Origin of the sequence: Rhizobium sp. CFBP 13644, from assembly GCF_014842165.1 — a bacterium.
Taxonomy (GTDB): Bacteria; Pseudomonadota; Alphaproteobacteria; order Rhizobiales; family Rhizobiaceae; genus Agrobacterium; species Agrobacterium tumefaciens_C.
This window is the reverse complement of record NZ_JACYVF010000013.1, coordinates 1-57118: the sequence shown is the minus strand read 5'-3', so window position 1 is coordinate 57118 and position 57118 is coordinate 1. Positions and strand designations below refer to the sequence as shown.

General features: G+C 58.0%; 52 protein-coding genes and 1 pseudogene (1 of these 53 cut by a window edge). 41 read left to right on the top strand and 12 right to left on the bottom strand.

Features of this window, described 5'->3' with window-relative positions; genetic code table 11:
• Positions 1-415 carry the 5' end (the start) of a LysR family transcriptional regulator gene (locus tag IFT53_RS22195; protein ID WP_192068044.1) on the bottom strand. 488 nt of this gene lie to the left of the window's left edge, so only the first 415 of its 903 coding nucleotides appear in the window; the start codon lies at positions 413-415; the stop codon falls past the left edge of the window.
• Between the two features lie 134 nt (positions 416-549).
• Between IFT53_RS22195 and amaB the strand changes: the two genes are divergently transcribed.
• A complete protein-coding gene (gene amaB / locus IFT53_RS22190) occupies positions 550-2085 on the top strand; it encodes an L-piperidine-6-carboxylate dehydrogenase (protein WP_192068046.1) in 1536 nt (511 codons plus the stop codon).
• Between the two features lie 87 nt (positions 2086-2172).
• On the opposite strand, the gene putA is transcribed toward amaB, so the two are convergent.
• Positions 2173-5856, bottom strand: coding sequence for a trifunctional transcriptional regulator/proline dehydrogenase/L-glutamate gamma-semialdehyde dehydrogenase (gene putA, locus IFT53_RS22185; protein WP_192068048.1), 3684 nt, complete (start codon positions 5854-5856; stop codon positions 2173-2175).
• 154 nt (positions 5857-6010) lie between these two features.
• On the opposite strand from putA, the gene IFT53_RS22180 reads away from it, so the two are divergent.
• Complete coding sequence (locus tag IFT53_RS22180) at positions 6011-6481, top strand: Lrp/AsnC family transcriptional regulator (protein ID WP_042617719.1); 471 nt, start codon at positions 6011-6013, stop codon at positions 6479-6481.
• Between the two features lie 49 nt (positions 6482-6530).
• On the opposite strand, the gene IFT53_RS22175 is transcribed toward IFT53_RS22180, so the two are convergent.
• Both IFT53_RS22175 and IFT53_RS22170 read right to left on the bottom strand, forming a co-directional pair.
• The gene (locus IFT53_RS22175) at positions 6531-7097 is read right to left on the bottom strand and encodes a sigma-70 family RNA polymerase sigma factor (protein WP_042617718.1); all 567 of its coding nucleotides are present in this window, start codon (positions 7095-7097) and stop codon (positions 6531-6533) included.
• Positions 7097-7297 (bottom strand): NepR family anti-sigma factor, encoded by a 201-nt coding sequence (locus tag IFT53_RS22170; RefSeq protein WP_042617819.1) that lies wholly within the window; start codon positions 7295-7297, stop codon positions 7097-7099. The genes IFT53_RS22175 and IFT53_RS22170 overlap by 1 nt, the downstream gene beginning before the upstream one ends.
• A 141-nt stretch (positions 7298-7438) precedes the next feature.
• Between IFT53_RS22170 and IFT53_RS22165 the strand changes: the two genes are divergently transcribed.
• The 3 genes from IFT53_RS22165 to IFT53_RS22155 all read left to right on the top strand — a co-directional run bounded on the left by IFT53_RS22165 (position 7439) and on the right by IFT53_RS22155 (position 10373).
• Positions 7439-8233, top strand: a complete 795-nt coding sequence (locus tag IFT53_RS22165) for a response regulator (RefSeq protein ID WP_192068050.1) — start codon at positions 7439-7441, stop codon at positions 8231-8233.
• A gap of 112 nt (positions 8234-8345) precedes the next feature.
• Positions 8346-9341 carry a sensor histidine kinase gene (locus tag IFT53_RS22160; protein WP_042617716.1) on the top strand — a complete coding sequence of 332 codons (996 nt, stop codon included), beginning with the start codon at positions 8346-8348 and terminating at the stop codon, positions 9339-9341.
• 492 nt (positions 9342-9833) lie between these two features.
• Positions 9834-10373, top strand: a complete 540-nt coding sequence (locus tag IFT53_RS22155; RefSeq protein ID WP_042617715.1) for a PRC-barrel domain-containing protein — start codon at positions 9834-9836, stop codon at positions 10371-10373.
• A gap of 92 nt (positions 10374-10465) precedes the next feature.
• On the opposite strand, the gene IFT53_RS22150 is transcribed toward IFT53_RS22155, so the two are convergent.
• Positions 10466-11398, bottom strand: a complete 933-nt coding sequence (locus IFT53_RS22150; RefSeq protein ID WP_192068052.1) for an AraC family transcriptional regulator — start codon at positions 11396-11398, stop codon at positions 10466-10468.
• A gap of 283 nt (positions 11399-11681) precedes the next feature.
• On the opposite strand from IFT53_RS22150, the gene IFT53_RS22145 reads away from it, so the two are divergent.
• The 6 genes from IFT53_RS22145 to IFT53_RS22120 are packed head-to-tail and all read left to right on the top strand — an operon-like array spanning position 11682 to position 18549.
• Entirely contained in the window at positions 11682-12566 is an 885-nt protein-coding gene (locus IFT53_RS22145; protein WP_192068054.1) for a carbohydrate ABC transporter permease, read from the top strand.
• Between the two features lie 41 nt (positions 12567-12607).
• On the top strand, positions 12608-13477 hold the full coding sequence (locus tag IFT53_RS22140; RefSeq protein WP_409233755.1) for a carbohydrate ABC transporter permease: 870 nt from the start codon (positions 12608-12610) through the stop codon (positions 13475-13477).
• A gap of 5 nt (positions 13478-13482) precedes the next feature.
• Positions 13483-14592, top strand: coding sequence for an ABC transporter ATP-binding protein (locus IFT53_RS22135; protein ID WP_192068057.1), 1110 nt, complete (start codon positions 13483-13485; stop codon positions 14590-14592).
• Between the two features lie 41 nt (positions 14593-14633).
• Positions 14634-15908, top strand: a complete 1275-nt coding sequence (locus tag IFT53_RS22130) for an ABC transporter substrate-binding protein (protein ID WP_192068059.1) — start codon at positions 14634-14636, stop codon at positions 15906-15908.
• A 12-nt stretch (positions 15909-15920) separates the two neighbouring features.
• Positions 15921-17462 (top strand): polygalacturonase PglA, encoded by a 1542-nt coding sequence (gene pglA / locus IFT53_RS22125; protein ID WP_192068061.1) that lies wholly within the window; start codon positions 15921-15923, stop codon positions 17460-17462.
• Positions 17443-18549: a glycoside hydrolase family 88/105 protein gene (locus tag IFT53_RS22120; protein ID WP_192068062.1), complete on the top strand. Its 1107-nt coding sequence runs from the start codon at positions 17443-17445 to the stop codon at positions 18547-18549. Before pglA ends, IFT53_RS22120 begins: the two co-directional genes overlap by 20 nt.
• Positions 18550-18567: 18 nt before the next feature.
• On the opposite strand, the gene galE is transcribed toward IFT53_RS22120, so the two are convergent.
• The 3 genes from galE to IFT53_RS22105 form a co-directional block, all read right to left on the bottom strand.
• A complete protein-coding gene (gene galE, locus IFT53_RS22115; RefSeq protein ID WP_192068064.1) occupies positions 18568-19551 on the bottom strand; it encodes a UDP-glucose 4-epimerase GalE in 984 nt (327 codons plus the stop codon).
• Between the two features lie 133 nt (positions 19552-19684).
• Positions 19685-20113: a hypothetical protein gene (locus IFT53_RS22110; protein WP_192068066.1), complete on the bottom strand. Its 429-nt coding sequence runs from the start codon at positions 20111-20113 to the stop codon at positions 19685-19687.
• 9 nt (positions 20114-20122) lie between these two features.
• Complete coding sequence (locus IFT53_RS22105) at positions 20123-20464, bottom strand: DUF883 family protein (protein WP_192068068.1); 342 nt, start codon at positions 20462-20464, stop codon at positions 20123-20125.
• Positions 20465-20688: 224 nt separating this feature from the next.
• Between IFT53_RS22105 and nspC the strand changes: the two genes are divergently transcribed.
• The gene (gene nspC / locus IFT53_RS22100) at positions 20689-21786 is read left to right on the top strand and encodes a carboxynorspermidine decarboxylase (protein WP_192068070.1); all 1098 of its coding nucleotides are present in this window, start codon (positions 20689-20691) and stop codon (positions 21784-21786) included.
• Between the two features lie 45 nt (positions 21787-21831).
• On the top strand, positions 21832-23070 hold the full coding sequence (locus IFT53_RS22095) for a saccharopine dehydrogenase family protein (RefSeq protein ID WP_192068071.1): 1239 nt from the start codon (positions 21832-21834) through the stop codon (positions 23068-23070).
• Positions 23071-23191: 121 nt separating this feature from the next.
• Here IFT53_RS22095 and IFT53_RS22090 read toward each other — a convergent pair whose 3' ends face one another.
• Entirely contained in the window at positions 23192-23446 is a 255-nt protein-coding gene (locus IFT53_RS22090; RefSeq protein WP_192068073.1) for a DUF2934 domain-containing protein, read from the bottom strand.
• A 290-nt stretch (positions 23447-23736) separates the two neighbouring features.
• Between IFT53_RS22090 and IFT53_RS22085 the strand changes: the two genes are divergently transcribed.
• The 5 genes from IFT53_RS22085 to IFT53_RS22065 all read left to right on the top strand — a co-directional run bounded on the left by IFT53_RS22085 (position 23737) and on the right by IFT53_RS22065 (position 28749).
• Positions 23737-24810 carry an enoyl-CoA hydratase/isomerase family protein gene (locus IFT53_RS22085; protein ID WP_192068074.1) on the top strand — a complete coding sequence of 358 codons (1074 nt, stop codon included), beginning with the start codon at positions 23737-23739 and terminating at the stop codon, positions 24808-24810.
• 143 nt (positions 24811-24953) lie between these two features.
• Positions 24954-25940: a thiosulfate ABC transporter substrate-binding protein CysP gene (gene cysP / locus IFT53_RS22080; protein ID WP_042617702.1), complete on the top strand. Its 987-nt coding sequence runs from the start codon at positions 24954-24956 to the stop codon at positions 25938-25940.
• A gap of 67 nt (positions 25941-26007) precedes the next feature.
• Entirely contained in the window at positions 26008-26835 is an 828-nt protein-coding gene (gene cysT, locus IFT53_RS22075) for a sulfate ABC transporter permease subunit CysT (protein WP_192068076.1), read from the top strand.
• A 4-nt stretch (positions 26836-26839) separates the two neighbouring features.
• Positions 26840-27721 carry a sulfate ABC transporter permease subunit CysW gene (gene cysW, locus IFT53_RS22070; RefSeq protein ID WP_192068077.1) on the top strand — a complete coding sequence of 294 codons (882 nt, stop codon included), beginning with the start codon at positions 26840-26842 and terminating at the stop codon, positions 27719-27721.
• On the top strand, positions 27718-28749 hold the full coding sequence (locus IFT53_RS22065) for a sulfate/molybdate ABC transporter ATP-binding protein (protein WP_192068079.1): 1032 nt from the start codon (positions 27718-27720) through the stop codon (positions 28747-28749). Before cysW ends, IFT53_RS22065 begins: the two co-directional genes overlap by 4 nt.
• A gap of 168 nt (positions 28750-28917) precedes the next feature.
• Here IFT53_RS22065 and IFT53_RS22060 read toward each other — a convergent pair whose 3' ends face one another.
• Together IFT53_RS22060 and IFT53_RS22055 are read right to left on the bottom strand one after the other, a co-directional pair.
• Positions 28918-30354, bottom strand: coding sequence for an NAD-dependent succinate-semialdehyde dehydrogenase (locus IFT53_RS22060; RefSeq protein WP_192068080.1), 1437 nt, complete (start codon positions 30352-30354; stop codon positions 28918-28920).
• Positions 30355-30638: 284 nt separating this feature from the next.
• Complete coding sequence (locus tag IFT53_RS22055) at positions 30639-31826, bottom strand: acyl-CoA dehydrogenase (protein WP_042617698.1); 1188 nt, start codon at positions 31824-31826, stop codon at positions 30639-30641.
• 96 nt (positions 31827-31922) lie between these two features.
• Between IFT53_RS22055 and IFT53_RS22050 the strand changes: the two genes are divergently transcribed.
• The 8 genes from IFT53_RS22050 (at position 31923) to IFT53_RS22015 (ending at position 40575) form a co-directional block, all read left to right on the top strand.
• Entirely contained in the window at positions 31923-32837 is a 915-nt protein-coding gene (locus IFT53_RS22050) for a LysR family transcriptional regulator (RefSeq protein ID WP_192068081.1), read from the top strand.
• A 118-nt stretch (positions 32838-32955) separates the two neighbouring features.
• Entirely contained in the window at positions 32956-34014 is a 1059-nt protein-coding gene (locus IFT53_RS22045; RefSeq protein ID WP_192068084.1) for a LacI family DNA-binding transcriptional regulator, read from the top strand.
• A complete protein-coding gene (locus tag IFT53_RS22040; RefSeq protein WP_192068085.1) occupies positions 34011-35033 on the top strand; it encodes an ABC transporter substrate-binding protein in 1023 nt (340 codons plus the stop codon). The genes IFT53_RS22045 and IFT53_RS22040 overlap by 4 nt, the downstream gene beginning before the upstream one ends.
• A gap of 201 nt (positions 35034-35234) precedes the next feature.
• A complete protein-coding gene (locus IFT53_RS22035; RefSeq protein WP_192068087.1) occupies positions 35235-36062 on the top strand; it encodes an ABC transporter permease in 828 nt (275 codons plus the stop codon).
• A complete protein-coding gene (locus IFT53_RS22030; RefSeq protein ID WP_192068089.1) occupies positions 36059-36838 on the top strand; it encodes an ABC transporter permease in 780 nt (259 codons plus the stop codon). Before IFT53_RS22035 ends, IFT53_RS22030 begins: the two co-directional genes overlap by 4 nt.
• Positions 36831-37856, top strand: a complete 1026-nt coding sequence (locus IFT53_RS22025; RefSeq protein WP_192068091.1) for an ABC transporter ATP-binding protein — start codon at positions 36831-36833, stop codon at positions 37854-37856. The genes IFT53_RS22030 and IFT53_RS22025 overlap by 8 nt, the downstream gene beginning before the upstream one ends.
• Before the next feature lie 2 nt (positions 37857-37858).
• The gene (locus IFT53_RS22020; protein WP_192068093.1) at positions 37859-38785 is read left to right on the top strand and encodes a nucleoside hydrolase; all 927 of its coding nucleotides are present in this window, start codon (positions 37859-37861) and stop codon (positions 38783-38785) included.
• On the top strand, positions 38782-40575 hold the full coding sequence (locus IFT53_RS22015; protein ID WP_192068094.1) for an adenine deaminase: 1794 nt from the start codon (positions 38782-38784) through the stop codon (positions 40573-40575). The genes IFT53_RS22020 and IFT53_RS22015 overlap by 4 nt, the downstream gene beginning before the upstream one ends.
• Before the next feature lie 21 nt (positions 40576-40596).
• On the opposite strand, the gene IFT53_RS22010 is transcribed toward IFT53_RS22015, so the two are convergent.
• Entirely contained in the window at positions 40597-41769 is a 1173-nt protein-coding gene (locus IFT53_RS22010; protein ID WP_192068096.1) for a M20 aminoacylase family protein, read from the bottom strand.
• 108 nt (positions 41770-41877) lie between these two features.
• Here IFT53_RS22010 and IFT53_RS22005 point away from each other — a divergent pair, with 108 nt between their 5' ends.
• From IFT53_RS22005 to IFT53_RS21935, 15 genes and pseudogenes are all read left to right on the top strand, one after another.
• On the top strand, positions 41878-42549 hold the full coding sequence (locus IFT53_RS22005; RefSeq protein WP_192068097.1) for a phosphoribosyltransferase: 672 nt from the start codon (positions 41878-41880) through the stop codon (positions 42547-42549).
• Positions 42550-42699: 150 nt separating this feature from the next.
• Positions 42700-43755, top strand: a complete 1056-nt coding sequence (locus IFT53_RS22000; RefSeq protein ID WP_192068099.1) for a dipeptidase — start codon at positions 42700-42702, stop codon at positions 43753-43755.
• A 37-nt stretch (positions 43756-43792) separates the two neighbouring features.
• Complete coding sequence (locus tag IFT53_RS21995; protein ID WP_192068100.1) at positions 43793-45433, top strand: ABC transporter substrate-binding protein; 1641 nt, start codon at positions 43793-43795, stop codon at positions 45431-45433.
• An 18-nt stretch (positions 45434-45451) separates the two neighbouring features.
• A complete protein-coding gene (locus tag IFT53_RS21990) occupies positions 45452-46519 on the top strand; it encodes an ABC transporter permease (protein WP_042617686.1) in 1068 nt (355 codons plus the stop codon).
• Positions 46516-47448, top strand: a complete 933-nt coding sequence (locus IFT53_RS21985; RefSeq protein ID WP_192068102.1) for an ABC transporter permease — start codon at positions 46516-46518, stop codon at positions 47446-47448. The genes IFT53_RS21990 and IFT53_RS21985 overlap by 4 nt, the downstream gene beginning before the upstream one ends.
• Positions 47445-48281, top strand: a complete 837-nt coding sequence (locus IFT53_RS21980) for an ABC transporter ATP-binding protein (protein ID WP_192068104.1) — start codon at positions 47445-47447, stop codon at positions 48279-48281. Before IFT53_RS21985 ends, IFT53_RS21980 begins: the two co-directional genes overlap by 4 nt.
• On the top strand, positions 48278-49027 hold the full coding sequence (locus IFT53_RS21975; RefSeq protein WP_192068106.1) for an ABC transporter ATP-binding protein: 750 nt from the start codon (positions 48278-48280) through the stop codon (positions 49025-49027). Before IFT53_RS21980 ends, IFT53_RS21975 begins: the two co-directional genes overlap by 4 nt.
• Before the next feature lie 250 nt (positions 49028-49277).
• Positions 49278-50177 (top strand): LysR family transcriptional regulator, encoded by a 900-nt coding sequence (locus IFT53_RS21970; protein ID WP_192068108.1) that lies wholly within the window; start codon positions 49278-49280, stop codon positions 50175-50177.
• Positions 50178-50261: 84 nt separating this feature from the next.
• A complete protein-coding gene (locus IFT53_RS21965; protein WP_192068109.1) occupies positions 50262-51788 on the top strand; it encodes an ABC transporter substrate-binding protein in 1527 nt (508 codons plus the stop codon).
• Positions 51789-51824: 36 nt separating this feature from the next.
• Complete coding sequence (locus IFT53_RS21960) at positions 51825-52775, top strand: ABC transporter permease (protein WP_192068111.1); 951 nt, start codon at positions 51825-51827, stop codon at positions 52773-52775.
• Complete coding sequence (locus tag IFT53_RS21955; RefSeq protein WP_192068113.1) at positions 52772-53593, top strand: ABC transporter permease; 822 nt, start codon at positions 52772-52774, stop codon at positions 53591-53593. The genes IFT53_RS21960 and IFT53_RS21955 overlap by 4 nt, the downstream gene beginning before the upstream one ends.
• Positions 53594-53679: 86 nt before the next feature.
• Entirely contained in the window at positions 53680-54363 is a 684-nt protein-coding gene (locus tag IFT53_RS21950) for an exopolysaccharide biosynthesis protein (protein WP_244656441.1), read from the top strand.
• 74 nt (positions 54364-54437) lie between these two features.
• The gene (locus IFT53_RS21945; RefSeq protein ID WP_192068114.1) at positions 54438-55391 is read left to right on the top strand and encodes a sugar-binding transcriptional regulator; all 954 of its coding nucleotides are present in this window, start codon (positions 54438-54440) and stop codon (positions 55389-55391) included.
• Between the two features lie 143 nt (positions 55392-55534).
• The gene (locus IFT53_RS21940; RefSeq protein ID WP_192068115.1) at positions 55535-56848 is read left to right on the top strand and encodes an ABC transporter substrate-binding protein; all 1314 of its coding nucleotides are present in this window, start codon (positions 55535-55537) and stop codon (positions 56846-56848) included.
• A gap of 154 nt (positions 56849-57002) precedes the next feature.
• Positions 57003-57118, top strand: a pseudogene (locus tag IFT53_RS21935) (sugar ABC transporter permease); the annotation flags it as partial.

Here is a 57118-nt window from a genome sequence, read left to right as displayed (position 1 = left end):
CGAAGGGTTGGGAACGTGATGCCACCGTCAGCACCGTATCCGGCCGGGTGCTCAGGAATTTGTGGAGGCGGGGGGTGAGCCAGCGGCTGCCGAATGTCGGAAGCGTTGCGATGGATAGCGACGCATTGGATGCACCTGATGTGACGGCGCGCACCATCAGCTGCTCGGATTGATGCAGCAATCTTTGCACATCAGGCAGGAATTTGCGTCCGGCATCTGATAGCACCACCCGTCTTCGAATACGCTCGAACAGCAGCATGCCGGTCTGCGCTTCCAGATCGCTGATCTGGCGGCTGACGGCGCTTTGTGTCAGGTTTAGCTCTTCTGCCGCGCGCGTGAAATTTCCGTGCCTTGCCGCGCATTCGAACGCCTGCAAGGTGACGATATCAGGAACCAGTCGTCTGCGTGTGTCCATTCCAGTCTCGCATCAACAGAACCGGTTTCCTCATTTGAAAACGGCACTTGAACCCGTATATGATCAGGAAAGAGAATGAAACGGGTATGGCCGCGCGTCAATGTCCCGTTATCTGGAACCAAGGAGCTTTTGTCATGAGCCAATCCGCAAGCAGGGTCGATGTCGTCAAGGAAGCCGGTGCGCTTCTGGAAAAGATGGGCGTTTCGCCGGCACTTTATCAGGGTGGGGACATGGCATCTTTCAGCCCTGTCAGCGGCGAGGAGATCGCCCGGCTGAAAACGGTTTCGCCAAGCGACGTCTCAGCCATGGTCGAAAAGGCGGATGCCGCCTTCCGCACATGGCGTCTGGTGCCAGCGCCCAAGCGCGGCGAGCTGGTGCGGCTCTTGGGTGAAGAATTGCGTGCAGCGAAGGATGATCTTGGCCGGCTCGTTTCGCTGGAGGCTGGCAAGATCACCTCTGAAGGTCTCGGCGAAGTGCAGGAAATGATCGATATCTGCGATTTCGCGGTCGGTCTTTCACGTCAGCTCTACGGCCTGACGATTGCGACCGAGCGTCCCGGCCACCGTATGATGGAAACATGGCACCCCCTTGGTGTCGTCGGCGTTATCTCTGCCTTCAACTTTCCCGTCGCCGTCTGGGCGTGGAATGCGGCGCTGGCCATCGTCTGCGGCAATGCCGTCGTCTGGAAGCCATCGGAAAAGACACCGCTGACCGCGCTTGCCGTTCAGGGCATTTTCGAGCGCGCCATTGCCCGCTTCGGCGATGCGCCTGAGGGATTGAGCCAGGTCATCATCGGTGATCGCACCGTTGGCGAGGCGCTGGTCGATCATCCGAAAGTGCCGCTGGTTTCGGCCACCGGTTCCACCCGCATGGGCCGCGATGTGGCCCCACGTCTGGCCAAGCGTTTCGCCCGCGCCATTCTGGAGCTTGGCGGCAACAATGCCGGTATCGTCTGCCCCTCTGCCGATCTCGACATGGCGCTGCGCGCCATCGCCTTCGGTGCCATGGGCACGGCGGGCCAGCGTTGCACCACGCTTCGCCGTCTCTTCGTGCATGACAGCGTCTATGACCAGCTCGTTCCGCGTCTGAAGAAGGCTTACGGTTCGGTTTCCATCGGCAACCCGCTGGAAACATCCGCGCTCGTCGGTCCGCTTATCGACAAGGCGGCGTTTGATGGCATGCAGAAGGCATTGGAAGAGGCTGGCAAGCATGGCGGAGTCATCACCGGTGGCGAGCGTGTTGCTGAAGCGGCTAAGGACACCGCTTTTTACGTCAAACCCGCGCTGGTCGAAATGCCGAAGCAGGTTGGCCCTGTTCTGGAAGAAACCTTCGCGCCCATTCTGTACGTCATGAAATACAGCGATTTCGATCAGGCCGTTGCAGATCATAACGCTGTTGCCGCCGGTCTTTCCTCCTCCATCTTCACCCGCGACCTTCAGGAAGCAGAGCGCTTCATGGCGGCGGATGGTTCCGATTGCGGCATTGCAAACGTCAATATCGGCACATCAGGTGCGGAAATTGGCGGTGCCTTCGGTGGTGAGAAGGAAACGGGCGGCGGTCGCGAATCCGGCTCCGACGCATGGAAGGCCTACATGCGCCGTGCGACCAACACTGTGAACTATTCCAAGGCGCTGCCACTGGCGCAGGGCGTGACGTTCGATATCGAGTAGTTTGGCGATATCGAATAATCTGGCGACATCGAACAAGCTTTAAAAAATGGCCGCTGGCGAGATTGGGTTCTCGCCAGCGGTTTTTCTTTAGCCGATGGACATCAGGCTGGCATTTCCGCCTGCTGCCGTCGTGTTGACGCTGACGGAGACTTCTTCCAGCAACCAGTTCAGATTGTAGGGCTGCTCAGCGCCCTGCAATTGCTCTGTCGTTGCGGACTGAACCAGAACCAGCGGGCCGGGAAGGCCAGCGATGCGGGTGTTGAGCTGCTGCACCCGCTGCGCATCACCCTCGATCAATGCACCGGCAAACGGCCCTGCTGCTTCCCAATCGCTGGACCATGTGATGCGGGCAGCGACGCTGGATGGCAGGCCGTCAAGCGCTGCGTCCAGCTTCGTATCCCGGTCGATCACGACTGTATTTCCAGCTGCAAGGGCGGCTGCCAGTTGGCGGAAAAGCCCGTCTCTTGTCTGTGGCGCAAGCAGCACCTGGCCACGCGGATGCAGCGCATAAAGATTGCGCTCGCCGACAGGGCCTGCAAGTTCGGTCTCAAAGCCAAGGCCTGAAAGATTGCCAGACGCCCGCACCACTTGCGCGGCGGCCTTGTCGTCTTTCGCGTCCAGCCAGTTGGCGAGATCGGCAATCGCCGTGTCCGGCTGCTGGCCCTTGCGCTCAACCAAAGGCGGGTTTTTGGTGAGCCGTCCCAGATAGAGCGGGCCGCCAGCCTTGGGGCCGGTGCCGGACAGACCGCGACCGCCGAAAGGCTGCACACCCACGACCGCACCGATGATGTTGCGGTTGACATAGAGATTGCCAGCCTTCACCCGCGAAAGCACATGCGCGATGGTCGTATCGAGGCGCGTATGCAGGCCAAAGGTCAGGCCATAGCCGGTGGCGTTGATGTCGTCGATCAACCGGTCCAGTTTCTCGCGCTTGAAGCGGATGACGTGCAGAACCGGGCCAAAGACCTCGCGCTTGAGATCGGACAGCGATTTCAGCTCGATGATGGTGGGTGGCACGAAGGTGCCCTTGTCGGTCTCGCCGCTTGGTGTGATCTGCTCGATGGAGTTGCCAAGGGCGCGCATGGCTTCGATGTGTTTTTCGATGTTGTCCTTGGCCTCCAGCGTAATCACGGGGCCTACATCCACGCTGAGCTGATCGGTTCTGCCAATGCGCAACTCGTGCAGGGCGCCCTTCAGCATCGTCAGCGTCCGGTCAGCAACATCGTCCTGAAGGCACAGCACGCGCAGCGCCGAGCAACGCTGACCGGCACTGTCGAAGGCGGATGCAATGACATCGGCCACGACCTGCTCGGCAAGGGCCGAGGAATCGACGATCATGGCGTTCTGGCCACCGGTTTCCGCGATAAGGGGAATGGGGCGACCATCGCTCGATACACGCTCGGCCAGTTGCTTCTGGATCAGACGCGCAACTTCGGTGGAGCCGGTAAACATCACGCCCGCGGTCTGGCGCGCACCCACCAGTTGGGCACCGGTTTTTCCATCGCCGGGAAGAAGCTGGACAGCATCAGCGGGAACGCCCGCCTCATGCAGCATGCGGATAGCTTCAGCGGCAATCAGAGGTGTTTCTTCGGCAGGCTTTGCCAGCACGGGGTTGCCAGCCACAAGCGCGGCGGCAACCTGCCCGATGAAGATCGCCAGCGGAAAATTCCACGGGCTGATGCAGACGATGGGGCCAAGCGCCTGCTGCTCGGCTCCGAATGTCGCGCGGGCTTCATGGGCATAGTAGCGCAGGAAATCGATGGCTTCGCGCACTTCGGCAATGGCGTTGGGTGCTGATTTTCCAGCTTCGCGCATGATGAGGCCAAGCAGGGTCGGCAATCGCTCCTGCATGACGTCAGCCGCTTTTTCGAGGCAGGCGGCGCGCTCTTCAACTGATATCTCCGACCAGTTGGACGAGGCCGCGGCTTCAAGCGCCTTCGCAACATCTTCCTCGCTAGGCTCAATCACGGTGCCGACCACATCCGTGTGGCCGCCGGGGTTGAGAACAGAACGCGTTGTACCTGACGAAAGAGGCGAGGCTGCTTTCCATTCCATGGCGACGCTTGCGGACAAGGCTTCGCTGAGCGTTGCCAGAACCATGTCATTGGCGAGATCCAGCCCTGCCGAGTTGGTGCGGGTGCCAAAGAGATTGGCAGGCTTTGAGATTTTTTCATGCTGCGCACCGGGAGCGGGCATGGCTTTCACCACGGCAACCGGGTCGTCCAGAAGCTGGTCGATGGCCACATTGGGGTCGGCGATACGGTTGACGAAGGAGGAGTTTGCGCCGTTTTCCAGCAAGCGGCGCACGAGATAGGCCAGAAGTGTTTCATGGGTTCCAACCGGTGCATAGAAGCGGCAGGGGCGGTCAAGATTGTTTTTGCCGACGACCTCACTGTAGAGCGGCTCTCCCATGCCGTGCAGGCACTGAAACTCATAGTCTCCGATTTTGAATTCGGGACCGGCCAGATGGTAGATCGTTGCCAGCGATTGCGCATTGTGGGTGGCAAATTGCGGGAAGACCACATCGCGGGCAGCCAGCAGCTTGGTGGCGCAGGCAATGTAGGAAACATCCGTGTGAACCTTGCGGGTAAAGACGGGGAAGTCTGTCAGGCCATCCAGCTGCGCCCGCTTGATTTCCGCATCCCAATAGGCACCCTTGACGAGGCGCACCATGATGCGGCGGTTGGACCGGCGCGCAAGATCAATAATGTAATCCAGCACGAAGGGGCAGCGGCGGCTATAGGCCTGCACGACAAAGCCAAGACCCTGCCAGTTGCCAAGCTCTGCATCCAGCGCAAGCGTTTCCAGAAGGTCGAGCGAAAGCTCCAGCCGGTCAGCCTCTTCGGCATCGATGTTGAGGCCGATATCATAGCCCTTGGCCAGCAGCATCAGGGATTTGACGCGCGGCAGAAGTTCATCCATCACACGCTTCGCCTGCGCTCTCACATAGCGCGGGTGCAGCGCAGAAAGCTTGATGGAAATGCCGGGGCCGTTATAGACGCCGCGACCGGCGGACGCCTTGCCGATGGCATGAATGGCCTGCTCGTAATCCCGGTAGTAGCGTTCGGCATCCTTGGCCGTGGTCGCTGCTTCACCCAGCATGTCGTAGGAATATTGAAAGCCCTGCGCTTCAAGCGGTTTGGAGCGGTTGATGGCTTCGGCAATGGTCTGACCTGTCACGAACTGCTCGCCCATCATCCGCATGGCCATATCAACGCCCCGGCGAATGACCGGCTCTCCTGCGCGGGAGATGAGTTTCGTCAGGGCTGCCGAAAGCCCCTTGTCGTTGACGGTGGAGGTCAGCTTGCCGGTGATGACGAGACCCCAGGTGGCGGCGTTGACGAACAGCGAACGACCGCCGCCCAGATGCGATCGCCAATCGCCGGTTGCGATCTTGTCACGGATCAGCGCGTCACGGGTGGCGGCATCGGGAATGCGCAACAATGCCTCGGCAAGGCACATCAGCGCCACGCCTTCCTGGCTGGAAAGCGAATATTCCTGAACCAGACCTTCGACACCGGTGCCCTTTGCCTTGGCGCGAAGGGCGGTGACGAGCTTGCGCCCGATGGTGCGGATTGTCGCAGCTTGTTCGGGCGACACGGTTGCGGCTTCCAGCAAGGGTGCCACGCAGTCCGGTTCAGACCGGCGCGTCGCCTCGGTGATGGCGCGGCGAAGCGGCGTCTGCGGGCTTGTCGGTGGCGCAAAACGGGCAAAGACACCGTCGGCTGCATCGGTCTGTGGTGTGGCAAGCGCGGCGTTGTGTTCGGCCATGGGTCCGGTCCCTGATATCGGTGATGAGCGCCTATGATCTCGACGCTCGTGTTCTGATATGATCTTACCATTGCCGGTGAAGTTGCTATGGTCCTATTTCAGCGATATATTGGGACAAAATAACTTATAATATCGGCTTTTGAAGGCAATATGGATGCCAAAACCATCTGAAACAGGCGATCTTGATCACTTCGATCTGAAGATATTGGGCGCTTTGAGCGAGGATGGGCGCATGTCCATTCTGGAATTGTCGCGGCAGGTTGGCCTGTCGAAAACGCCATGCCAGACACGGCTGAAGCGTCTGGTCGATCAAGGTTATATTCTGGGCTTTCGCGCCATGCTCAACCCGGCCAAGCTGGGGCTGGAGCATATTGCATTTACGGAGGTCAAATTGTCGGATACGCGCGAAAAGGCGCTGGAGGATTTCAACACCGCCGTTCGCAAGATCAAGGAAGTGGAAGAGTGCCACATGATCGCGGGTGCGTTCGACTATCTACTGAAGGTGCGCACCACCGATATCCGTAAATACAGGCGCGTGCTGGGCGAAAAAATCTCCAGCCTTCCATGCGTGGCCAATACCTCTACCTTTGTGGTGATGCAGTCTGTGAAGGAAGGCGGAATATAAAAAGGCGCAGCCGTGAGGCCGCGCCGTTTTCGATGTCGTGAAGTTTGACTTAGCGTACCGCTGATGCCGCCGTGACAGCTGTCATCTGGGCATCGGGACCAAACTCGTTTTCGTCCTGAATGCCGAGCAGTTCCTGAAGGCGCAGACGAGCGCGGCTGACGCGGCTTTTGATGGTGCCGACAGGGCAACCGCAGATTTCCGCAGCTTCCTCATAGGCAAAACCGGATGCGCCGATCAGCAGAATGGCTTCACGCTGGTCTTCAGGCAACTTGGCAAGCGCCGTCTTGAAATCTGCCAGATCGACAGACCCATGCTGTTCTGGTGGAACAGACAGACGCGAGGTGTAAGCACCATCGGTATCCTGAACTTCACGGCCGGATTTTCTGATCTGGCTGTAGAATTCGTTGCGAAGGATCGTCACCAGCCATGCACGCATATTGGTGCCGGGCTGATAGCTTTCCTGCTTTGCCCACGCCTTCATGATCGTGTCCTGCACCAAATCGTCGGCGCGGTCACGGGATCTGATGAGGGAAATGGCAAAAGCGCGCAGATTTGGCAAGGCCGCCAGCATCTCACGCTTGAAATTGTATTCGTTCTTGTTTGGCTCTTCTACCATCACAGACCCGACGCTTTCGCTTTGTTTTCAGCTTCGTCGAGTTTTTCAAGCAAATCGAGGAACTTGTCTGGAATGCCCTCGTCTTGAACTGTGTCGTAAAGTTCGCGTAATTTGCGGGATATCACCGTTCGCCCCGAATCCGGGACTGTCGGCGACTTCCCCTTATCAGACGGTTCCTGATCTGATTGAAACATGCTCATGATTTCCGGTATTCCTAATGTGTCATGACTCATAATGCCTATCTAAAAAAAATGTTCCAGCCGACCGGAACTTTTTTTTAGATGCCACGTTTTTTCGTTTAGGTTTGCGATGCAAGCCGCACGATTCCAGGGGAGAATTTTATGTCAGTTTCTACACGCATTGCACCACACCTGCCTTATTTGCGCAGGTTCGCGCGTGCTGTTTGCGGTTCACAATCCACTGGTGACGCTTACGTTGCCGCCAGCCTGGAAGCATTGATTGCCGATGTCAGCATTTTTCCGCAGACCAGCAGTGACCGGGTCTCGCTCTATCAATTGTTCGTATCGATTTTTAGTTCCGTCACGATCAACATCAAGACCGATGAAAACCTCACAGGCTGGGAAAAGCGCGCCTCCGCGAACCTCTCTGCCGTGCCAGCGGTTCCACGCCAGGCGTTCCTCCTGACCACAGTCGAGGAATTCTCCATGGCCGAAGTCGCAGAAATCCTTCGCGTGCCTGAAGCGCATGTTGGCAAGCTGATCGATGAAGCGGCATCCGAAATTGCCCGTCAGGTCGCCACTGACATCATGATCATCGAAGACGAGCCATTGATCGCGATGGACATCGAGCAGATGGTAACGGATCTGGGCCATAATGTTACCGGCATTGCGCGCACTCACAAGGAAGCGCTTGAGCTGTTCCACCGTACCCAGCCAAAGATGATCCTTGCGGATATTCAGCTGGCAGACGGAAGCTCCGGTCTGGAAGCCATGAAGGAAATCCTTCAGATGACCACGCTCCCCGTGATCTTCATCACTGCCTTCCCTGAGCGTCTTCTGACGGGCGAGCGTCCTGAGCCGACATTCCTTGTGACCAAGCCGTTCAATCCTGATATGGTGAAGGCGCTGATCAGCCAGGCGTTGTTCTTCAATGAAAGTTCACGTGTCGCTGCTTAAATAGCTCTCTACTTAGAAGATTTTGGAACTCGGGTTGTTACTCGGCGTTGAGGTCTGCGTGTTTGTTGAAAACAAAGCGACCTTGATCGCCGTTCCCCGTTAGGAGACCATATTGCATCGGCTGGCGTGGCATAATGCGGGGCGGGATGAGGGCGACCTTCACGATTCACTCGTGTTGGCTCTTCTCGATTCCGACGAAACGGTCATGCTGCAGGACCGTGACAAAGAGTATATCTTCATCGCGAACCTGCCCGATGTGTGGAACCTCCCACAGGAAACGGCTCAGGAGCCAACAGACATCAGCATGTTCGGCGAAGATTTGGCCGCCCGCTTGGCCGATCTCAAGAAAGACCTGACCTCTGCCGGTAGCAGGGGCATGCTGGAAGTGAATGCCGGCAAGGACCGCGTCTTTCAGTTTCACGTCTATTCCACCGTCAACATGTCCGGGCAGCGCGTTCTGAAAACGACGATCCGCGAGATCACTGCAGAGCGCAGGCGCGAGCAATTGCTCCGCTCCTTGCTGCGAGAGGTCAGCCACAGGTCCAAAAATCTCCTCGCCATCATCCAGAGCCTTGCTGCACAGACGGCGCGGTTCAGCTTCACCAAAGAAGATTTTCTGCGCAAGTTCCGGGGCAGGTTGCATGCGCTTGCTCAGTCGCAGGATCTGATCACGGATTCCGACTGGCGTGGCGCAGAAATCTTTGACCTGCTCAAGCAGCAGGCCGATCTCTATCTGCCGGAATATCCGCATTTGATACAGATGAGAGGCGAAAACCTTCTCCTTAATCCCAATGGTGCGCTTTATGTGGGGCTGGCGTTCCACGAACTCGTCGTCAACACCGTTAGCCATGGCGGAAACCTGTCCCGCCACCTTCCTCTGACGCTGGATTGCCGCAAGGACGGAGAGTTCTTCGAAGTGCGCTGGACTGAGCCTCTCGGTGGCAGCGGTGCCGTCATGTCCTCTGGTGATGGGGACAAGAGAAGCAATTTCGGCAGCGTTGTGCTGGAAAAGGTTGTTCCCGCAGCCCTCGGTGGCGAAGCGCGCTATCAGGTGCACGCCGACAATATTGATTATTTCCTGAGATTTCCCGCGCCTATTCCAACCTGAGTGGTGGAGTTTTGCCTGTCCATATCGCCTGAACCTTTGAGCGTTCTGGCGGGCTGGCAATTTTGCTTTCTGATAGAAGTGCCCAAAACGAAAAAAGCACGGCTCCGTAGAGCCGTGCTATTCAGTGCAGGTTTTCAGGGGCAAAACCTGCTGCGCCAAGCCTCAGGCGGGGACGGGGAGTGGCTTGGCTTGCCGTGAAAACGCAGCTCTCAATTTTTGGTTCCCACGATTTTCAAATTTTTTTTCGAGAGCTTAAAACTTTTCTGCGCAGGCGATTTCGCCGGTGTTGAGCGGGCTCATTAATGGGTGCTGGCGCATCAATTATGGTGAGGCGCTGCTGCATTTTCGATCACGGCGTCCTCACAAACTGGTGCTGACTGCTTAAAAAAATGGCGGAACCAATTTTGACCCGACGCCGTTTGCAATTCAACAGGTTCGCAAACGGCTCGACCGGAGCGAACAGGTTAGTTGAAACGATAAGGAAGGTACGAAATGAAAAAGACACTCACCACGATCGTCACAGCCGCTCTCTTGGGTTCCACAACGTTCGCACCTCTTGCCATGGCACAGGGCACAACAGCACCTGCAGCACCAAGCGCAACCGCGCCTGCGACCACTGCAGCACCTGATGCGGCCATGCCATCCACTACCGCTGCATCTGGCTCTTATCTGACAGAGCAGGGCGCAACGCAGATCAGCGCCAATGACTATATCGGTAGCGCCGTTTACACGGCTGCTGACGAAAGCATCGGCAGCGTGACCAACCTCATTCTCGAAGAAAATGGCGGCATTGTCGCAGCCGTCGTCGGCGTGGGTGGCTTCCTCGGCCTGGGTGCCAAGGATGTAGCTGTTCCCATGAGCAAGCTGACCGTGACACGCGATACGGCTAACGGCACAATCCGTCTCACCACCACCGAGACTGCTGAAACGCTGAAGGCCGCACCTGAGTTCGTCACGATGAAGGACAAGGCCGATGGCACGACGCCGGCTCCAGCCGCTGACGGCACCACGACCACGGCACCAAAGCCATAATCTCTTCCTGGGAGAGAGGCGCTACGACATGATGACGTAGCGGAAACACCGGTCCTCTGGGCCGGTGTTTTTTTGTGCTTTTCACACCCGTTTTACACAGTTGCGCTCGTGGGCACCGGGCGTGATAGTGGATAGACCACTTTGCCATCCTCCTCTCCACGGGGAAACGCGCCTTCCCGGTGCCGCCGCTCGGCTTCCTTGTAGCCTGCCGGGCTTATGCCAATGTAGCGCTTGAACATGCGTGAAAAATAATAGGCGTCCGTATAGCCTGATTGCTCCGCCGCCTGCTTGACGTGGCAACCGCTCGCTAAAAGCCCCATGGCGCGCTCCATGCGTTTGAATTCCTGAAATTTGATGGGCGTCCAGCCGATCTGGCGCTTGAACTCACGCTTGAAATAGTCGGGATTGTAGGGTGCCGACTCCACAACGCTCTCGGCCAGCGTTTCCTTCACAGGGTCCATGGCAATCTGGTTTGCTGCAACCATGATGGCCAGCGATAGCGCATCAGGATTGCCGACATTGCCCACCGCCTGTTCGCGCCATTCCACAAAAGCTTCGTTGATGAACTCCATCAGCATCACCATGAACAGATGATGCTGCATAAGCGTGGTGGATGATGGCGGCGCAATGTCGTGGAAGCGCCTGACAATAGGCTCCAGAATGCTCCAGTGCGACAGGGTAAGGCATGTCTTCAGCCTGATCTGCGAGACAAAATCGAGCCTTCCGAAAAGGTCGAGCGTGAAATGCTGGGCGATGCCGGTGTAAAGCTCTCTGGAGGCCGAGCGACCGACAAAGCGCGTATTCGCCGGTATCAGCATCGCCGTTCCGGGCTCCATGGTGATCGTCTGGCCATCGATCTCATAGGTCGCCTTGCCTGTCAGGCAGACAAGAAAATCATGCACGCTGTTGGTCTTGTCGATGCTCCATGTGGGGGAGTGCAGCATCTTGATGGTGGAGCGCGTCAGCGTCAGAGCCAGAGCATTCGGCGGTATTTCAGCGAAAACATTCCCTTCGATTTTGTCCATCTCTTTTCCCAAAAATGTCGATTTCCATCATGCCACTTTGGAAGTCATATTATCTCTTGAGCCTGAAAAAGAAACAGGCTGGTGAGGAAATGGGAGGATTTGAGATTTTTGAGGTTCAACTCTGAGAACAGGGTGAACTGTCAGCAAATCTCAATTTAGCGAAGATGCAGAATAAAGAACATCACTATCAGCGTGGCAGGTCTCCTGTCACGGCGGTTTCGCTCGCGCTTTGGAGGCGCAGTCATTCGCTGACCAGCACGCCATGGCATGGAAGGTCACGCGCATGAGTGGAGACAATCGCTTCCTTGGGCTGTTTTATCTGTCGCCCTATATTATCGGGTTGCTGATCTTCACGACGCTGCCATTCATGGCGTCGCTCTATCTCAGCTTCACCAATTACAATCTGCTGGATCAGCCCACATTCACCGGCCTTGCCAATTACATCAAGCTGTTCACCAATGACCGCACATTCCGCAAATCGCTGTGGGTGACGCTGATCTATGTGTTCACCACGGTGCCGCTGAAGCTGGTCTTCGCGCTCTTCATAGCCGTCATCCTGAACTATAAGCTCAAGGCCATCAATTTCTTCCGCACAGCCTATTATGTTCCTTCCATTCTGGGTGGCTCGATCGCGATCGCGGTTTTGTGGCGCTACATCTTTGCCGATACGGGCCTGGTCAATATGGGCCTCAACCTGCTCGGATTTGAAGGTGTCAACTGGTTCGGAGATCCGACCAACGCGCTGTTTACGATTACGCTGTTGCGCATCTGGCAGTTCGGTTCGGCCATGGTCATCTTCCTGGCCGCGTTGCAGAGCGTCGATAACTCGCTCTACGAGGCCGCCTCCATCGATGGTGCCGGCAAATGGAAGACCTTCGTCCATATCACGCTTCCACTGATCACACCGGTTATCTTCTTCAATCTCATCATGCAGATGGTGCAGGCCTTTCAGGAGTTTAACGGCCCCTACATCATCACGCAGGGCGGCCCGCTGAAATCCACCTATCTGCTGCCCCTCTATATTTACGACGAAGCGTTCAAGCGGTTCGACATGGGATACGCCTCGGCCATCGCATGGGTCCTGTTCGTCATCATCATGGTGCTGACCGTCATTGCCTTCTGGTCGTCTCGCCATTGGGTCTACTACGCGGGCGATAAAAGGAGCTGACCATGATCGATCACGCTGTTTCCACCTTCGACGCTTCTGCCATGGATGCTGAACGCGCCCGCAGCCGGGAGCGCATCCGCACCCGTATCAGCACCACCATCCGGTATTTCATGCTGACTGCGGTCGGTCTGTTGATGCTCTATCCGCTGATCTGGCTAATTGGTGCATCCTTCAAGACCAATGCCGAAATCTTCAACAATCCCGGTTTCTGGCCCGAAAACCCCACGCTCGATGGTTATATTCAGGGCTGGAAAACATCGACGCCCTATACGTTCGCAACATTCTTCCTCAACACGCTGTGGATCGTGCTTCCGAAGATGATCGGCACGGCCATTTCCTGCACGGCGGTGGCCTATGGCTTCGCAAGGTTTGAGTTTCCTGGCAAGAAAATCCTGTTTGCATCGCTGATTGCGACGCTTCTTCTGCCGAATGTCGTCACCCGCATTCCGCAATATCTGCTGTTTCGCGATCTCGGCTGGCTGGATACCTATCTGCCGCTCTGGGTTCCCTCGGCATTTGCGGGCGATGCCTTCTTCGTCTTCATGCTGGTCCAGTTCCTGCGCGCCATTCCGCGCGACATGGAAGAGGCGGCGCGGGTGGATGGTGCATCCACCATGCAGACATTGCTCTTCATCGTCGTTCCCCTGCTTACACCCGCATTGATCTCTGTCTGCCTGTTTCAGTTCATGTGGACCATGAACGACTTCCTCGGGCCGTTGATCTACCTCTCATCCATCGAAAAATATCCCGTTTCGCTGGCTTTGAAACTGTCGATCGACACCACCGAAGCCTTCGACTGGAACCGTATTCTCGCCATGTCGGTCCTCGCCATCACGCCTGCTCTCGTCGTGTTCTTCGTGGCGCAGAAATACTTCATCGACGGCATCTCCGCTGGCGGCATCAAAGGATAATCGAAATGGCAAGCCTTCAACTCAGGAACCTCGAAAAAGACTATGCGTCCTTCCGTGCCGTGCATGGCATCAATCTCGATATCGAAGATGGTGAGTTCATGGTGCTGGTCGGTCCGTCTGGCTGCGCCAAGTCCACGACGCTTCGCATGATCGCGGGTCTGGAGCGCATCACCGGCGGCGAAATCCGCATCGGTGGCGAGCTCGTCAACGACAAGCCGCCGGGCGAGCGCGGCATCTCCATGGTGTTTCAGAACTACGCGCTCTACCCGCATATGAAGGTGCACAAGAACCTCTCCTTCAGCATGCGCCTGAAGCGCCGCTCCAAGGCTGATATTGAAGCTGCAACGCAGAACGTGTCCGAGACGTTGGAAATCCAGGCGCTTCTCGACCGTCTGCCCAAGCAGCTTTCCGGCGGGCAGGCGCAGCGCGTGGCGGTGGGCCGTGCGCTGATCAAGAAGCCGCAGGTTTTCCTGTTCGATGAACCCCTGTCCAATCTCGATGCGAAACTGCGTGCCTCGATGCGCGTGCGCATCACCGATCTTCACAAGCGTCTCAAAGCCGATGGGCAGCAGGCAACCGTGGTTTATGTCACGCACGACCAGACGGAAGCCATGACCATGGGCGACCGCATCTGCGTGATGAAGGAAGGCCACATCATGCAGGTGGCTGATCCGGTGACGCTCTATAACAGGCCGGCCAACGCCTTTGTCGCCGGCTTCATCGGTAGCCCGGAAATGAACCTGATCAATGCCACGCTGGAAGGCGATGGCGCGATTAATATTGCAGGCCAGAGTGTCCAGCTTGGGCCTGAGCTGACCAGCCGCCTGCGCGCAGATGCGCCGAAGGAGGTCATTTTAGGGGTTCGCCCGCAGCATTTCACACTGGCCACGCCAGAAACGCCCAATGCTCTTTCGGGCCGTATCAGCCATGTCGAGTTCATGGGGCATGAGGTCTATCTGCACATCCAGGCGGGAGAGAACCGTGTCATCGCTGTGGTTCAGGCGCAGTCCTATGAGCGCAAGGCCATGCGCGATGAGCAGGTGTGGCTGACGGCGGATGCCCGCTCGGCGCATGTGTTTTCCCGCCAGACGGGCGAAAATATCAGCCTTGCCTAGAGGCATCTGAATTCAACGTTGAATGATCGGGAGGATCTACAATGAAACGTGCATTGATACTGTCTGTGCTTTTTGCCGCGACAAGCCTCGCCAGCACCGCATCCGCTGCAAACCTGCGCATGTCATGGTGGGGAAGCGATGACCGTCATCTGGCCACGCAGGAAGCCTTGAAAGTGTGTGGCGCAAAATTCGGCCACACGATTGCGCCTGAGTTTACCGGCTGGCAGGGCCATCAGGAAAAGATCGCGACGCAGCTCGCGGGCCGCACCGAGCCTGATATCATGCAGGTCAACTGGCCATGGCTGCCACTGTTTTCGAAGAATGGTGATGGCTTTGCCGATCTCAACCAGTTCAAGGACGTGATTGATCTCAGCCAGTGGACGCAGGCCGATCTCGACAGCACCACCGTCAAAGGCAAGCTGAATGGCGTTGCGGTTTCGACCACAGGCCGCATTTTCATGTTCAACAAGACGATCTACGAAAAGGCAGGCATCGCCATCCCGACAACCTGGGATGAGGTTTTTGCAGCCGCGCCGGTTCTAAAGGAAAAGCTCGGAGAAGGTTACTACCCGTTTGAAGCGGCACCCTCTGAAGGCAACGGCCTCAATGCCCGTATCGTGGTTATCCTGCGTGCCACGCAGATGACCGGCAAGACCTTCATCGACCCTGAAACCAACAAGATTGCATGGACAGAGGCAGAACTTGCCGAAGCCCTCAACTTCTACCAGTCGATGGTGGACAAGCACGTCATCGAATCGTGGAAGAGCTCTTCCGGCGGCGGTAATCGCCCTCTGTTTGAAAACCCGAAATGGGCCAATGGCCGATACGCGGGCACCTATCAGTGGGACAGCACCTACGGCAAGATCGCCGCGCCGCTCGAAAAGGGTCTGGAGCTTGTACCTGCCCATTCGCCGAAATCCGAGGGTGGCAAGTCCGAGGGCATTTATCGCAAGCCATCCATGCTGTTTTCCATCTCCAAGAACAGCAAGGAGCCGAAGGCGGCTGCGCAGATCATCAACTGCCTGCTGAACGACCCTGAAGCCGTAGCCGTTCTAGGTGCCACACGCGGTATTCCGTCCAGCAAGATCGCCATCAAGACGCTGACGGATGCGGGCAAGATCAAACCGGTGCAGGCGCAGTCCTACAAGGTAGTGGTGGAATCCGAAGGCCCGAAGGTCTCGCCGCTGATCGAGCATCCGCGTATCACGGAAGCTTTCGACACCAATCTTGAAGCCTTCGCCTATGGCCAGCAATCCGCCGAAGACACAGCCGCAGAAATCATCGTGGGTGTGGATGAAGCACTTTCCGGTCTCTGAGGACGCCCGCTCATGACCAGCACCGCTGTCCTGCTTCTCACCGCGTCGTCGCGAACCGCAACATTCAGTGTGGATGCCGAAAAGCATCTGCATGCACTGGATGCGCGGCTTGGCTGGCGCGTGACGGATAAGGACGGTGGTGTGGTTGTGGAGGGTCATACATCAACCGTCGTTTTCACCGTGGCGCAGCTTGAACCCGGTCGTTCTTATGATCTCGAAATCGGTGATGCCGTGCTGCCCTTCTCCACGAAGGCAGAAACTGGCATCATCGATATCAGGGATCACGGCGCATCACCCGAAAGCGATGATAATGCCGGTGCCATCGCGAGCGCCATATCGGCTGTTCCCGAAGGCGGTACGCTCAGAATTCCGCGTGGCCTTTGGAAAACCGGGCCGATCTACCTCAAGAGCCGGATGACCTTGCTTCTGGAAGAGGGGGCTGAACTATCCGCGCTCTCCGACTGGAGCGATCTGGATATCTTTCCGGCCCGCCATGCCGATGGACGGGTTCTCGGCACCTGGGAAGGGGTCGCCGAACCCAGTTTCGCCAGCGTCATCAATGCCGTCGACTGTGAAGACCTGACAATAACCGGCCTGGGCGTTGTTGACGGAGGCGGCGACCGTGGGGATTGGTGGACATGGCCGAAGGATACGAGACGCGGCGCACGCCGTCCGCGCACGCTGTTTCTCTCCGGTTGCCGTGACCTGACATTGACCGGCTTCACCGTGCGCAACTCGCCATCATGGACCGTCCATCCCGTCCTGTGTGACCGGGTGCTGGCGGCGGATCTTCGCATCGAGAACGATCCGGGCTCGCCCAATACGGACGGTTTCAACCCCGAATGCTGTCAGGATGTCCGGCTTGTCGGCCTGTTCATTTCCGTGGGTGATGACTGTATTGCCATCAAGGCCGGAAAGCGGCATCCGCTCGGCGGGCCTGACAGGCCGACAGAGCGGATTGATATCCGAAATTGCCTCATGCAGCGCGGCCATGGGGCTGTCGTCATGGGCAGCGAAATGAGCGCCGGTGTCAGCGATGTCTCGATCAGCCGCTGCCATTTTATCGGCACGGATCGCGGCTTGCGCATCAAGACGCGGCGCGGGCGCGGTGGCTCTGTTGCCAATATCAGCCTCACGGATTGCCGCATGGATAAGGTGGTGACCCCGGTCGCGGTCAACGCTTTCTATTTCTGCGATGCCGATGGCCTATCGGATTATGTTCAATCGCGCTTGCCTCTGCCCGTCACGCCTGAGACACCAAGCCTGTCGGGTCTGACGCTCCGCAATATCGAGGTGACCGCCGCACATACGGCCGCCGCCGTCTTTTACGGCCTGCCGGAAGCGCCGATCCGCGGTGTGGTGATCGAGAATTATCAGGTCACGTTCGATCCGCATGCCGAGGCGCAGATTGCTGAAATGGCGAGCAACCTTCCGGCGCTCAGACATACGGGCATCATTGCGGAAAACATCATCTTCAAAACACTGTCGGGGCTCGCCCCTCAGTCCATCTATCCAACCGAGAATGACAGAGCTCATGCTGAACAGCTACTTTGATGAATACGCCCGCGACTATGCTTATTATAAGGGCGGTTCGTGGTGTTACGAGGACGGGTGTCTCTACCGCGGCCTGATTGCGCTTCATGAGGCAACCGGCGAGCAACGCTGGCTCGACCATCTTCTGCGGCTGGTGAACGGGCAGGTGGATGCGGACAACCGGCTGGCTGGATATCGCATCGATGAGTTCAATATCGACAACGTGCTGGCGGGACGGGCGCTGACCTATCTTTATGGCCTGACCGGCGAGAGCAAATGGCTTGAGGCCGCTAAGCCGCTGGCAGAGCAACTGCAGTTTCATCCGCGCACCCAGGCGGGGCCTTACTGGCACAAGCTGCGATACCCGCATCAGGTCTGGCTCGACGGTCTCTATATGGCGCTGCCCTTCAAGCTGGAATATGCAAGGGCGGCCAAGCTTCCGCATATGCGCGATGATGCCGTCAGCCAGTTTCTCACAGCCCTTGATCTGACCTATCATGAAACATCAGGCCTTTATCGTCACGGCTTTGACGAGTCTCGCTTGCAAGGCTGGGCAGACAAGACCACGGGCCTCTCGCCCGCCCATTGGGGTCGCGCCATCGGCTGGCTTGCCATGGCTTTCGTGGATATGATCGAGAGCCTGCCCGCTGGCAGTGCCCGTGATGAAATCGAACGACGCGCAAGCCTTTTGGCGCGGCGTGTCCAGTCATTGCAACTGGAAGACGGGCGCTGGCTGCAGGTGGTAGATGCGCCAGGGATTGGCGGCAACTATGCGGAAAGCTCTGCAACAGCCATGTTCGCCACCTTCTATCTCAAAGGCGCGCGCCTGAAGGTCGCTGGTTTCGACGCTGATACCGGACACCGGGCGCTCGCCGGTCTGACTGCCCACGCCATAAAGCCGGATGCTAACCAGCGTCTGCGGCTTGAACAAATCTGCTGTGTCGCGGGGCTTGGCGGTTTTGAAGGCGTCTACCGCGATGGTACGGTCGAATATTACCTGTCTGAGGTCATTCGCGCCGATGACATCAAGGGGGTCGCCCCCTTGATGATGGCTCATGCGGAAACTCTAAGAACTGGCTATCCTGCCCGCGTTGTCGAGGCAAGATAGGTCTCGCTCGCGCTGGGCCTAAATGCTTTCGTTGCGGGAAGAGTGCCAGCGCCAAGCCGAGCTGATAATGTCTTCCAGCGTGTATTGCGGTTCCCAGCCAAGCACTTCGCGTGCCTTGTCATTATTGGCAACGAGTGTCGTGGAATCACCTGCGCGACGCTCGGCATATTCCACCGGGAAGGGGCGGCCTGAGACTTTCGAAATCGTATCAAGCAATTCCTTGACGGTTGTTCCCGTCCCAGTTCCGAGATTGAGTTCGACCGTCTCGCCGCCATTCCACAGATATTCGACAGCGCGAATATGGGCGTCGGCCAGATCCAGAATGTGGATGTAATCACGCACACAGGTGCCGTCGCGGGTGTCATAATCCGTGCCGAAAACCTTGAAGCCTTCACGGCGACCGAGCGCCGCTTCGATGGCGAGCGGAATGGCATGGGTTTCAGGCTTGTGCCATTCGCCGATGCGTCCTTCAAAATCCGCGCCTGCCGCGTTGAAATAGCGCAGCATGACGGATTTCAGGTCCTTATAGGTGCTGTAATCCTTCAACGCCTGCTCAACCACCCATTTCGTGCGGCCATAGGGGTTGATCGGCGCCTGCGGATGCGTCTCATCCAATGGCACGCGCTCAGGCAGACCATAGGTGGCGCAGGTGGAGGAGAACACGAAGGCTTTTACGCCCGCATCCATGGTCGCAGACAGAAGCGTCAGCGCGCCGATGACGTTGTTGTCGTAAAAGGCAACCGGGCTCTTAACGGATTCGCCCACTTCGATCAGGGCTGCGAAATGCAGGACGGCATCGGGCTTGTATTTGGCGAAAACCTCGTCGAGGCGCGCCTTGTCCCTGATGTCACCCTGCTCGAAAGGTCCCCAGCGCACAAATTCTTCGTGGCCGTTGGAAAGATTGTCGAAAACGATAGGCTCATAGCCGCGTTCGGCGAGCAGCATGCACGTGTGGGAACCGATATATCCGGCACCGCCAACAACAAGGACTTTTTTCCGCATCCAGCGTTTTCTCCATTACGAACCGTTGGCAAACTGCCTAACATTTTGTCGTCAGAAGGGCAGCGGAATTTTTCGCAGGTGCAAAAATAAAGCCGCCTTCCGGTGTGGAAGGCGGCTTTGCGATTGAATGGTCTTATTTCTTCTTCAGGATCGTTGTCCGCGTAGCCACGTAACCAACCGCAATTGCAGTCAGCAGCGTTACGAACGGTCTTGCTGCCAGCGCACTGCCTGCCAGTGATTGCGCCGCAAGCGCCGCAAGCGGCGCAGCGGCAAGTGGCATCACAGGTGCTGCAGCGTAGACGCGTGGTCTGCGCTTAATGACAAGAGCAACCAGCATCAAGACGCCAAGAAGAAATGCGCCACCTGCAATCACCAGTGCGGCAGGGCCAGCACCGATTTCATCTGCAAGGTAGATCGCACCGCCCACAAAGGCCGCGACGAAGGCAATCAGGAAGAAAACGCTCGCCAACGTCCACAACAGGATTGTGGACTTGATGCGGCGTGTTACCAGCTGGCCTTCCCGCTGCGTGTCGCCGAGATAAAGCAGAAGCGATTGAAGCATCTGCTCGCCTTAACGACGGGTGACGAGGGCGATCAGGAAGCCTGCCGCAACCGCAATACCGAGCGACTGAAGCGGGTTCTTCTGAACCTGATAGGTCAGGTTGTCGTTGATGGACTGAATTTCGTTGCGAACTGTCGCGACAGTTTCTTCGCCCGCAGCTATTGCGTCATCTGCAGCACGCGAGGCGCGAGCCTTGACTTCATGCGATACGCCAGCGCCCAGTGCCTTCACACTGCCAGCCAGATTGGCTAGATCTTCGCGAAGCTGTGCAAGCTGCGCAGAGACTTCTGCTGCATCCGCATCTACGCGGGCTTCGTTGATGTTGTCTTCTACGTCGCGAACCGTTGCCATGATGTTTCCTTTGCTGAAATTAAGTCAAAACGCCGTGCTTACGGCTCACACTTGGTCTTCAAACGTAGCGGAGCGGTTTTTGTTCCGCCAGCGGGCATGTGCGTTTAAAAAACGCAGCGATTGCAGAATCTTTTGCGCGGGTTTGTTTTCCTGTCACAAGCATCATATAAGGCCCCACACAAGACGACATGATTTCCCATCCACGACAATGATGTGACCGATAAATGCTCCAAACACCCTATTACCTGATCGACAAGGCAAAGCTCCTCAAGAACATGGAGAAGATTGCTTATGTGCGCGAAAAATCCGGCGCGAAGGCTTTGTTGGCTCTGAAGTGCTTCGCAACGTGGTCGGTGTTCGATTTCATGTCGCAATATATGGATGGCACCACGTCGTCGTCTCTTTATGAGGTGCGTCTGGGCCGTGAGAAATTCGGTGGCGAAACCCATGCCTATAGCGTGGCCTATGCCGATTACGAGATCGATGAAGTCGTCGCCAATGCCGACAAGATCATCTTCAACTCCATCAGCCAGCTGGAACGTTTTGCCGACAAGGCATCCGGCATCACAAGCGGCCTGCGCCTGAACCCGCAGGTATCCTCGTCCACATTCGATATTGCCGATCCGGCCCGTCCTTTCAGCCGTCTGGGCGAGTGGGACGTGTCGAAGGTCGAAAAGGTGATGGACCGCATTTCCGGCTTCATGATCCACAACAACTGCGAAAACGGTGACTTCGACCTGTTTGACCAGATGTTGGGGCAGATCGAGGAAAAATTCGGCACGCTTCTGGCGCGCGTTGAGTGGGTCAGCCTTGGCGGCGGCATCCACTTCACCGGTGATAACTACCCCATCGACCGCTTCTGCGATCGCTTGAAGGAATTCTCGGAAAAGTTCGGCGTTCAGGTCTTTCTGGAGCCCGGTGAGGCTTCCATCACCAAGAGCACGACGCTGGAAGTCACGGTTCTCGATACGTTGTACAACGGCAAGAACCTCGCCATCGTCGATAGCTCGATTGAAGCCCATTTGCTGGATTTGCTGATCTATCGCGAAAACGCCAAGGTTTTGCCCAATGAAGGCGATCACTCTGTCATGGTGTGCGGCAAATCATGCCTTGCGGGCGATGTGTTCGGCGAGTTTCGCTTCGAACATGAGCTGAAGGTTGGCGACCGCGTCTCTTTCCAGGACACGGCCGGTTACACCATGGTCAAGAAAAACTGGTTCAACGGCGTGAAAATGCCGACGATTGCCATCAAGGAACTGGACGGCACCATCACGACCGTCCGTGAATTCGACTTTGCCGATTTCGAGCAAAGCCTGTCTTAATCACTCCAACACAATCCCTGCGGGGAAAAGGGGGCATCACCTGAAATGAAGAAGAACGTTCTCATCATCGGCGCCGGTGGCGTAGCACAGGTCGTGGCGCATAAGTGCGCCCAGAACAGCGATGTATTGGGAGACATTCATATTGCGTCACGCACACAGGAAAAGTGCCGCAAGATTGTCGAGTCCGTACGCGAAAAGAAGAGCCTCAAAACCGATGTAAAGATTGAGGCCCATGCGCTTGACGCTATGGATATCGAGGCCACGAAAGCCTTGATTGTGAAGACTGGTGTTCAGATCGTCATCAATGTCGGTTCGGCTTTCGTCAACATGTCCGTTCTTCGTGCCTGCATGGACACAGGTGTTGCCTATATGGATACGGCGATCCATGAGGATCCGACCAAGATTTGCGAAAATCCGCCATGGTACGGAAATTACGAATGGCAGCGCGCTGCCGAATGCAAGGAAAAGGGCATCACCGCCATTCTGGGCGTCGGCTTTGATCCGGGCGTCGTCAACGCCTATGCGCGTCTGGCCAAGGATGAGTATTTCGACAAGGTCACCTCCGTCGATATCGTCGATATCAATGCTGGTAGCCACGGTCGCTGGTTCTCCACCAACTTTGATCCTGAGATCAATTTCCGCGAATTCACGGGCGTCGTCTACTCCTGGCAGAACCAGCAGTGGCAGACCAACCAGATGTTCGAGGTCGGCCAGGAATTCGACCTGCCGGTTGTCGGCAAGCAGAAGGCCTATATGACTGGCCATGACGAAGTGCATTCGCTGTCCAAGAACATGGATGGCGCCGATGTGCGCTTCTGGATGGGCTTTGGTGATCATTACATCAACGTTTTCAACGTTCTGAAGAACCTCGGCCTTCTGTCTGAAAAGCCGGTCAAGACAGCCGAAGGCCTGGAAGTCGTTCCACTCAAGGTGGTCAAGGCTGTGCTGCCGGATCCATCGTCGCTGGCGCCTGATTACGTCGGCAAGACCTGCATCGGCGATATCGTCAAAGGCATCAAGGACGGCAAGGAAACCGAAGTCTTCATCTACAATGTGGCAGACCACAAGGATGCCTACAATGAAGTCGGTAGCCAGGGCATTTCCTACACGGCTGGCGTTCCGCCCGTCGCTGCCGCGATGTTGATTGCATCGGGCGAATGGGATGTGAAGCAGATGGCCAATGTGGAAGAGCTGCCTCCGCAGCCATTCCTCAACATTCTGAACAGGATCGGCCTTCCAAGCCGGATCAAGGATGAAAATGGCGACCGCGCCCTGACATTCTGATCCTTCGAGAATACAAAAAGCCCCGCTTTGCGAACTGATCCCGGACCTTTCAAATGGCCGGGATCATTCACAGCGGGGCTTTTTTTGTCCTGAGATTGATTGTTAATGGCTTGGGAGGGCGCTACTTGGCTGCGGATTTGCGGGATTTGGCTTTGGGCTTTTCGGCAATGGCTTCTGCGGCTGCCTCGGCGGCAAGCGCAAGTTTCACGTCTGCTTTCTTGCGGTGCGTTGGCTTTGTCGCCTTCGATTTCTGAAGAAGCGCATATTCCCCTTTGGCCTGCTGCCAGTGGTCGGAATCCCGGCCATGCGGCCGCCCCTCTTGCTCCCACAACGTATAGGCGCGCTTGCTGATCCAATCAATTTCTGAAACTGGCATCTATATCTCCCGTTAGAATGTCCTGTCAGCAGCCAGTATGTGGCTGCCTGCATGCGCCGGCCGCAACGCTGGACAGGGAAAGCGCGCCGGTATTTTACCTGACCATTACATGCCATGATTCGCAGATGCGTCAAGTGAATTTGGTGCACTGCAAAAAGCTGTAATTCCCGTTTTACGAGCATTTTCAATGATCGCATCGGGCCCTATCCTCGAGTACGGAACAAATATTCTTGCGTAAGGTTCCCACGGCATCCAAACTGTCGCCCATCACATTGTTTTGAGGAGGCGACATGCCGCATCCAGCGCCATTGGAGGATGACATCATTATCGCAAGGCAGGGCACTGCCGGTCTTATCAGGCTCAACAGGCCCGCTGCGATCAACAGCCTCAATCAGGCGATGGTCTCTGGCATGAAGGCAGGACTGGCCGCTTTCCTGCGCAATCCCGAGATTATCTGCGTCATCCTGTCCGGTGAGGGGGAGCGCGGCCTGTGCGCTGGCGGTGATGTGCGCCAGATCCATGCGACGAGGACCGGGAGCGAGGCGGATCGTGCACGGTTCTGGCGTGAAGAGTTTCCGCTGAACCATACGATAGCCCGTTACTCCAAGCCCTATATTGCGTTGATGGATGGCATCGTCATGGGCGGCGGTGTCGGGATTTCGGCCCATGGCAGATATCGCATCGTGACAGAGCGGACCCGGCTTGCCATGCCGGAAACGGCTATTGGCTATTTTCCCGATGTCGGTGCGACATGGCTTCTCCCCAAAGCTCAGGGCGAGAGCGGCACGTGGCTTGGCTTGACGGGGCGAGAGATCGGCGCGGCGGATGCCATCCATATGGGACTTGCGGACTATCATGTTTCCGCCGAACAACTTGGCGAGCTCGTGCAGGCACTCTGCGATGTCTCCTCTGCGGCAGATGTCGGTGCCGTGATCGAGCGTTTCGCCAGCGCACCCAAGATCGATGGGATCGTCGCCCGCCACCGGGAGCATATTGATGCCGCCTTCGGCTTTGATACGGTCGAGAAGATATTTGCAGCACTGGCATCTATCGATGATGATTTCGCGCGCGAGACATTCGCCACCCTCAAGTCCCGTTCGCCAACCAGTCTCAAGCTAACCTTGCGCCTGTTGCGGCAGGGGCGGGAAAGCTCTGGCCTTGTCGAATGTCTGGAGCGCGAATTCGTGGCGGGCTGCGAGGTGTTGCGCAACCATGATTTCTACGAGGGCGTGCGCGCCGCCCTCATCGATAAGGACCGCAAACCGCTGTGGCGTCCTGCCGCGTTGGGCGAGATCAGCGAGGACGAGTTGGATCGATATTTCGTCGCAAGCCAGCCACCGCTCTTCACCGACCATCGTCTCTGACATGGCAGCGCAATATCCGTTCGAATATTCATGTTCAGGAAGTAAAACTTTCTAGGATGACCTGACGATCGGGTGGCTGGTTCCTCGCGCCATGCAGGCTGCGTCCGTATCCTGTTCTCCAAATTGGTGCTCTGGGGAATTTCATGAAACGGATCATGCTTATCGGTGCTGCTGTTGCAGCGCTTCTATCGACATCTGCGACAGCGCAAGAGCCGAAAACGCTTCTCAACGCGTCCTATGATGTTGCCCGTGAGGTTTTTGCAGCGGAAAATGAAGCCTTCGTGAAGGCGCATCCCGGCGTTACCATCGACCAGTCCCATGCGGGCACATCCAAACAGGCCCGCGCCATCGTTGAAGGCCTTGAGGCGGATGTCGTGACCTTCAATCAGGTCACCGACATTGATTTTCTGGTCAAGCAGGGCTTCGTCTCTGCCGATTGGGCCAAGAGCTTCCCCAATGATGCATCTCCATTCTATTCCTTCCCGTCCTTCCTCGTTCGCGCCGGAAACCCCAAGAACATCAAGGATTGGGATGATCTGGTCCGTGACGATGTGAAGCTGGTTTTCCCGAACCCGAAAACATCAGGCAATGCCCGCTACACCTATCTGGCTGCGACCGCTTTCGCCAAGGAGAAGTTCAAGGGTGATAATGCACAAGTGCAGGACTTCATGAAGAAGATCTTTGCCAATACGCCCGTCTTCGACACTGGCGGCCGCGCAGCGACCACCACATTTGTTGAGCGCGAAGTGGGCGATGTGTTGATCACGTTTGAGGCTGAGACCCGCGGCATTGCCAAGCAATACGGCAAGGACAAGGTTGAAAGCGTTGTTCCATCCGTCAGCCTTCTCTCTGAGTTCCCGGTCGCAGTGGTAGACAAGGTTGTCGACAAGCGCGGTTCGCGTGAACTGGCGAAGACCTATCTGGATTTCCTCTACACCGAGGAAGGCCAGCGCGTTGCAGCCCAGTTTGGCCACCGTGTCCACAATGAAAAAGTCGCTGGTGAATTCAAGACCGAGTTCCCCGAAATTCGCCTCGTCAACGTCAATGATGTGTTCGGTGGCTGGGACAAGATCCAGAAAGAGCACTTCGCATCCGGCGGCGAGCTTGATGGGCTTTTCGGCAACCGCTAAGCAATTCCGAATTGAGATAGCATCGACCCGGCGGACCTCCGCCCGGGTCGATTTTCCATGATAGGGGATGGGTTTGAGACGCAATGTATTGCCGGGGCTTCGATTATCCCTTGGCGTCACCCTGCTTTATGTCGGCATCATCGTGGTGCTGCCGTTGGCGGCCCTTGTGTTCAAGGCTGCAAGCCTCGGCCCCGCTGAATATTGGGCCATCATCTCCTCTCCCCGCGCCGTCGCCAGCTACCGCGTAACGGTTCTCTGTGCGCTTGCGGCAACGCTGTTCACCACGGTGTTCGGCCTCGCACTGGCCTGGGTTCTGACGCGCTATCGTTTCCCCGGCTGGCGTCTGGTCGATGCTATTGTCGATCTTCCCTTTGCCCTTCCAACGGCGGTGGCGGGCATAGCGCTGACGGCGCTTTTTGCTGGCAATGGCTGGTTCGGCTCTGCTCTTGCCCATCTGGGCATCAAGGTTGCCTATACGCCACTTGGCATCATCATCGCCATGGCTTTTACCAGCCTGCCCTTCATCGTGCGCACCGTGCAGCCGGTGCTGGAAGATCTGGATCCGGCGCTGGAAGAAGCGGCGCAGTCGCTCGGCGGATCGGATTTCACGATTTTCCGAAAGGTCATTCTGCCCTTGCTGACGCCTGCCATTCTGGCGGGCCTGTCGCTCTCCTTTGCCCGTAGCTTAGGGGAGTTCGGGGCGATCATCTTCATCGCCGGAAACCAACCATTCTCGACGGAAATTACAGCCCTTCTCGTCTTCATCCGGCTGGAGGAATATGATTATCAGGCCGCCGCCGCCATTGCTTCCGTGCTGCTGATCACGGCCTTCGTCATGCTTGCCGTCACCAATTATCTTCAGACGCGCGCCTTGCGTTATACGGTAAGGAGTTGAGGAGATGAGCGCCCATTCCAACCATCGCAAGCCGCCGCGTGTGGGTGATGCCCCCTGGGTGCGACGTGGGCTGATCGCCTGCGTCCTGATCATCGGTGCCTTCCTAGTCGTCGCGCCGTTGATCATCATCGGTGTCGAGGCGTTTTCCCAAGGATGGAAAACCTATTCGGCGACCATTTCCCACCCCGATACGCGCCACGCCATCATGCTAACGGTCATCACCGCGCTGATTGCGGTGCCGATCAATACCGCCTTTGGCGTTGCCGCCGCATGGTCCATCACCAAATTCGATTTCAGGGGGCGGCGTCTGCTGTTGGTTCTCATTGAAATCCCGTTTTCGGTCTCGCCCATCGTGGCAGGCGTGGCTTATCTCTTCGTCTATGGCCTGCAGGGCCTGCTCGGGCCGCTGCTTGCCGCATATGACATGAAGATCCTGTTTGCCCTGCCGGGCATCGTCATCGCTTCGATGTTCGTCACCGCGCCCTTCGTGGCGCGTGAGTTGATCCCGCTGATGCAGGCGCAGGGGCGTGATCTGGAGGAAGCATCGACATCGCTTGGCGCTTCCGGCTGGCGTACCTTCTGGTCGGTGACCTTGCCGAATATCAAGTGGGCGCTGCTGTATGGCGTCGTTCTGTGCAACGCCCGCGTCATGGGTGAATTCGGTGCCGTGTCCGTCGTCTCGGGCAATATTCGCGGCCAGACCAACACGCTGCCGCTGCATATCGAACTGCTCTACCATGATTATCAGGCCGCAGGCGCATTCGCCTCGGCATCCATTCTCGCCGCTTTGGCTGTCGTCACCATCATTGCCAAGGTCGCGCTGGAAAAGCGCGGGGCAGGGCGTGGCGCCAAGAAAACCGCTGCCGTTACGGAGACACTGCCATGAAAATCCGCCTCGAAAATGTGGTGAAGACCTTCGATACATTTAAGGCCGTGCGGGATGTGTCGCTGGATATTGAAAGCGGGGAGCTTCTGGCGCTTCTTGGGCCATCTGGTTCCGGCAAAACCACGATCCTGCGCATGGTGGCGGGGCTGGAATATACCGATGGTGGCCAGATCTATTTCGGTGACGAGGATGCCACCAATATTCCCGTGCGGGACCGTGGCGTCGGCTTCGTGTTCCAGCATTACGCGCTTTTTCCGCATATGACGCTGCATGAGAATATCGCCTTCGGCATGAAAGTGTCCAAGGTCAAGCGCGACAAGGCGGCTATAGACATCAGGGTCGATGAGTTGCTTGCGCTGGTCAAGCTCGATGGTTTGGGCGAAAGGTTCCCGGCGCAGATTTCCGGCGGTCAGCGCCAGCGCGTGGCCCTTGCCCGCGCCTTGTCCGTCGATCCCAAAGTGCTGCTTTTGGACGAACCCTTCGGCGCGCTGGACGCGAATGTGCGCCGCGATCTGCGCCGCTGGCTGCGCGAAATTCACACCGAACTCGGCATTACCACCATTTTTGTGACCCATGACCAGGAAGAAGCGCTCGATCTCGCAGACCGTGTCGTCATTCTCAATCAGGGTCAAATCGTGCAGCAGGGCACCCCGAAAGATGTGTGCCGTCAACCGAACTCGTCCTTCGTCATGCGGTTTCTGGGAGATGCGAACCGCATTCAGGGCACCGCGCGTTCGGGCAAGGTTTTCGTCGGTTCAGCCGAAGTCCCCTTCGCCTATGGACAGGCCGATGGCCCGGTGGAGGTTTTTGCCCGGCCGAATGATCTGGAATGGGAAGATCTGCATGGCGGCATCCCGGCGCAAGTCACCCGCGTACTGGACCGTGCAGGCGACCGCCGCGTGATCGCGTCCACCATGGAAGGCGATCTCTTGGAATTCGATGTTCCGCCAGAGACGAATGTCGAAGCGGGCGACCACGGCCACATCGTCATCCGCCGCGCCAAAATTTTCCCGTCTGAAAAGGCTTGAGTGCCGCCGAGATACACGAACCAACCCCATACTGACGTCATCCTCGGGCTTGTCCCGAGGATCTAACCACGTTTGATGTTGGGATTCGTTAGATGCTCGGGACAAGCCCGAGCATGACGGTTTTATAAGCAAAAAACCCGGCGTTTAAACCGGGCTTTTCTTTGACTATCAGTTCATCTGGCTGACGAAGCGCGTTTCGAGATACGCACCGACAGCTTCCGAGCCGCCTTCCGTGCCGTAGCCCGAATCCTTGATGCCGCCGAAGGGGACTTCTGGCAGGGCAAGGCCGTTGTGGTTGATCGTCAACATGCCAGCTTCGACCTGACGGCCAAGCTCGTGTGCCGTCTTGACAGAACCGGTGAAGGCGAAGGAGGCTAGGCCGAATGGCAGGCGGTTCGCTTCCGAGATCGCGTCGTCGAAGGACTTGAACGTGTTGACGATGGCAACGGGGCCAAAAGGCTCGTCATTCATGATCTTGGCAGATGTCGGCACGTTGGCCAGCACGGTTGGCTCGAAGAAGTTACCCTTGTTGCCGATGCGCTTGCCGCCGGTCTTCAGTTCTGCGCCATGGGTGATGGCGTCCTGAATGAGGGCTTCCATCGCTGGAATGCGACGCTCATTGGCCAGCGGGCCCATGGTCACGCCGTCTTCCAGGCCGTTGCCGACCTTGATGGCCTCAGCAGCCTTCACGAAGCCATCCATGAACTGGCTGGCAACGCCTTCCTGTACGAGGAAGCGTGTTGGTGCAACGCAGACCTGACCGGCATTGCGGAACTTCGACATGGCCATGATTTCGACGGCCTTTTCGATGTTGGCATCATCGAAAATCATGACAGGTGCGTGGCCACCCAGTTCCATCGTGGCGCGCTTCATGTGCTTGCCAGCAAGTGCTGCAAGGTGCTTGCCGATGGGTGTGGAGCCAGTGAAGGAAATCTTGCGAATGACCGGATGCGGGATCAGGTATTCGGAAATTTCCGCTGGTACGCCGTAAACAAGGTTGATGACGCCTGCGGGAACGCCTGCATCCACAAAGGCGCGGATGAGCTCTGCCGGAGAGGCAGGTGTTTCTTCCGGTGCCTTGACGATGATGGAGCAGCCAGCGGCGAGTGCCGCAGAAAGCTTGCGCACGATCTGGTTGATCGGGAAGTTCCAAGGTGTGAAGGCAGCCACAGGGCCAACAGGTACCTTGATGGCAAGCTGCGAAACGCCGGTTGCGCGGGCAGGGATGACCTGACCGTAGGTGCGGCGGGCTTCTTCGGCAAACCAGTCGATCGTGTCGGCAGCGCCCATGACTTCCATGCCGGATTGCGCGATAGGCTTGCCCTGTTCGCGGGTCATCAGCCAGGCAATCGTGTCCTTGCGCTCACGCAGAAGGTCTGCCGCCTTGCGCATGATCTTGGAACGATCATAGGCAGATGTTTCGCGCCAGACCTTGAAACCCTTTTCGGCAGCGTCTAGCGCTAGATCGAGATCGGCCTTTTCAGCATGGGCGATAGCGCCGATGATTTCGTCTGTTGCAGGATCGGAAACGGCAATGGTCTTGCCCGAGAGCGCATCGCGCCATTCGCCGTTGATGAGAAGCTTGATATCGGGATAGCTGTGCATTCGAAATACCTTCGTAACTTGACCGACCGGCAGGTGTGCCGGTGCCTTCGTTTAATATGCGGTCTCGGAATTTACCGGTGCTGCATGACATGTTTTCCATGGTGGAACAATCGAAGGCAGCGAAACCGGATATGGCAAATGGATTGCCAGAGACGATGATGACGTCTCTATAATAATTCGTATAGCGGCGGTTTCAACCGTCAGCCGGATTAAAAAGTATTATTTATTTCGCATTGCAGCAAAAACCGGCGGCAGGGTGCCGCCGGTTGCTGGAGCGTGTGATCTCAGAAGAACGCCTGAATGCCGGTCTGGGCGCGACCCAGGATCAGCGCGTGCACGTCATGGGTGCCTTCATAGGTGTTCACCGTCTCCAGATTCTGCGCGTGGCGCATGACGTGGTATTCGATCTGGATGCCGTTGCCGCCGTGCATGTCACGGGCCTGACGGGCGATATCCAGCGCCTTGCCGCAATTGTTGCGCTTGACGATGGAAATCATCTCCGGTGCCATCTTGTGGTCATCGAACAGACGGCCGACGCGCAAGGAGGCCTGAAGGCCAAGCGTGATTTCCGTCTGCATGTCGGCCAGCTTCTTCTGGTAAAGCTGCATACCGGCCAGCGGCTTGCCGAACTGCTTGCGGTCCATGCCATATTGGTGGGCGCGGAACCAGCAATCTTCGGCCGCACCCAGCACGCCCCAGGAAATGCCGTAGCGTGCACGGTTGAGGCAGCCGAACGGACCCTTGAGGCCGGAAACGCCTGGCAGCAGCGCGTCTTCGCCCACTTCCACGCCGTCCATGACGATTTCGCCTGTTATGGAAGCGCGCAGCGATAGCTTGCCGCCAATCTTGGGGGCAGACAGTCCCTTCATGCCCTTTTCCAGCACGAAACCACGGATCTCGTTGTCATGCGCTTCGGACTTCGCCCAAACGACGAAAACATCGGCGATGGGTGAGTTGGAAATCCACATCTTGGAGCCGCGCAGGCGGTATCCACCGGCAATCTTTTCGGCTCGGGTCTTCATGCCGTTCGGGTCGGAACCGGCATCCGGTTCCGTCAGGCCGAAGCAGCCGATTAGCTCGCCGGAGACGAGACCGGGCAGATACTTGTCCTTCTGCTCTTCCGAGCCATAGGCAAAGATCGGGTAGATGACGAGCGAGGACTGCACGCTCATCATCGAGCGGTAGCCGCTGTCGATGCGCTCGACTTCGCGCGCCACAAGGCCGTAGGCCACGTAGCTTGCTTCGGCAGCGCCGTATTTTTCAGGAAGCGTGACGCCCAGAAGGCCAGTCTGGCCCATCAGGCGGAAAAGCTCGGGCTCTGAAGTCTCGCTGAGATAGGCCTCGTTGATGCGGGGCAGAAGCTCCGACTTTGCAAAGGCAGCTGCCGTATCGCGGATCATCCGCTCGTCGTCGGTGAGTTGGTCTTCCAGCAGAAAGGGGTCCTGCCAATTGAATGATGCGCGTTCGCTCACGATAAATCTCCACAATTGCTGGGGTAATTATTGGCATTTGAGGCCATTGCGGCAAGCCATGTTTACTCATTTTGCTATTACAGTTAGGAATGCGCCATGACCTCGCTCAGCCGCAAACTTCTGCCGTCCACCAGTGCGCTTGCCGCCTTTGATTCCGTTGCAAGGCTCGGCAGTTTTTCGCTGGCCGCAGATGAGCTTTCGCTGACGCAAGGGGCCATCAGCAGACAGGTTATGTCGCTGGAAGAGCAGCTTGGCGTTCGGCTTTTCGAGCGCGGTGCGCGCGGTGTTTCGCTGACCGCCGAGGGCCAAACCTATGCCAGGGCAATCGGCACGGCGCTCAGCGATATTCGCTCCGCGTCCCTGCAGATTATGACGAAAACGCATGGCAACACGCTCAACCTTGCCATGCTGCCGACATTTGGCACGCGCTGGCTTTTGCCGCGCATTCCAGATTTCGTAGCGGCGCATCCGGAAATCACGCTGAATTTTGCCACCCGCATCGGCCAGTTCGATTTCGAGAAGGAAAGCCTTGATATGGCGATCCATATCGGCCAGCCGGATTGGCCTGCGGCTGAAAGCACGTTTCTGATGGATGAGATGGTGGCCCCGGTGTGCAGCCCGGCCTTTCTGGCGCAGCACCCCATTGCGAGTGCGCAGGATATCTCCACCCTGCCATTGCTGCATATGGCATCCCGGCCCGGCGCGTGGGACCACTGGTTTCAAAGTCTGGGGCTTGGCGCGCAAAATGCCCCGGCCATGCGGTTCGAGCAGTTTTCCAGCGTGGCGCAGGCCTGCATCGCGGGGCTTGGCGTAGCGCTCATGCCGCTGTTTCTCATCGATCTCGAACTCAAGGCGGGACAGCTCGTTCCGGCCTTCGATCATCAGGTCAAAAGCCCCAGCTCCTATTACGCGGTCGCGCCGCTTTCGCGCATCAACAATGTGCCTGTCGTGCTCTTTAGGCAGTGGCTGCTGGCGCAGGTCGAGTCTTTCAGAGATGAGGCCAGGCGATAATTTCGCCCTTGTTTTCGGCACTTAGAGTTTCGCACAAAAAAGCACCTAACGATGCCTCGACAAAACGCTGCATCCGTCTTACCCTGATTAAACGTTTAATCACTCGAATGGACACGCCATGACCTCTGGTCGTGCAGGCGCAAATCTGGCGGCAATCGCTTCGGCACTCGGCGTGTCGTCAGCGACTGTGTCCAATGCGCTCTCCGGCAAGGGGCGCGTATCCGCAGAGCTTTCCGAAAAAATCCGCGCCAAGGCGCATGAGCTGGGTTATGTGCCCGGCATTGCCGGGCGGGCGCTTCGCACGGGAAGAAGCGGCGTGCTGGGTCTGGTGTTACCTGACATTGCCAATCCGCTTTTCCCGCAGATCGCCCAGGCCATCGAAAAAGCTGCTGACGATGCCGGTTATGGCGTGTTGATCGCAGATTCCCATGGTGACGTTGCCAAGCAGACGGAGGCGATCAATCGCCTGATCGAGCGCGGCGTGGAAGGCATGGTCGTCGTGCCGCGTCGCGGAACGCGCATCGGCAATGTTGATTGCCCGGTGGCGGTCATCGACAGTCCCTCCACCCCCGGCAATACGGTGTCGGCAGACCATTGGGATGGCGGCTTTCAGGTTGGTCGGCATCTTGCGGCGCTCGGCCATGACCGGGTGGTCCTCATTGGCAACAGCCCGGATTCCAACGTTCAGAATGACCGCATCGGCGGCATCCGCTCCGGCCTTGGCAGCGCTGCGGTCACGGAAACAATGTGGATTGCATCTCTGGAAAAACATGCTGGGGCAGGGTGCCCTTTGGGTGTTGCTGAAAAGGTCGCGCAGGGCTTCACCGCCTTTGCCGCCGTTTCCGATCTTCATGCCTTGCGTGTCCTCACCGAATTGCAGCGCAATGGCGTGACCGTGCCGGAACAGGCCAGTGTCACCGGCTTTGACGATCTCATCTGGGCGCCGGTTGTGACGCCCGCCCTCACCACCGTGCGCATGGATATGGCGCGGGTGGCGGATATTGCCATCACGGCGCTGGTGCGCAGCATCGAGACCGAAGACCGCCCGATTTCGGGAGGCGTCGTCGCCGAACCATCGAAAGTGGCCATGGAACTCATCATACGCGGCTCCAGCGGACCCAATCATAAGAAGCAGGCAGAAAACAAAACCTCGACAGCAGGAGAACTCACATCATGAAGAAGATCATTCTGGCATCCGGCACAGCCCTGATGCTGTCCATGGGCGCGGCACACGCGCAGGACAAAACGCTGACCATTTCCGTCTATGCCTTTGCGCAGGACGAATTCAAGGAACTGGTCTACGCGCCGTTCGAAGCCAAATGCGGCTGCAAGCTGGTGGTGGAAACCGGCAACAGCGTCGAGCGTCTGGCCAAGATGGAAGCCAACAAGGCAAGCCCGGTTATCGATCTCGCCATCGTTTCCATGGCCGATGCACTGTCCGCCACCCGCAAGGAGCTGATCCAGAAGATCGATACGTCAAAAGTGCCGAATGTCGAAAAGCTCTACGACATTGCTAAGGACCCGAATGGCGATGGCATGAGCGTCGGCGTCAACTTCTACGCCACATCCATCGTTTACCGCACCGACAAGATGAAGGTGGAAAGCTGGGCCGATCTGTTGAAGGACGGCGTGGTCGATCACGTAGCCTTCCCCAATGTCACCACCAATCAGGGCCCGCCTGCGCTTTACATGCTGGGCAAGGCCATCGGCAAGGATACGCCTGATCTCTCCGGTGCCATCGAAGCGCTCGGCGAAAAGAAGGATGATATCGTCACCTTCTACGTCAAGTCCTCGCAGCTAGTGCAGCTCATGCAGCAGGAGGAAATCTGGGCGGCCCCGATTGGCCGCTTCTCCTGGGCACCGTTTACCAAGCTTGACCTGCCGCTGGCATGGGCAACCCCGAAAGAAGGTCAGACGGGCGGCATGAACGTTCTCATCGTTCCGAAAAACGGCAAAAACGAAGATCTTGCGCTGCAATTCATGGATTTCTGGCTGTCCACGGATGTGCAGAAGGCGCTGGCAGAAAAGTTGGTCGATAGCCCGACCAACAAGGAGGTCAAGGTCTCCGACGAGATCGCCAACAACATCACCTATGGCGAAGAGACGGCCAAGAGCCTCCAGCTTATGCCATCTGCGGTGACGCTTGATAACCGAGACAAGTGGTTGTCGGAGTGGAACGCGAAGGTGGGTCAGTAAAAAGTTACGCTGATGGCTCTGAGCCGCGACGTCGCTTTCTTGCTCCAACGTCATCCTCGGGCTTGTCCCGAGGATCCAACCACGTCGAGGCCGTTGCGACGTGGGTAGATGCCCGGGACATCCCCGGATTTAATCCGGGCCCCGAGCATGACGAAGTTGATGGTTTGGAACGGCTGATATGCCGGTCAAAGGATAAAGTGGATGTTTCAAAACCGGGCTGAGGCCTTGGCGCTTGCCTTGCCCGCCGCGATCTTTGCGGCGGCGGTGTTTCTTGTGCCTGTGTTCATTCTTCTGTCGGAAGGGTTTCGCACCTCGGATGGCTGCACGTTTCAGGCTTACGCGGATTTCTTTGCCGATCCGCTGAACCGCGCCGTGTTCCTGCGCACGCTGAAGCTTGGTGCCATCGTCACCGTCGTCTCGGCCATCATCGGTTATGCGGCGGCCTTTGCCATCGTCAATCTGCCGGCCAGTTCCAAGGGCCACATGATCAATCTGGTCATTCTGCCGTTGATGATTTCGCCTGTCGCCCGCACCTATGCCTGGATCGTCATTCTGGGTCGTACCGGCATGGTCAATGAGCTGCTGAAATTGGTGGGGCTGACGGACGCGCCCATCCGCATTCTCTTTTCCGAAACGGCAGTCTTCATCGGCCTCCTGCAACTTTTCCTGCCGCTCATGATCATCTCGCTCATCAGCGCGCTGGAAAATATGCCCAAAGACGTTATCGCCGCATCCCGCGTGCTGGGTGCCAACTGGTTGCAGGTGTTCTGGAAGGTCATTCTGCCCTTGACCAAGGAAGGTCTTGTCGTGGGTGGAACGCTGGTCTTTACCGGCTCGCTGACGGCCTATATCACCCCCGCCATTCTGGGCGGCTCCAAGGTGCTGATGCTGGAAACGCTGCTTTACCAGCAGGTCACGGTTTCCAACAACTTCGTCGCGGCCAGCGTCATCGCCTTCATCCTGATCATCATGAGCTTTGCCGCCAACATCCTGCTCAAGCGCATCGCCACGGCAAGGAACAAGACATGACCCGGAACCTCTTCATTCCGCTGACGCTGGCTTTGGTCATCGGCTTTCTGATTGGCCCATTCCTCATCATCGTCGCCGCCTCATTTTCGGCAGGCGATACGCTGGCCTTTCCGCCGCAGGGCTTTTCGTTGAAATGGATCGCCAAGGTCTTCACCGTCGAAAGCTTTCGCGACAGCTTTGCCATGTCGATGTTTCTGGCGCTTGGTGGCACATTTGCGGCCCTCATCCTCGGCATTCCCGCTGCCTATGCCATGTCGCGCTACAAGCTGCCGTTTTCGGAAACCATCCGCACCATCGTTTCCGCTCCCATCATCGTTCCCGGCATTATCGTTGGCCTGGCATTGCTGCGCTACTTCGTCGTGCCCTTCGGTATCGGCATAACGCTTGCGCTGTTTCTGGCCCACACGGCGCTGATCCTGCCCTATGCGGTTCGTGTGGTGTCGGCCAGCCTCACCAATCTGCGCTCGGATATTGAAGAAGCAGCCGTGCTGCTCGGCTCGTCGCGCATAGGGGCTTTTTTCCGCGTCGTGCTGCCTAATATCAGAGGCGGTATTCTCTCGGCCTTCATTCTGGGTTTCGTCACCAGCTTCAATCAGGTGCCGGTCTCGCTGTTCCTCTCCGGTCCCGGCGTGCGCACGCTGCCCATTGATATGCTGGGCTACATGGAAATCGTGTTCGACCCATCCGTTGCGGCGCTCTCTTCGCTGCTCGCCTTCCTGTCCATCGGCATTGTTTTCATGGCCGAACGTTTTCTGGGGTTCTCCCGTTATGTCTGATGCAAAATACCTCTCGCTGCAGAACCTGTCGCTCGCCTATGGCAACTCCGTTGCCGTCAAGGATCTCAACCTCGATATCCGCAAGGGTGAACTTCTGGCGCTGCTCGGCCCCTCCGGCTGCGGCAAGACCACGACCATGCGCGCCATTGCCGGGCTGATGCCGGTGGCGGGTGGTCGGATCGATCTTGACGGTGCCGATATCACCCGCGTCTCTGCCAACAAGCGGGCGGTGGGTCTGGTGTTTCAGTCCTATGCGCTGTTTCCGCATCTCACCGTCTATGAAAACGTTGCCTTCGGCCTCAAGCTGAAGGGCATGAAGGGCTCTGCGCTGGATGACAAGGTGGCGTCCGGCCTCAAATCCGTCGGCCTCTCCACTTTCGCCTCCCGCAAACCAGCGGAACTGTCCGGCGGTCAGCAGCAGCGCGTAGCGCTGGCACGCTCCATGGTCATGGACCCGAAGGTGCTGTTGCTGGATGAGCCACTGTCCAACCTCGATGCACGGCTGCGGCTGGAAATGCGCACCGAGCTTCAGCGGGTGCAGAAGGCCACCGGTGTCACCATGATTTTCGTCACCCATGATCAGGTCGAGGCGCTGGCGCTGGCAGACCGCATCGTGGTGATGAAGAGCGGTGCCATTGAGCAGATCGGCACGCCGGAAGAGATCTACAACGCACCGGTCTCATCCTTCGTGGCTGACTTCGTCGGCTTCGAAAACATCTTTCGTCTGGAGGGTGGTTTGCTCAAGACTGATAACGGAAGCATCCCCCTTTCCGGTCAAGTCCCGAGTACGGCGGGACTTGCCTGGAGGCCGCGCATGGTGACCCTTGGTTCAGGACCTTTCGAGGCAATCGTGCGCGGCACCTCCTTTGCGGGCAACAGCCGCGAATATCTGCTGGATACGCCGCTTGGGCCCATCAAGGCCGAAGTCGATGCCGCCTTGGCAATGCGCGATATCGGCTCCCCGCTTGCCTTCGATCTTCCGGTCGAGAAGGCCGCAAGCCTCAAGGTGGTTAGCTGACCATGGGTATCTGGATTGATAGTGATCTGGGCTTTGACGATATCGCCGCCATTCTCGTGGCGACATCGAACGGGCTTGATATTGATGGCCTCTCGCTTGTTTTCGGCAATGCGCCGCTTGCGCAGGTTCGTCGCAATGCCGCCGGTGCTGCCCGCGCCTTCGGCTGGGACTTTCCCATTCATACGGGCCGCGAAAAGCCGGTGCTGGGAAAGCTGGAAACGGCCCAGTCCGTTCTTGGCGAAACCGGCATCCCCACAGTCGGCGCAAGCTTGCCCAAGGCGGACGCTCTGCCGCACAGCGATGCGTTTCTCGCGCTGTGCGACTGGTTGTCCGATGGCGAAGGCGCCAAGCGCATTCTTGCTTTGGGGCCACTCACCAATCTTGCCGCCCTCTGCGTTGCAAGACCTGATCTTGCCGCCCGCATCACCGAGCTGACCTGGATGGGTGGTGGTGTCACATCCGGAAACCACACCGCCTCTGCCGAGTTCAACGCTTTTGCCGATCCCGAAGCGCTTGCGATCGTCCTTGCCCACGGTCTGCCATTGCGCATGGTGGATCTGGATTTGTGCCGCAAGGTCACCGCCCGCATCTCCGATGTCGCGCCCCTTCGCGCCGCCGGTGGAAAGAATGCCGGGCTGATTGCCGATATGCTGGCGGGGTTCATCGCCATTGCCATTGATCGTGGACGGACCGAAATGGCGCTTTACGACCCTTGTGCGGCTGTTGCCATGGTCGCCGCAGACAGCATCGGCTGGAAACCGGCCCGCATCGACGTCGAGCTGAATGGCGGGTTGACCCGGGGCCGCACCGTGGTGGAAATGCGCGCTGCCCATTCAAAGAGTTTCAACGCGCACTTTGCCGCAACGGTCGATGCTTTCCGCGCTAAAACCATCATTCTAGATGCCCTGCATCTGGAGGCCAGCCGATGAGAGACAAGACCATTATTGTCGATCGCGATGGCATGATTGACGATGCCCTGCGCAGCCGCGCTGTCGCTGCTGCGAGAGGCGACCAGCCTTTCGATATCCTGATCAGCGGCGGTACGCTGGTCGATATGGTCACAGGTGAACTGCGCCCGGCCGATATCGGCCTTGTCGGCCCGCTGATATCAAGTGTTCATGAGACCGGAACACGCACGGATGCGGGACATGTGCTCGATGCGACAGGTGGTTATGTCTCACCGGGTTTGATCGACACGCATATGCATGTCGAAAGCTCGATGGTGACCCCTGCGGCCTATGCGCAGGCCGTTGTTGCACGCGGCGTGACCACCATAGTCTGGGACCCGCATGAGTTTGGCAATGTCCACGGCATTGATGGTGTGTGCTGGGCAAGCCGCGCCATGAAGGGTCTACCCCTTCGCGCCATTATCCTTGCCCCATCCTGCGTGCCTTCTGCGCCGGGGCTGGAGCGGGCAAATGGTGATTTCGACGCTTCGGCCATGGCGGAAATGCTGTTCTGGCCAGAGGTGGGCGGCGTTGCCGAGGTCATGAATATGCGCGGCGTCATCGAACGTGACCCGCGCATGAGTGCCATTCTGCAGGAAGGCCTGTTTGCCGACAAGATGATTTGCGGCCACGCCCGTGGTCTTGAAGGTGCGGATCTCAACGCTTTCATGGCGGCAGGCATTACGTCCGATCACGAGCTGACCTCGGCTGCAGATCTGATCGCCAAGCTGCGCGCCGGTCTGACCATCGAGCTTCGCGGTTCCCACGATCATCTTCTGCCGGAATTTGTGGAAGCTCTGAACACGCTCGGTCACCTGCCGCAAACCGTCACGCTCTGCACTGACGATGTCTTCCCGGATGATCTCGCCAAAACTGGCGGCTTGGACGATGTCGTGCGTCGTCTGGTCAGATACGGACTGAAGCCGGAATGGGCGCTGCGTGCTGCCACGCTGAATGCGGCCATGCGCCTGCATCGCATTGACCTCGGCCTCATCGCTGCCGGTCGCCGTGCCGATATCGTGGTGTTTGACGATCTCACGGAGTTCAAAGCCCGTCATGTGCTGGCCAGTGGAACGCCTGTTGCCGAAACTGGCAGGATGCTGGTTGAAATGCCCCAGATGGACGCTGCTCCATTAATAGACTCGATGAAGCTGCCCCGCCGCTCGGTTAGTGATTTCAAGGTCCCGTCACAGGGCCGGAGAGTTCGGCTTGCGGCCATCGACAAGCCACGCTTCACGCAATGGGGCACTGTGGATGCCGATGTGGAGAACGGTTTCGTGGTGCCACCTGAAGGTACGACGATGATCGCCGTTACCCACCGCCACGGCAAGGCGGAACCCATCACAAAAACCGGTTTCCTGACCGGCTGGGGCCAATGGCAGGGTGCCTTCGCCACCACCGTCGCCCATGACAGCCACAATCTCACCGTCTTCGGCGGCAATGCAGAGGATATGACCCTTGCCGCCAATGCCGTCATCAAGGCGGGGGGCGGCATGGCGGTCGCATCTGGCGGCAAGGTCACGGCCTTGCTGCCGCTGCCGCTCTCAGGCCTCGTCTCGGATGCGCCGCTGGCCGATATCGCCTCAGCTTTCGAGGCGGTGCGGGATGCGGTTGGCGCAATCGTGGAATGGCAGCCTCCCTATCTGGTGTTCAAGGCCTGCTTTGGCGCCACGCTTGCCTGCAACATCGGCCCGCACCAGACCGATATGGGCATCGCCGATGTGATCGCGGGCAAGGTTATGGAAACGCCAGTGCTGGAGGTCATGGCATGAGGAAAGAGGACGCGTGCCCCTCTATTCGCTTGCCAGTTCCTGCTCCACGAGCGTCGTCCAGAAGGCCACGCCAGAGGCAATCGCATCATCGTTGAAATCATAGGACGTGTTGTGGTGCAGCGCGCCATCCACAGCAGGACCGTTGCCAAGCCACACGTAGCAGCCGGGTGCCTTGCCCGCGAAGAACGAGAAATCGTCACCGGCAGTCGAGGGCGGGAAGGCGGTTCGTGCCTTTTCGCCAAACACATGCCGGGCTGCCTGCAAGGCGCGCTGCGTGGCATCCGCATCATTGATAACAGGCGGTATGCGGCGGATGAACTCATAAGCTGCCTCGATGCCGAACATCGCAGCCGTTCCCTTGGCCAGCCGCCCGATTTCCTCTTGCAACTGGTCGCGAACATGCGCCGAATAGGCCCGCGCCGTGCCGCCGATGTCCACGATATCAGGAATGACATTGAGCGCTTTCGGATCACCCGCCTGCACCGAACAGGCGCTGACGACAGCCGGTTGCAGCGGATCGACCACGCGCCCGACAATGCTTTGCAGCGCGGCCAGAAAACTGCCCGCTGCCGTAATCGGGTCGCGGCCCAGATGCGGCTTGGCGCCATGCGTTCCCACGCCCTTGAAGGTCACCCTCCAGGTATCGGAAGACGCCAGTTGCGGCCCCTCGACCACGGCCATTTCGTCCACGTCCAGCCCCGGCATATTGTGAAGCCCATAGACCGCATCGCAGGGGAAGAGATCAAACAGCCCGTCTTCCACCATCTTCCGTGCGCCGCCGCGTCCTTCTTCGGCAGGCTGGAAAATGAAATGCACGGTGCCGGAAAAATTGCGCGTTGCCGCCAGATGGCGCGCAGCTCCCAGCAACATGGTGGTGTGGCCATCATGGCCGCAGGCGTGCATTTTGCCTGCTATGGTCGATTGATAGGGACGCTCAGCGATTTCAGGCATGGCCAGCGCGTCCATATCCGCCCGAAGTCCAATGGTGCGGGTGCCATTGCCAAATTGCAGCGTGCCGACGACACCCGTCACGCCCAGACCGCAATGCACCGCAATGCCTGCCTCTTCCAGCTGCGCGGCCACCAGCGCGCTGGTGCGCACCTCCTCGAAACCCAGCTCCGGGTGGGCGTGCAGATCCTGCCGGAACGCGGTCAAAAATGGCAGGTCTTGCGCAATCCGGTCATGCGGTTTCATGGGCGGTCTATCCTTGCAATGTCGAAAACTCAGATCTTTTCTAGTGCAGAAGCCCCTGAAAATTAATAGAAACTTTTGCATCGACCCAAAATACTGAAGGACATTGTCATGAAACCGCACGAATTCTGGCAGGACCTCCACGCGCCTGATAGTTTTAAGGCGGATGGTCCACATTCCGGCTTCTTTCCCGCGGCGCTTGTTGATGGCAGGCAATTGCAGCTGCCGATCCGCCCGCTGTCTGACGGGGAACATGCGCTTGCATCGCTGATCATCAATCAGGCGTCTTTCCCGGTGCTGGAAGCCTTGGCGCAGGATCTTGCTGCTAAGCTCACGCCTTTCGATATCGACATCGTCGTCGGCCTACCCACGCTGGGGCTGACCCTGGCCTCGGCAGTCGCGCGCCATATCGGTCACAGCCGCTATGTGCCCCTCGGCACCTCGCGAAAATTCTGGTATCTCGAAGAACTCTCCGTGCCGATGTCCTCGATCACGACTCAGCAGCAGAAACGCCTCTATATCGACCCCCGTATGCTGCCTCTGCTGCAAGGCAAGCGCGTTGCATTGGTGGATGATGTCATTTCCAGCGGCACCTCCATTGTGGCAGGCCTGTCGCTTCTTGCAGGCTCGAACATAGAGCCCGTCGTCATCGGTGCGGCCATGCTGCAATCGGAGCGGTGGCGCGACGCGCTTAGTGGTTTCGGGGCTGAATGGCCTGATAGGGTGCAGGGTGTTTTCAAAACTCCACTCCTGACGAAGGCAGGTGATGACTGGCTTTCCTGATTAATTTTTCATCCTGCACAATTTCTGACTTGCGGAGCTGTGATCGATAGGCCTAGGATCAATGCCGCCGCAATGGGCTGCGGATCGTCCTTTGCCAAGCCCATGGATTTAAACAGAAAAAACGCTACTTTTCCGCTCGGGAATTCTTGAATGCAACCAGTTTTTGACGGTCATAATGATGTGCTCCTGCGGCTCTGGCGCACTGCCAAATCCGGGGGTGATCCGGTCAAAGAGTTCATGGAAGGCACGCATGAAGGCCACGTCGATGCACCGCGCGCCAAGGCTGGCGGTCTGGCAGGCGGCATCTGCGCCATCTACATTCCATCGGGTGATCTTATCCTCAAGGAACCAGATGCCAACGGTCATTATGTGACGCCGCTGGCAGCCCCACTGGAGCGAGAGCTGTCGCTTGATATCGCGATGGAAAAGGCCGCCATCGCGCTGCGACTGGAGCAGGCTGGTGGCTGGAAACTCTGCCGCTCGACGGCAGATATTCGCAAGGCCATGGCAGATGGTGTCTTCGCCGCCGTGCTTCACATGGAAGGATGTGAACCGATCGCAGCTGATCTGGATGCGCTGGATGTGTTTTATGCGGCGGGCCTGCGCTCGCTTGGTCCCGTTTGGAGCCGCCACAATATCTTCGGCCATGGCGTTCCCTTTGCCTACCCCATGTCGCCCGACACCGCGCCGGGCCTGACGGATGCGGGTTTTGCGCTGGTCAAGCGCTGCAATCAGCTCGGTATCCTCATCGATCTCGCCCACATCACCGAAAAAGGCTTCTGGGACGTGGCCAAAACCACGGATCAACCGCTGGTCGCCAGCCACTCCAACGCCCATGCGCTGACGCCGGTGGCGCGCAATCTGACCGACATGCAGATGGATGCGATCAAGGAAAGCAAGGGGTTGGTGGGTCTCAACTATGCCGTGACAATGCTGCGGCCGGATGCGCGCGATAACGCCGAAACGCCACTGTCTCTGATGGTCCAGCACATCGATTACATGGTCGAGCGCATGGGCATTGATTGCGTGGCGCTGGGTTCCGACTTCGATGGCGCGACGATCCCCGCAGAAATTCGCGATGCCAGCGGCAACAATAATCTTGTTGCCGCACTCAAATCTGCGGGCTACGCTAATGAAGACCTTGCTAAGATTTGCCGGGAAAACTGGCTGCGTGTTTTGTCTCAGGCATGGCACGAGCCCGCCTGAGACAAGTGAACCAAAGAAAAAACAACAGGGGAAGACGATGAACAAATCGCTCAACAAAGCCGCCCGCATCCTTGCCACCAGTGTGGCGCTATCGATGCTCTCTCTTGCCGCGCCTCAGGCCTTTGCCGCAACCCCTGCCGATACGCTGGTGGAAGGCTTCGCCATCGATGACATCATCACGCTTGATCCGGGCGAGGCCTTTGAGCTGTCGGCCGCTGAAGTTACCGGCAATACCTATAGCAAGCTCGTATCCATCGATATTGCCGACACATCCAAGGTCATCGGCGATCTCGCCGAAAGCTGGACGATCTCTGAGGACGGCATGACATATACGTTCAAGCTCAAGTCCGGCTTGAAGTTTGCGTCCGGAAATCCGCTGACTGCCGAAGATGTCGCGTTTTCTTTCGAGCGCGCCGTGAAGCTTGATAAATCACCAGCGTTTCTTCTGACCCAGTTCGGCCTCAAGGGCGACAACGTCAACGAGAAAGCCAAGGCGTCGGATGCGACCACCTTCGTGCTGACAGTCGACAAGCCCTACGCACCGAGCTTTGTGCTTAACGTGCTGACATCGACGGTTGCTTCCGTGGTCGACAAGAAGCTGGTGATGGAAAAGGCGAAAGCCGTCACGGCAAGTGCTGACTACAAATATGAAAGTGACTTCGGCAACGAGTTTCTGAAAACCGGTTATGCGGGTTCTGGCCCGTACAAGATCCTTGGCTGGAAGGCCAATGAGGCCGTTATTCTGGAAGCGAACCCGAATTATTATGGCGAGAAGCCAAAGCTGAAGCGCGTCGTTTACCGCCACATGAAGGAAAGCTCTGGCCAGCGTCTGGCTCTTGAAAATGGCGACATCGATGTTGCCCGTAACCTTGAGCCCGGTGACGTGGATGCCGTGAGCAAAAAGGATAGCCTGGCCGTCACCTCCGCGCCAAAAGGCACTGTCTATTACATCAGCCTCAACCAGAAAAACGAGAACCTCAAGAAGCCTGAAGTCGTCGAGGCCTTCAAATATCTCGTTGATTACGATGCCATCGGTGAAACGTTGATCAAGGGTATCGGTGAGATCCACCAGACATTCCTGCCGAAGGGCCAACTGGGCGCACTGGATGAAAATCCGTACAAGCTCGATGTTGCCAAGGCCAAGGAATTGCTGGCGAAAGCTGGCCTCAAGGACGGCTTTACCGTCACCATTGACGTGCGCAACACGCAGCCTGTGACCGGTATTGCTGAAAACTTTCAGCAGACGCTGGCTCAGGCCGGTATCAAGCTTGAAATCATTCCGGGTGACGGCAAGCAGACGCTGACAAAATACCGTGCGCGTACGCATGATATGTATATCGGCCAGTGGGGTTCTGACTATTTCGACCCGAATTCGAATGCCGAAACCTTCACCATCAATTACGACAATGCCGACGATGGAAAGAACAAGACGCTGGCCTGGCGCAATGCCTGGGACGTTCCTGATCTGACGAAGGAAACGCAATCTGCACTTCTGGAAAAGGACAGTGCAAAGCGCGCCAAGATTTACGAGGATCTCCAGAAGAAGGTTCTGGAAAGGGGTCCATTCCTGGTCATCTTCCAGCAGACGGAAGTGGCCGGATATTCGAAAAAGCTCAAGGGCCTGAAGCTCGGACCGAGCTTCGACACCAACTATGTCTATCCGATCTCCAAGGAATGATCCGGCGGGATTGATCCAGTGAGCATCATTGAAACAGTGCCAAGGCCAAGGCGCGGCAGAAGCCGCGCCAACAAGCGCCTGACAGCCGTCCTCGGCTTTCTCGTTACCGTCATCACCACCTTTTTAGGGCTTTTGGCGGTCACATTTTTCATTGGTCGTGTCATTCCCATAGATCCTGCCTTGGCCATCGTGGGGGACCGTGCGCCTGCCCATGTGGTGGAGCGCGTGCGCGAGGAACTCGGCCTCAACCTGCCGCTCTGGCAGCAGTTTTTCCTCTATATCAAGCAGGCATTGTCGGGCGATTTTGGCACGTCGGTGCTGACCACCAATCCCGTGATGACCGATATCATCAGGGTGTTTCCGGCCACCATCGAGCTTGCCACCATCGGCACCCTGATTGGCGCGGTCTTCGGCATTCCGCTTGGCGTTCTGGCCGCCGTCAAGCGCGGCAGCATCATCGACCAGATCGTGCGCATCATCGGCCTCGTCGGTTATTCCGTGCCTATCTTCTGGCTTGGGCTTCTGGCGCTTCTGGTGTTTTATGCAAAGCTGAACTGGGTCGCTTATCCCGGCCGCATGGATATCGTCTACGAGTTCACCTTTACCCCGGTCACCGGCTTTTATCTGCTGGATGCCTTCATGCAGGGGCAATGGGACGTGCTGTGGGATCTTTTCCGCCACATCATTCTGCCTGCCGGTCTGCTCGGCTATTTCTCGCTGGCCTATATCAGCCGCATGACGCGATCCTTCATGCTCAACGAACTCGCGCAGGAATATATCGTGGCGGCGCGGGCGAAGGGGCTTTCGGAAACCCGCATCATCTGGTTCCACGCGCTGCGCAACGCCGCCGTGCCATTGCTCACCGTCATCGTTCTGTCCTATGCCGGTCTGCTGGAAGGCTCAGTTCTCACGGAAACCATCTTCTCCTGGCCGGGGCTTGGGCTTTACATCACCAATTCCCTGCAGAATGCGGATATGAACGCCGTTCTCGGCGGCACCATCGTGATTGGCGCTGTGTTCATCAGCATCAATCTTCTGTCCGATCTGCTCTACCGGACGCTCGATCCAAGGACGCGCAGCCGATGACGACAGCTTTGACCCCTTTGAAACCCTATAGCCGCGAATGGCTGCTGTCGGAGCGCCCGACATCGCGCAAACAGGCACGCCTTGGCCGCGCCTATGTCATCTGGCGGCGCTTTTCGGAAAACCGGCTGGCGCTGGCCGGTCTCGGCATCATCATGGCGCTCATTCTGGTCGCCATTTTTGCCGATGTGCTGGCCCCGCATTCCGCCGTGCAGGGTGATCTACGCAACGCCCGCCTGCTGGCCCCCGGCAGCGAAGGCTATCTGCTCGGCACGGATGATCAGGGCCGCGATATTCTCTCGCGCCTCATCCATGGCTCTCGCCTCACACTGTTCGTGGTGCTGCTCGTTGCCATCATTGCCGCACCCGTCGGCCTCATCGTCGGCACGGTTGCCGGTTATGCCGGTGGCTGGGTGGATGCCGTGTTGATGCGCATCACCGATATCTTTCTGGCCTTCCCGAAACTCGTTCTGGCGCTGGCGCTGGTTGCGGCTCTGGGACCGGGCATCGAGAATGCGGTGCTGGCCATCGCCATCACCTCATGGCCGCCTTATGCGCGCATTGCGCGTGCCGAAACCATGACGTTTCGCCATTCGGATTTCATCGCTGCGGTGCAGCTTATGGGCGCTTCGCCGTGGCGCATCGTGCTCAAACACGTTATGCCGCTCTGCATGTCATCGCTCATCGTGCGTGTCACGCTGGATATGGCAGGCATCATCCTCACTGCCGCCGGTCTCGGCTTTCTGGGCCTTGGCGCCCAGCCGCCCTTGCCGGAATGGGGCGCGATGATTGCATCCGGTCGCCGCTTCATTCTGGATCAATGGTGGGTTGCGGCCATGCCAGGCATCGCCATCCTCATTGTCAGCCTTGGCTTCAACTTACTTGGAGACGGCCTGCGCGATGCGCTCGACCCGAAGGAGGCTGGCCAATGAGTGCGCCTCTTCTCACCGTCGAAAATCTGCGCGTCAGCTTTCCCACCCGCACCGGGCTGGTGGAAGCCGTGCGCGGCGTTTCCTTTACGCTGGGGCGGGAGCGCCTCGGTGTGGTTGGCGAGTCCGGTTCCGGCAAATCACAGACGGGCCGCGCCATCATGGGACTGACGCCATCTGCTGCTAGAATCGAAGCGGATACCTTGCGGTTTGGCGATATCAACCTGCTGGATGCCTCGGCGAAACAGCGCCGCAGCATTCGCGGCAAGCGCATGGCCATGATCCTCCAGGACCCGAAATATTCCCTCAACCCGGTCATGACCATCGGCCGGCAGATCGTGGAAACCTTGAAGACGCATGAGCGCATCGGCTCGTCGGAAGCAAAAAAGCGGGCGCTCGACATGCTGGAGGCGGTGCAGATCCGCGATCCGGAACGCGTCTTCGGTCTGTATCCGCATGAAGTCTCCGGCGGCATGGGCCAGCGCGTCATGATCGCCATGATGCTGGTTTGCGGCCCGGAACTTTTGATCGCCGACGAGCCGACATCGGCGCTTGACGTGACGGTGCAGCTCGAAGTGCTCGGCATTCTCGACAAGCTGGTGCGGGATCGCGGCATGGGCCTCATTTTCATCTCGCATGATCTGCGGCTTGTCTCATCCTTCTGCGACCGCGTCATCGTCATGTATGCGGGCCGGGTGGTGGAGGAGCTTCAGGCAGCCAATCTCGATAATGCCCAGCACCCCTATACCCGCGGCCTGTTGAACTGCCTGCCGAAGATTGGCGAAAATCGCCATCCATTGCCGGTTCTGGACCGCAAAGCGGAGTGGCGCTTATGACATCTGTTCTTTCCGTCACCAATATGCTGGTCGATTTTGATGGGCATGTCGCGCTGGATGGTGTCAGCATCGATGTGCCGCGTGGTCAATCTTTCGGCCTTGTGGGTGAATCCGGTTCGGGCAAATCCACGCTTTTGCGCTCCATTGCCGGTCTCAACCACTTCGATGAGGGCAGCCTCATGGTCGAGGGCCGGACCTATAAAAGCAAGTTCCGCGAAAAGAGCTTCTACCGCGATGTGCAGATGGTGTTTCAGGACCCTTACGGTTCCCTCCACCCGCGCCAGACGGTGGACGCGCTGCTTCTGGAGCCGCTTGTCATCCATGGGCTGGATGACAAGGAAGGCCGCATTACCCGCGCTCTGGATGAGGTGGGTCTGGGAACGGGTTTCCGCTTTCGCTATTCGCACCAGCTTTCCGGCGGCCAGCGCCAGCGCATCGCCATTGCCCGCGCACTCATTCTGGAGCCGAAAATCCTGCTGCTGGATGAGCCGACCTCGGCGCTGGATGCCTCCATTCAGGCTGAAATCCTCAACCTGCTCGAAGATGTCCGCAAAGCCCGCAACCTCACCTTCCTCATGGTCAGCCACGATCTCGGTGTTATCAGCCACATGTGCGACCGCCTCGCGGTGATGAAAAGCGGCAAGGTGGTGGAAATGATGGATGTTCCGGCGCTGGAAAGCCGGGATTTCCAGGCCGATTACACACGGCAGTTGCTGGTGGCGAGCGAGGGTTTCCGGCGCGATTGAAGGTTCTGCCTTTTGCCGCTATTTTCGCCAAGCATACCGTCGTCATCCTCGGGCTTGACCCGAGGATCTATCCACCTCTGAGGTTAGGCAACGTGATTAGATCCTCGGGTCAAGCCCTGACATGACGACGGTGAGTAGTCGTGGCATGTCATTCAAAGAGCTGTTGCAGATCAGCGCGGAAGTTACTCATGCGGTCAAAGGCTGATGCTGGATTAGGCATGGCGCAAATAGGCAGGGACGGAACATCACCATGAACCTACGCGCATTGATGTATTTCGATGAGCTTGTGCGCACGCGCTCCATGCGCGCTGCGGCTGACAATCTCAATGTCGCGCCCACCGCCGTCAGCCGCCAGATCGACAATCTGGAGGAATTTTTCGGCGCGCCATTGGTAGAGCGTTCAAGCCGTGGGGTCACGCTCACGGCGGCGGGTGAGCTTCTGGCCGAGCGGGCGGGAAAAACCCTGCGCGAACTCGGCAATGTTCAGCAACTGATCGATGATCTCAAGGGGCTGGAGCGGGGGCGGGCGACCATCTTTGCAAATGGCGCCATCGTCGCCAGCCTTCTGGCGCCGGTGCTGGCTCAATTCAGCGCGACCTATCCAAAGTTGCGGTTCGATGTGCACATCACTAGCGCCCGTCAGGCCATCGATGCGCTGGTCACGGCGCAGGCCGATATCGCGATCACCCTGTTCGCGCCCGAAACGTCTGAGGTAAAAATCCTGGCAGTGCGGGATATCGGCTATGATGTCATCCTGCCCGCCGACCACGCGCTTGCGGCCAAAAGCGGCATCACACTTGCTGAACTTTCGCAGATGCCGCTCGCGATGCCGGAAAAGACCTTTGCGGCAAGGCAGGCCTTCGATGCCCTGTTTGAAAAGGCGGGCATCGAACTCGACCCGGTCTTTACGGCCAGTTCGCTGGATCTTTTAAAGGAACTGGTGCTGGACCGCGCCGCCGTCACCCTGCTGCCTGAGCTTGCCGTCGCCCGCGACATCAAGGCGGGCAAGATGGTGGCGGTTCCTCTTGTTGGCACGGAGGGCGTCCACACCACCATCGAGCTTTGCGTTGCGCCGGACCGGGAGCTTTCCTTCGCGGCGGCAACGCTTTCCCGCTTCATCGAGACCTTCATGGGCAATTTGCCGAAATAAGCAGTTGATTTCTGGTTGCGATTTCGTGTAGCGATTTTCGCAACGCGCTGAACACAAAATGTTTGCGCCTCTCGACAGGAGACCATGCAGATGCGCATCAATTTCTTGCAGCGGACGGCATTGACGCGGCTTTTCGCCGTCGGAATTATTTTGGCTGCATCCCTGCCAGCATTGCCGGTCTGGGCCGCGCCGAAAAACGCCGTCACCATCGGCATGGGCGGTGAGCCTTCGGGGCTTGATCCGACAGTCGCGGCCCCTGTCTTCATCGGTCAGGTGACATGGCAGAATATTTTCGAAGGTCTCGTCACCATCGATAAGGATGGCAAGATCCAGCCGCAGCTGGCGAAAAGCTGGGACATTTCAGAAGACGGCAAGACCTATACTTTCACGCTGCATGAGGGTGTGACGTTTCACGATGGCGAAGTTTTCGATTCCTCGGTCGCCAAGGCATCGCTGGAACGCGCGCGGGGCGAAGGGTCCGTCAATCCGCAAAAGCGCTTCTTTGCAGCTATAGACAGCATTGAAACACCAGATGCGAAGACGCTGGTCCTCAAGCTGAAGCAGCCCTCCGGCAGCCTGCTCTACTGGCTGGGCTGGCCCGCCTCTTCCATGGTCGGCACCCGTTCTGCTGACAATAACAAGACGACACCTGTCGGCACAGGCCCGTTCAAATTCGTCAGTTGGGCCAAAGGCGACAGGGTGGAGCTGGCCCGCAACGCAGATTACTGGAACAAGGACGTGAGTGTTGCGCTTGAGAAGGCGACCTTCCGTTTCATTCCTGATCCGCAGGCGCAAGCCGCCGCCCTTCAATCGCGCGATGTCGACGCCTTTCCAGAATTCGGTGCGCCGGAACTGATGAGTTCATTCGAGGGACATGCGCGGCTCGGCACCTTCATCGGCAATACCGAATTGAAGGTGGTGGCTGGCATGAACAATGCCGTCAAGCCGTTCAACGACAAGCGCGTGCGTCAGGCCTTGATGATGGCGGTGGACCGCGCAACCGTCATCGATGGTGCATGGTCGGGCTTTGGCACAGCGATTGGCAGCCATTATACGCCCAATGATCGCGGCTATGTGGATACGACTGGCGTTCTGCCCTATGATGCTGAAAAGGCGAAGGCCTTGCTGGCCGAAGCGGGTTATCCGAACGGCCTTTCCTTCACCATCAAGGCACCACAGATGCCTTACGCCCAGCGCACCTCGCAAGTGCTTCAGGCCATGTTTGCCGAAATCGGCGTGACGATGACCATCGAAACCACGGAGTTTCCGGCCAAATGGGTATCGGATGTGCTGAAAGGTGCCAATTACGAGATGACCATCGTTGCCCATGCCGAGCCCATGGATATCGATATCTTTTCGCGTGATCCCTACTACTTCAACTACAAGAACCCCACCTTCAACGAGATCATCAGAAATGTGGAGCTGACCACCGATCCCACCCAGCAGGAAGAGCTTTATCAGGATGCGCAGAAAATTCTGGCGCAGGATGTCCCGGCGCTGTTCCTCTTCGTCATGCCCAAGCTTGGCGTTTGGGACAAGAAGCTGCAGGGCCTGTGGGAAAACGAACCCATCCCCTCCAACGTGCTGACGGACGTGCATTGGGAAGAGTGATGTTGGGTTTGCCGCGCACAAAGGCAGGATGATGTCATGATCGCCCTCATCCTCCGCCGCATCCTAGGCCTTCTCGTCACGCTTCTTGCCGTCTCGTTCCTCATCTACATGGTCATGGGTTTGCTACCGGGAGATCCTGCCGCCATCATGCTTGGAACCTCAGCCAGCCCCGATACGCTGGCGGCATTGCAAAAGCAGATGGGGCTCGATCAGCCGCTGGTGCTCAGATATTTCTATTGGCTGGCGGCCATGGCCGGGGGGGATCTGGGGCAATCTTATACCTATGGCGTTCCGGTGGCGGGGCTTATCTTTGAAAGACTGGCGGTCACGCTGCCGCTTGCCTTCATGGCGATAGGTCTTTCCATTGCCATCGCCTTGCCTCTGGGTGTGTTGGCAGCACGATATCGTGGCGGTGTCATCGATGTTGTCTGCGGTCTGTTTTCCCATCTTGGAATTTCCGTTCCCGGCTTCTGGGTCGGCCTTCTCCTGATCCTGCTGTTTTCCACCACACTGGGCTGGATGCCGGCGGGCGGTTTTCCGGGTTGGCAGGCAGGGGTAGGGGCGGGGCTTAACGCGCTCGTGCTTCCGGCTGTGGCGCTTGCCGCCTCGCAAGCAGGTGTGCTCGCGCGTGTCTGTCGCTCCACCATGCTGGAGGTCATGAACGAGGATTTCGTGCGCACTGTCAGAGCCAAGGGTATTGGCGAGGCGGCGACCTTGTGGAAACATGTCCTGCCAAACGCGCTCATTCCCGTCGTCACCATGGTTGGCCTGCAATTCACCTTTCTCATCGCGGGCACGGTGCTGGTGGAAAATGTGTTCAATCTGCCGGGGCTAGGGCGGCTCGCTTTTCAGGCACTCACGCAGCGCGATATCATCGTCATGCAATCGGTCGTGTTGTTCTTCTGCGCGCTGGTCATCACTATGAACTTCTTGGTCGATATGGCCTATCTGCTGATTGATCCGCGGTTGCGAGCGCGTGCCGCATGAAAAAATCTCGTCGCCGCCCAACCACGCTTTTGCCTGGCGCCATCATTTCAGGCGCATTGCTTGCCGTCGCACTCCTGTCGCTGGTCTGGACACCGCATGTGCCGACGAAAATGCAGATCATCGCCAAGCTCAAGCCGCCGCTTGCGCACGGGTTGCTGGGCACGGATCATTTCGGTCGTGATCTCGCCTCGATGCTGATGGTCGGCGCGTGGAACTCGCTCTCCACGGCTGTCGTGGCTGTCGCCATTGGTGCCGCCATCGGCACGCTGGTGGGCATCATCGCGGCGGCGCAGCGCGGGGTGGTCGAAGCCATCCTGATGCGCATCTGCGATATCGTCTTTGCGCTGCCGCCCATTCTCTCGGCCATGATGCTGGGCGCTTTCATCGGCTCCGGCCGCTTCACTGCCATCATCGCGATTGCCACTTTCATGGTGCCGGTCTTTGCCCGGCTGACCTGTGCTGCTGCCCTGCAATTGTGGGTGCGGGATTTTGTCGTGGCGGCGGAAAGCCTTGGGCGCAGCCGAGGCGGCATCACCATCACCCACATTCTGCCAAACCTTGCCAATCTCATCATCGTTCAGGTCAGCATCCAGCTGGGGCTTGCCATTCTGACTGAGGCGGGCTTGAGTTTCTTAGGCCTCGGCATGGCCCCGCCAGCACCCACCTGGGGGCGTATGCTGTGGGAATCGCAAACCTATCTCTCTGCGGCACCCTGGCTTGCCATTCTGCCGGGGCTCGCCATCGCGCTTGCCGTGCTTGGGTTCAATCTGCTGGGAGATGGCCTGCGGGATCGTTTCGATCCCAGACTACGCCGCTAGTACTAACAACCATAAAGTGAGCGGACCGTCGTATTGCTGCCGCCATTCTTCTGTTACAGCGGAACGCAATTCTGGAGTTGAACCCTATGCTGCGTTTATCGGATGATCCTGCCATTTCCGGCCCGGGCGAAGGTGCCGAGCCCGTGATGACGGAGCCCGATGCGCCTGAAGTCGGCCTTGTCGACATATTGCAGGCTCTGGCCAGCGATGAAAACCGGGAGCGCATTGCCGTCGGCGACCTCCTGTCCGCCATGGGAGATCGTGCCTTTGGCGCGTTGATGCTGGTTTTTGCGCTGCCCAATATCGTGCCCACGCCACCCGGCACATCCGCCATAACAGGCACGCCGCTCGTCTTTTTGGCCGCCCAGCTTTGCGCCGGTAAACGCCCGTGGCTTCCGCGTGTTATCGCCGAGCGGTCTCTGGCGCGAGAGGATTTTGCCCGTGTCCTGCAAAAAATCGTGCCCGTCCTGCTGCGGGTGCAGAAGCTGTTGCGGCCGCGCATGCAAGGCCTCCTGTCACCCGTGGCTGAACGGGTGATCGGCCTTGTCTGTCTGCTGCTGGCCATCATCCTCGCCTTGCCCATTCCGCTCGGCAACATTCTGCCCGCCATCGCAATCGGTTGTTTTTCCTTCGCCCTTCTGGAACGGGATGGGCTCTTTGCCCTTATCGGCGGCGTGCTCTCGGTCATCTCGGTGGCTGTTGTCAGCGGTGTGATTTACGGAATCGCCAAAGCCGTGCTTTATTTCGTGGTGGGTCCGTTCTTCGGCTAGCCACCCTTGGCATGGTTTGACACGGGCCTTAGAAAAATGTCAGCACAGGGACATGAGGCGTTAAGGGCGGGCAGATGGCCAAACGATCCGAAACTGGTGGACGGCTAGACGATGCGGCGCGAGCCGGCTGGCTCTATTATGTTGCGGGCCGCACGCAGGACGAGATTGCAAGCGCCATGGGCATTTCCCGCCAGTCGGCGCAGCGGCTTGTTTCGCTTGCGGTGGCCGAGCGTCTCATCAAGGTGCGTCTGGACCATCCCATCGCCGCCTGCCTTGAAAAAAGCGAGGCTTTGCGTGAGCGGTTTTCGCTGAAATACGTCGAGGTCGTGCCGAGCGACCCGGCGGGCGTGTCCTCTACTGTTGGCATTGCAGAGGCTGGGGCTGCCGAAATCGAACGCTGGCTGCGCAAGACGGACCCCATTGTTCTGGCCATCGGAACGGGCCGAACGCTGAAAGCCGCCGTCGATCAGTTGCCGCCGATGGAATGTCCGCAGCACCGCATCGTCTCGCTCACCGGCAATATCGGGCCGGATGGTTCCGCGGCCTATTACAACGTCATTTTCAGCATGGCGGATGCCATCAAGGCGCGGCATTTTCCCATGCCCTTGCCGGTTCTCTGTTCGTCTTCGGAGGAACGGGAGCTGCTGCACGATCAATCCATGGTGCGCTCCACGCTGGCGCTGGGCGCTGCTGCCGATGTCACCTTTGTCGGCGTCGGTCAGCTGGCAGAGGATGCACCGCTTTGCGTCGATGGCTTCCTTGAGGTTCAGGAAATGCGCGACCTCATTGCCAAGGGTGGTGCGGGCGAGATTTGCGGCTGGTCGTTTGATCGGGATGGCCGGATTCTCGACACCCCCATCAATGATCGCGTGGCGTCCGTTCCCCTGCCGCCACGCGAGACCAGCACGGTCATCGGAATTGCGCAGGGCAAGCAAAAATCCCCTGCCATTCTCGCGGCTCTGCGCGGCGGCCTTCTGAACGGTGTCATCACCGACGAGGCATCCGCTGAATATTTGCTCAGGAACTGAGCAGAAATATTACTGCAAAACCAGTATGTTAGTTAATCCTTGTGCAATGCAGCGCAGGTAGCCGCTTGACTTTCTTCTCTCAAGAGTGAGTATTTGCCCTAGAGCAAAGCGAATGCTCACAACTTTCTTCTGGGAGGAAGATCATGACATTGAAGACACTTCTGCTGGGCGCGTGCTCGGCTCTCGCCTTTTCGGGCCTCGCTTCCGCAGAAACGCTGACCATCGCCACCGTCAACAACGGTGACATGATCCGCATGCAGGGACTGACATCCGAATTCACCGCCAAAAACCCCGATATCAAGGTCGAGTGGGTCACGCTGGAAGAAAACGTCCTGCGCGAACGCGTCACCACCGATATCGCCACAAGTGGCGGTCAGTACGACATCATGACCATCGGCAACTACGAAGTTCCGATCTGGGCCAAGCAGGGCTGGCTTCTGCCGCTCGAAAAGCTGGGCGAAGGCTATGATGTTGCCGACATGCTGCCATCCATCAAGGGTGGCCTGACTGTCGATAGCAAGCTCTATGCGGCCCCGTTCTACGGTGAATCCGCCATGATCATGTATCGCAAGGATCTGTTTGAAAAAGCAGGCCTGAAGATGCCGGAAAACCCGACCTGGGAATTCATCGGCGACGCTGCCCGCAAGATCACCGACCGCAAGGCCGATGTGAACGGCATGTGCCTTCGCGGCAAGGCCGGTTGGGGTGAGAACATGGCCCTCATCACCGCGCTCACCAACTCCTTTGGCGGTCGCTGGTTCGATGAGAACTGGAAGCCACAGTTCGATCAGCCTGAATGGAAGAACGCGCTTCAGTTCTATGTTGACCTGATGAAGGATGCCGGTCCATCCGGTGCTTCCTCCAACGGCTTCAACGAAAACCTGACGCTGTTCCAGCAGGGCAAATGCGGCATGTGGATTGATGCCACGGTTGCCGCATCCTTCGTATCGAACCCTAAGGACAGCAAGGTCGCCGACAAGGTTGGCTATGCACTCTTCCCGACGCAGGGCGAAATGAAGAACCATGGCAACTGGCTCTGGTCCTGGAACCTTGCCATTCCAAAGAGCTCGCAGAAGGCTGAAGCAGCCGAAAAGTTCATTGCCTGGGCAACCAGCAAGGAATACACGCAGCTCGTCGCCTCCAAGGATGGCTGGGCCAACGTGCCTCCTGGCACACGCACCTCGCTTTACAACAACGCGGATTACCAGAAGGCCGCAGGCTTTGCAGCACCGACATTGGCTGCCATGAATGCTGCCGATATCACCAAGCCAACGGTCAAGCCTGTGCCTTACACCGGTGGTCAGTTCGTAGCGATCCCTGAGTTCCAGTCGCTCGGCACCACGGTTGGTCAGCTGTTCTCGGCGGTTGTTGCCGGTCAGTCCAGCGTTGATGATGCTCTGGCCAGCGCCCAGTCCACAGCCACGCGTGAAATGACACGCTCGGGATACATCAAGTAATCCTCCCGAAAACAGCCGCCCGGTCGTGATGGCCGGGCGGCTCTGTTGCTGGACAATCTTTTTCACGTTCGAGTCTTGCTACCCGTTCATAACAAGAAAATGCCAAGCGTTTCCGCGCGTTTGACCGCGCGGTTCGGAATTGGGAGGGAGCCGCATGGCGACGCAAAACACTAAAAATCTGGCGCGGCTGATGATGGCGCCGTCGGTTGTCATGCTTCTGGTGTGGATGATCGTGCCACTGTCCATGACGCTGTGGTTCTCTTTCCAGAA

Excerpts from the sequence above, each read along its gene's own strand:
- IFT53_RS22140 (WP_409233755.1), top strand. The coding sequence starts at position 12,608 with ATGGATGCTGAACGCGCCCGCAGCCGGGAGCGCATCCGCACCCGTATC.
- cysP (WP_042617702.1), top strand. The coding sequence starts at position 24,954 with ATGAAACGGATCATGCTTATCGGTGCTGCTGTTGCAGCGCTTCTATCG.
- IFT53_RS22165 (WP_192068050.1), top strand. The coding sequence starts at position 7,439 with ATGTCAGTTTCTACACGCATTGCACCACACCTGCCTTATTTGCGCAGG.
- IFT53_RS22025 (WP_192068091.1), top strand. The coding sequence starts at position 36,831 with ATGTCTGATGCAAAATACCTCTCGCTGCAGAACCTGTCGCTCGCCTAT.
- IFT53_RS22095 (WP_192068071.1), top strand. The coding sequence starts at position 21,832 with ATGAAGAAGAACGTTCTCATCATCGGCGCCGGTGGCGTAGCACAGGTC.
- IFT53_RS22020 (WP_192068093.1), top strand. The coding sequence starts at position 37,859 with ATGGGTATCTGGATTGATAGTGATCTGGGCTTTGACGATATCGCCGCC.
- IFT53_RS21980 (WP_192068104.1), top strand. The coding sequence starts at position 47,445 with ATGAGTGCGCCTCTTCTCACCGTCGAAAATCTGCGCGTCAGCTTTCCC.
- IFT53_RS22085 (WP_192068074.1), top strand. The coding sequence starts at position 23,737 with ATGCCGCATCCAGCGCCATTGGAGGATGACATCATTATCGCAAGGCAG.
- cysW (WP_192068077.1), top strand. The coding sequence starts at position 26,840 with ATGAGCGCCCATTCCAACCATCGCAAGCCGCCGCGTGTGGGTGATGCC.
- pglA (WP_192068061.1), top strand. The coding sequence starts at position 15,921 with ATGACCAGCACCGCTGTCCTGCTTCTCACCGCGTCGTCGCGAACCGCA.
- IFT53_RS22175 (WP_042617718.1), bottom strand. The coding sequence starts at position 7,097 with ATGGTAGAAGAGCCAAACAAGAACGAATACAATTTCAAGCGTGAGATG.
- IFT53_RS22135 (WP_192068057.1), top strand. The coding sequence starts at position 13,483 with ATGGCAAGCCTTCAACTCAGGAACCTCGAAAAAGACTATGCGTCCTTC.
- IFT53_RS22045 (WP_192068084.1), top strand. The coding sequence starts at position 32,956 with ATGACCTCTGGTCGTGCAGGCGCAAATCTGGCGGCAATCGCTTCGGCA.
- IFT53_RS21975 (WP_192068106.1), top strand. The coding sequence starts at position 48,278 with ATGACATCTGTTCTTTCCGTCACCAATATGCTGGTCGATTTTGATGGG.
- IFT53_RS22010 (WP_192068096.1), bottom strand. The coding sequence starts at position 41,769 with ATGAAACCGCATGACCGGATTGCGCAAGACCTGCCATTTTTGACCGCG.
- IFT53_RS21940 (WP_192068115.1), top strand. The coding sequence starts at position 55,535 with ATGACATTGAAGACACTTCTGCTGGGCGCGTGCTCGGCTCTCGCCTTT.
- IFT53_RS22110 (WP_192068066.1), bottom strand. The coding sequence starts at position 20,113 with ATGCTTCAATCGCTTCTGCTTTATCTCGGCGACACGCAGCGGGAAGGC.
- IFT53_RS22030 (WP_192068089.1), top strand. The coding sequence starts at position 36,059 with ATGACCCGGAACCTCTTCATTCCGCTGACGCTGGCTTTGGTCATCGGC.
- IFT53_RS21945 (WP_192068114.1), top strand. The coding sequence starts at position 54,438 with ATGGCCAAACGATCCGAAACTGGTGGACGGCTAGACGATGCGGCGCGA.
- IFT53_RS22050 (WP_192068081.1), top strand. The coding sequence starts at position 31,923 with ATGACCTCGCTCAGCCGCAAACTTCTGCCGTCCACCAGTGCGCTTGCC.
- IFT53_RS21950 (WP_244656441.1), top strand. The coding sequence starts at position 53,680 with ATGCTGCGTTTATCGGATGATCCTGCCATTTCCGGCCCGGGCGAAGGT.
- amaB (WP_192068046.1), top strand. The coding sequence starts at position 550 with ATGAGCCAATCCGCAAGCAGGGTCGATGTCGTCAAGGAAGCCGGTGCG.
- putA (WP_192068048.1), bottom strand. The coding sequence starts at position 5,856 with ATGGCCGAACACAACGCCGCGCTTGCCACACCACAGACCGATGCAGCC.
- cysT (WP_192068076.1), top strand. The coding sequence starts at position 26,008 with ATGGGTTTGAGACGCAATGTATTGCCGGGGCTTCGATTATCCCTTGGC.
- IFT53_RS22120 (WP_192068062.1), top strand. The coding sequence starts at position 17,443 with ATGCTGAACAGCTACTTTGATGAATACGCCCGCGACTATGCTTATTAT.
- IFT53_RS22090 (WP_192068073.1), bottom strand. The coding sequence starts at position 23,446 with ATGCCAGTTTCAGAAATTGATTGGATCAGCAAGCGCGCCTATACGTTG.
- IFT53_RS21985 (WP_192068102.1), top strand. The coding sequence starts at position 46,516 with ATGACGACAGCTTTGACCCCTTTGAAACCCTATAGCCGCGAATGGCTG.
- IFT53_RS21965 (WP_192068109.1), top strand. The coding sequence starts at position 50,262 with ATGCAGATGCGCATCAATTTCTTGCAGCGGACGGCATTGACGCGGCTT.
- IFT53_RS22005 (WP_192068097.1), top strand. The coding sequence starts at position 41,878 with ATGAAACCGCACGAATTCTGGCAGGACCTCCACGCGCCTGATAGTTTT.
- IFT53_RS22015 (WP_192068094.1), top strand. The coding sequence starts at position 38,782 with ATGAGAGACAAGACCATTATTGTCGATCGCGATGGCATGATTGACGAT.
- IFT53_RS21955 (WP_192068113.1), top strand. The coding sequence starts at position 52,772 with ATGAAAAAATCTCGTCGCCGCCCAACCACGCTTTTGCCTGGCGCCATC.
- IFT53_RS22155 (WP_042617715.1), top strand. The coding sequence starts at position 9,834 with ATGAAAAAGACACTCACCACGATCGTCACAGCCGCTCTCTTGGGTTCC.
- nspC (WP_192068070.1), top strand. The coding sequence starts at position 20,689 with ATGCTCCAAACACCCTATTACCTGATCGACAAGGCAAAGCTCCTCAAG.
- IFT53_RS22035 (WP_192068087.1), top strand. The coding sequence starts at position 35,235 with ATGTTTCAAAACCGGGCTGAGGCCTTGGCGCTTGCCTTGCCCGCCGCG.
- IFT53_RS22130 (WP_192068059.1), top strand. The coding sequence starts at position 14,634 with ATGAAACGTGCATTGATACTGTCTGTGCTTTTTGCCGCGACAAGCCTC.
- IFT53_RS22060 (WP_192068080.1), bottom strand. The coding sequence starts at position 30,354 with ATGCACAGCTATCCCGATATCAAGCTTCTCATCAACGGCGAATGGCGC.
- IFT53_RS22065 (WP_192068079.1), top strand. The coding sequence starts at position 27,718 with ATGAAAATCCGCCTCGAAAATGTGGTGAAGACCTTCGATACATTTAAG.
- IFT53_RS22150 (WP_192068052.1), bottom strand. The coding sequence starts at position 11,398 with ATGGACAAAATCGAAGGGAATGTTTTCGCTGAAATACCGCCGAATGCT.
- IFT53_RS22170 (WP_042617819.1), bottom strand. The coding sequence starts at position 7,297 with ATGAGCATGTTTCAATCAGATCAGGAACCGTCTGATAAGGGGAAGTCG.
- IFT53_RS22000 (WP_192068099.1), top strand. The coding sequence starts at position 42,700 with ATGCAACCAGTTTTTGACGGTCATAATGATGTGCTCCTGCGGCTCTGG.
- galE (WP_192068064.1), bottom strand. The coding sequence starts at position 19,551 with ATGCGGAAAAAAGTCCTTGTTGTTGGCGGTGCCGGATATATCGGTTCC.
- IFT53_RS21960 (WP_192068111.1), top strand. The coding sequence starts at position 51,825 with ATGATCGCCCTCATCCTCCGCCGCATCCTAGGCCTTCTCGTCACGCTT.
- IFT53_RS22180 (WP_042617719.1), top strand. The coding sequence starts at position 6,011 with ATGCCAAAACCATCTGAAACAGGCGATCTTGATCACTTCGATCTGAAG.
- IFT53_RS22105 (WP_192068068.1), bottom strand. The coding sequence starts at position 20,464 with ATGGCAACGGTTCGCGACGTAGAAGACAACATCAACGAAGCCCGCGTA.
- IFT53_RS22040 (WP_192068085.1), top strand. The coding sequence starts at position 34,011 with ATGAAGAAGATCATTCTGGCATCCGGCACAGCCCTGATGCTGTCCATG.
- IFT53_RS21970 (WP_192068108.1), top strand. The coding sequence starts at position 49,278 with ATGAACCTACGCGCATTGATGTATTTCGATGAGCTTGTGCGCACGCGC.
- IFT53_RS22145 (WP_192068054.1), top strand. The coding sequence starts at position 11,682 with ATGAGTGGAGACAATCGCTTCCTTGGGCTGTTTTATCTGTCGCCCTAT.
- IFT53_RS21995 (WP_192068100.1), top strand. The coding sequence starts at position 43,793 with ATGAACAAATCGCTCAACAAAGCCGCCCGCATCCTTGCCACCAGTGTG.